At 34.5% G+C, this 57,671-nt stretch carries 58 protein-coding genes (2 of these 58 cut by a window edge); 18 read left to right on the top strand and 40 right to left on the bottom strand.

The window, feature by feature from the left end; translation table 11 throughout:
• From ABJF52_RS13945 to ABJF52_RS13925, 5 genes are all read left to right on the top strand, one after another.
• Positions 1-463 carry the 3' end of a kelch repeat-containing protein gene (locus ABJF52_RS13945; protein WP_348151409.1) on the top strand. It extends 638 nt beyond the left edge of the window, so only the last 463 of its 1,101 coding nucleotides appear in the window; its start codon lies off the left edge, out of view; the stop codon is at positions 461-463.
• A 152-nt stretch (positions 464-615) separates the two neighbouring features.
• Entirely contained in the window at positions 616-1,293 is a 678-nt protein-coding gene (locus ABJF52_RS13940) for a succinate dehydrogenase cytochrome b subunit (RefSeq protein ID WP_348151406.1), read from the top strand.
• Positions 1,294-1,307: 14 nt separating this feature from the next.
• Positions 1,308-3,323, top strand: a complete 2,016-nt coding sequence (locus ABJF52_RS13935) for a fumarate reductase/succinate dehydrogenase flavoprotein subunit (protein ID WP_348151403.1) — start codon at positions 1,308-1,310, stop codon at positions 3,321-3,323.
• 63 nt (positions 3,324-3,386) lie between these two features.
• Positions 3,387-4,133 carry a succinate dehydrogenase/fumarate reductase iron-sulfur subunit gene (locus tag ABJF52_RS13930; protein WP_348151400.1) on the top strand — a complete coding sequence of 249 codons (747 nt, stop codon included), beginning with the start codon at positions 3,387-3,389 and terminating at the stop codon, positions 4,131-4,133.
• 116 nt (positions 4,134-4,249) lie between these two features.
• Positions 4,250-5,407 (top strand): methionine aminotransferase, encoded by a 1,158-nt coding sequence (locus tag ABJF52_RS13925; RefSeq protein WP_348151397.1) that lies wholly within the window; start codon positions 4,250-4,252, stop codon positions 5,405-5,407.
• 359 nt (positions 5,408-5,766) lie between these two features.
• Here ABJF52_RS13925 and ABJF52_RS13920 read toward each other — a convergent pair whose 3' ends face one another.
• From ABJF52_RS13920 to ABJF52_RS13895, 6 genes are all read right to left on the bottom strand, one after another.
• A complete protein-coding gene (locus ABJF52_RS13920) occupies positions 5,767-6,420 on the bottom strand; it encodes a 3-oxoacid CoA-transferase subunit B (protein ID WP_348151394.1) in 654 nt (217 codons plus the stop codon).
• Between the two features lie 11 nt (positions 6,421-6,431).
• Entirely contained in the window at positions 6,432-7,133 is a 702-nt protein-coding gene (locus tag ABJF52_RS13915; protein ID WP_348151391.1) for a CoA transferase subunit A, read from the bottom strand.
• 67 nt (positions 7,134-7,200) lie between these two features.
• Positions 7,201-9,546 carry a transglycosylase domain-containing protein gene (locus ABJF52_RS13910; RefSeq protein ID WP_348151388.1) on the bottom strand — a complete coding sequence of 782 codons (2,346 nt, stop codon included), beginning with the start codon at positions 9,544-9,546 and terminating at the stop codon, positions 7,201-7,203.
• Position 9,547: 1 nt separating this feature from the next.
• Positions 9,548-10,081, bottom strand: a complete 534-nt coding sequence (locus ABJF52_RS13905; RefSeq protein ID WP_348151385.1) for a gliding motility lipoprotein GldH — start codon at positions 10,079-10,081, stop codon at positions 9,548-9,550.
• Entirely contained in the window at positions 10,029-11,342 is a 1,314-nt protein-coding gene (gene ricT / locus ABJF52_RS13900; RefSeq protein ID WP_348151382.1) for a regulatory iron-sulfur-containing complex subunit RicT, read from the bottom strand. Before ricT ends, ABJF52_RS13905 begins: the two co-directional genes overlap by 53 nt.
• Before the next feature lie 188 nt (positions 11,343-11,530).
• Complete coding sequence (locus ABJF52_RS13895) at positions 11,531-12,562, bottom strand: rhodanese-related sulfurtransferase (protein ID WP_348151379.1); 1,032 nt, start codon at positions 12,560-12,562, stop codon at positions 11,531-11,533.
• Positions 12,563-13,059: 497 nt separating this feature from the next.
• On the opposite strand from ABJF52_RS13895, the gene recA reads away from it, so the two are divergent.
• The 4 genes from recA (at position 13,060) to ABJF52_RS13875 (ending at position 16,780) form a co-directional block, all read left to right on the top strand.
• Positions 13,060-14,064, top strand: coding sequence for a recombinase RecA (recA, locus tag ABJF52_RS13890; RefSeq protein WP_348151376.1), 1,005 nt, complete (start codon positions 13,060-13,062; stop codon positions 14,062-14,064).
• Between the two features lie 120 nt (positions 14,065-14,184).
• A complete protein-coding gene (locus ABJF52_RS13885; RefSeq protein ID WP_348151373.1) occupies positions 14,185-14,598 on the top strand; it encodes a hypothetical protein in 414 nt (137 codons plus the stop codon).
• Between the two features lie 44 nt (positions 14,599-14,642).
• A complete protein-coding gene (locus ABJF52_RS13880) occupies positions 14,643-15,200 on the top strand; it encodes a sigma-70 family RNA polymerase sigma factor (RefSeq protein ID WP_348151370.1) in 558 nt (185 codons plus the stop codon).
• A 62-nt stretch (positions 15,201-15,262) separates the two neighbouring features.
• Complete coding sequence (locus ABJF52_RS13875; RefSeq protein WP_348151367.1) at positions 15,263-16,780, top strand: hypothetical protein; 1,518 nt, start codon at positions 15,263-15,265, stop codon at positions 16,778-16,780.
• An 80-nt stretch (positions 16,781-16,860) separates the two neighbouring features.
• Here ABJF52_RS13875 and ABJF52_RS13870 read toward each other — a convergent pair whose 3' ends face one another.
• Positions 16,861-17,607, bottom strand: coding sequence for a lysophospholipid acyltransferase family protein (locus tag ABJF52_RS13870; RefSeq protein ID WP_348151365.1), 747 nt, complete (start codon positions 17,605-17,607; stop codon positions 16,861-16,863).
• A gap of 73 nt (positions 17,608-17,680) precedes the next feature.
• On the opposite strand from ABJF52_RS13870, the gene trpS reads away from it, so the two are divergent.
• The gene (gene trpS, locus ABJF52_RS13865) at positions 17,681-18,649 is read left to right on the top strand and encodes a tryptophan--tRNA ligase (protein WP_348151363.1); all 969 of its coding nucleotides are present in this window, start codon (positions 17,681-17,683) and stop codon (positions 18,647-18,649) included.
• Between the two features lie 270 nt (positions 18,650-18,919).
• Here the strand turns inward: trpS and ABJF52_RS13860 are convergent, their stop codons facing one another.
• Entirely contained in the window at positions 18,920-19,675 is a 756-nt protein-coding gene (locus tag ABJF52_RS13860) for an FKBP-type peptidyl-prolyl cis-trans isomerase (protein ID WP_348151360.1), read from the bottom strand.
• 173 nt (positions 19,676-19,848) lie between these two features.
• Here ABJF52_RS13860 and ABJF52_RS13855 point away from each other — a divergent pair, with 173 nt between their 5' ends.
• Complete coding sequence (locus ABJF52_RS13855; RefSeq protein ID WP_348151358.1) at positions 19,849-22,395, top strand: hypothetical protein; 2,547 nt, start codon at positions 19,849-19,851, stop codon at positions 22,393-22,395.
• 35 nt (positions 22,396-22,430) lie between these two features.
• Here ABJF52_RS13855 and dprA read toward each other — a convergent pair whose 3' ends face one another.
• Positions 22,431-23,534: a DNA-processing protein DprA gene (gene dprA / locus ABJF52_RS13850; RefSeq protein WP_348151355.1), complete on the bottom strand. Its 1,104-nt coding sequence runs from the start codon at positions 23,532-23,534 to the stop codon at positions 22,431-22,433.
• A 116-nt stretch (positions 23,535-23,650) separates the two neighbouring features.
• Between dprA and ABJF52_RS13845 the strand changes: the two genes are divergently transcribed.
• Entirely contained in the window at positions 23,651-24,622 is a 972-nt protein-coding gene (locus tag ABJF52_RS13845; protein WP_348151352.1) for an SPOR domain-containing protein, read from the top strand.
• Positions 24,623-24,747: 125 nt separating this feature from the next.
• The gene (locus tag ABJF52_RS13840; RefSeq protein WP_348151349.1) at positions 24,748-25,263 is read left to right on the top strand and encodes an acyl-CoA thioesterase; all 516 of its coding nucleotides are present in this window, start codon (positions 24,748-24,750) and stop codon (positions 25,261-25,263) included.
• Here ABJF52_RS13840 and ABJF52_RS13835 read toward each other — a convergent pair.
• The 18 genes from ABJF52_RS13835 to ABJF52_RS13750 all read right to left on the bottom strand — a co-directional run bounded on the left by ABJF52_RS13835 (position 25,260) and on the right by ABJF52_RS13750 (position 42,090).
• Positions 25,260-26,096: an aldo/keto reductase gene (locus tag ABJF52_RS13835; RefSeq protein WP_348151346.1), complete on the bottom strand. Its 837-nt coding sequence runs from the start codon at positions 26,094-26,096 to the stop codon at positions 25,260-25,262. The genes ABJF52_RS13840 and ABJF52_RS13835 overlap by 4 nt on opposite strands.
• Before the next feature lie 11 nt (positions 26,097-26,107).
• Positions 26,108-27,343 carry a peptidoglycan DD-metalloendopeptidase family protein gene (locus ABJF52_RS13830; RefSeq protein WP_348151343.1) on the bottom strand — a complete coding sequence of 412 codons (1,236 nt, stop codon included), beginning with the start codon at positions 27,341-27,343 and terminating at the stop codon, positions 26,108-26,110.
• A complete protein-coding gene (locus ABJF52_RS13825) occupies positions 27,333-28,130 on the bottom strand; it encodes a DUF4292 domain-containing protein (RefSeq protein ID WP_348151340.1) in 798 nt (265 codons plus the stop codon). Before ABJF52_RS13825 ends, ABJF52_RS13830 begins: the two co-directional genes overlap by 11 nt.
• A 5-nt stretch (positions 28,131-28,135) precedes the next feature.
• Positions 28,136-29,071, bottom strand: a complete 936-nt coding sequence (locus ABJF52_RS13820; protein WP_348151337.1) for a hypothetical protein — start codon at positions 29,069-29,071, stop codon at positions 28,136-28,138.
• On the bottom strand, positions 29,072-29,584 hold the full coding sequence (locus ABJF52_RS13815; protein ID WP_348151334.1) for a hypothetical protein: 513 nt from the start codon (positions 29,582-29,584) through the stop codon (positions 29,072-29,074). It abuts the gene before it with no gap.
• A 54-nt stretch (positions 29,585-29,638) separates the two neighbouring features.
• A complete protein-coding gene (gene dut / locus ABJF52_RS13810; RefSeq protein WP_348151667.1) occupies positions 29,639-30,073 on the bottom strand; it encodes a dUTP diphosphatase in 435 nt (144 codons plus the stop codon).
• Positions 30,074-30,390: 317 nt separating this feature from the next.
• Positions 30,391-31,854 carry an oligosaccharide flippase family protein gene (locus tag ABJF52_RS13805; protein ID WP_348151332.1) on the bottom strand — a complete coding sequence of 488 codons (1,464 nt, stop codon included), beginning with the start codon at positions 31,852-31,854 and terminating at the stop codon, positions 30,391-30,393.
• 79 nt (positions 31,855-31,933) lie between these two features.
• Positions 31,934-33,178: a TCR/Tet family MFS transporter gene (locus ABJF52_RS13800; protein ID WP_348151329.1), complete on the bottom strand. Its 1,245-nt coding sequence runs from the start codon at positions 33,176-33,178 to the stop codon at positions 31,934-31,936.
• A gap of 108 nt (positions 33,179-33,286) precedes the next feature.
• Positions 33,287-34,141, bottom strand: coding sequence for an ATP synthase F1 subunit gamma (gene atpG, locus ABJF52_RS13795; RefSeq protein ID WP_348151326.1), 855 nt, complete (start codon positions 34,139-34,141; stop codon positions 33,287-33,289).
• A gap of 73 nt (positions 34,142-34,214) precedes the next feature.
• Positions 34,215-35,795, bottom strand: coding sequence for a F0F1 ATP synthase subunit alpha (atpA, locus tag ABJF52_RS13790; RefSeq protein WP_348151324.1), 1,581 nt, complete (start codon positions 35,793-35,795; stop codon positions 34,215-34,217).
• Positions 35,796-35,834: 39 nt separating this feature from the next.
• A complete protein-coding gene (gene atpH / locus ABJF52_RS13785) occupies positions 35,835-36,374 on the bottom strand; it encodes an ATP synthase F1 subunit delta (RefSeq protein ID WP_348151322.1) in 540 nt (179 codons plus the stop codon).
• A 2-nt stretch (positions 36,375-36,376) separates the two neighbouring features.
• A complete protein-coding gene (locus ABJF52_RS13780) occupies positions 36,377-36,877 on the bottom strand; it encodes a F0F1 ATP synthase subunit B (protein WP_348151320.1) in 501 nt (166 codons plus the stop codon).
• Positions 36,878-36,963: 86 nt separating this feature from the next.
• Positions 36,964-37,155, bottom strand: coding sequence for an ATP synthase F0 subunit C (atpE, locus tag ABJF52_RS13775; protein WP_091865249.1), 192 nt, complete (start codon positions 37,153-37,155; stop codon positions 36,964-36,966).
• 68 nt (positions 37,156-37,223) lie between these two features.
• Positions 37,224-38,351 (bottom strand): F0F1 ATP synthase subunit A, encoded by a 1,128-nt coding sequence (gene atpB / locus ABJF52_RS13770; RefSeq protein WP_348151319.1) that lies wholly within the window; start codon positions 38,349-38,351, stop codon positions 37,224-37,226.
• 118 nt (positions 38,352-38,469) lie between these two features.
• Complete coding sequence (locus ABJF52_RS13765) at positions 38,470-38,862, bottom strand: DUF6168 family protein (protein WP_348151316.1); 393 nt, start codon at positions 38,860-38,862, stop codon at positions 38,470-38,472.
• Positions 38,862-39,092 carry an AtpZ/AtpI family protein gene (locus tag ABJF52_RS13760; RefSeq protein WP_348151314.1) on the bottom strand — a complete coding sequence of 77 codons (231 nt, stop codon included), beginning with the start codon at positions 39,090-39,092 and terminating at the stop codon, positions 38,862-38,864. The genes ABJF52_RS13765 and ABJF52_RS13760 overlap by 1 nt, the downstream gene beginning before the upstream one ends.
• Positions 39,070-39,531 carry a polymer-forming cytoskeletal protein gene (locus ABJF52_RS13755; protein WP_348151311.1) on the bottom strand — a complete coding sequence of 154 codons (462 nt, stop codon included), beginning with the start codon at positions 39,529-39,531 and terminating at the stop codon, positions 39,070-39,072. The genes ABJF52_RS13760 and ABJF52_RS13755 overlap by 23 nt, the downstream gene beginning before the upstream one ends.
• 3 nt (positions 39,532-39,534) lie before the next feature.
• The gene (locus tag ABJF52_RS13750; protein WP_348151309.1) at positions 39,535-42,090 is read right to left on the bottom strand and encodes a hypothetical protein; all 2,556 of its coding nucleotides are present in this window, start codon (positions 42,088-42,090) and stop codon (positions 39,535-39,537) included.
• A gap of 803 nt (positions 42,091-42,893) precedes the next feature.
• Between ABJF52_RS13750 and ABJF52_RS13745 the strand changes: the two genes are divergently transcribed.
• On the top strand, positions 42,894-43,964 hold the full coding sequence (locus tag ABJF52_RS13745) for a hypothetical protein (RefSeq protein WP_348151307.1): 1,071 nt from the start codon (positions 42,894-42,896) through the stop codon (positions 43,962-43,964).
• A 219-nt stretch (positions 43,965-44,183) separates the two neighbouring features.
• On the opposite strand, the gene ABJF52_RS13740 is transcribed toward ABJF52_RS13745, so the two are convergent.
• The 8 genes from ABJF52_RS13740 to ABJF52_RS13705 all read right to left on the bottom strand — a co-directional run bounded on the left by ABJF52_RS13740 (position 44,184) and on the right by ABJF52_RS13705 (position 50,555).
• Positions 44,184-44,921 (bottom strand): ABC transporter ATP-binding protein, encoded by a 738-nt coding sequence (locus ABJF52_RS13740; protein WP_348151304.1) that lies wholly within the window; start codon positions 44,919-44,921, stop codon positions 44,184-44,186.
• 45 nt (positions 44,922-44,966) lie between these two features.
• On the bottom strand, positions 44,967-46,433 hold the full coding sequence (locus ABJF52_RS13735) for a DUF5687 family protein (protein ID WP_348151302.1): 1,467 nt from the start codon (positions 46,431-46,433) through the stop codon (positions 44,967-44,969).
• A 96-nt stretch (positions 46,434-46,529) separates the two neighbouring features.
• On the bottom strand, positions 46,530-47,162 hold the full coding sequence (locus ABJF52_RS13730; RefSeq protein WP_348151299.1) for a hypothetical protein: 633 nt from the start codon (positions 47,160-47,162) through the stop codon (positions 46,530-46,532).
• The gene (locus tag ABJF52_RS13725) at positions 47,159-47,824 is read right to left on the bottom strand and encodes a hypothetical protein (RefSeq protein WP_348151296.1); all 666 of its coding nucleotides are present in this window, start codon (positions 47,822-47,824) and stop codon (positions 47,159-47,161) included. Before ABJF52_RS13725 ends, ABJF52_RS13730 begins: the two co-directional genes overlap by 4 nt.
• Complete coding sequence (locus tag ABJF52_RS13720; protein ID WP_348151293.1) at positions 47,821-48,468, bottom strand: hypothetical protein; 648 nt, start codon at positions 48,466-48,468, stop codon at positions 47,821-47,823. The genes ABJF52_RS13725 and ABJF52_RS13720 overlap by 4 nt, the downstream gene beginning before the upstream one ends.
• 5 nt (positions 48,469-48,473) lie before the next feature.
• Entirely contained in the window at positions 48,474-48,812 is a 339-nt protein-coding gene (locus ABJF52_RS13715; RefSeq protein ID WP_348151290.1) for a helix-turn-helix transcriptional regulator, read from the bottom strand.
• A gap of 147 nt (positions 48,813-48,959) precedes the next feature.
• Positions 48,960-50,204 carry a sigma-70 family RNA polymerase sigma factor gene (locus ABJF52_RS13710; protein ID WP_348151288.1) on the bottom strand — a complete coding sequence of 415 codons (1,245 nt, stop codon included), beginning with the start codon at positions 50,202-50,204 and terminating at the stop codon, positions 48,960-48,962.
• 3 nt (positions 50,205-50,207) lie between these two features.
• Positions 50,208-50,555, bottom strand: a complete 348-nt coding sequence (locus ABJF52_RS13705; RefSeq protein ID WP_348151286.1) for a YciI family protein — start codon at positions 50,553-50,555, stop codon at positions 50,208-50,210.
• Positions 50,556-50,763: 208 nt separating this feature from the next.
• Here ABJF52_RS13705 and ABJF52_RS13700 point away from each other — a divergent pair, with 208 nt between their 5' ends.
• Positions 50,764-51,813, top strand: a complete 1,050-nt coding sequence (locus tag ABJF52_RS13700) for a ferredoxin--NADP reductase (protein WP_348151283.1) — start codon at positions 50,764-50,766, stop codon at positions 51,811-51,813.
• On the opposite strand, the gene ABJF52_RS13695 is transcribed toward ABJF52_RS13700, so the two are convergent.
• Positions 51,810-52,592, bottom strand: coding sequence for a patatin-like phospholipase family protein (locus tag ABJF52_RS13695; RefSeq protein ID WP_348151280.1), 783 nt, complete (start codon positions 52,590-52,592; stop codon positions 51,810-51,812). The genes ABJF52_RS13700 and ABJF52_RS13695 overlap by 4 nt on opposite strands.
• Before the next feature lie 269 nt (positions 52,593-52,861).
• Here ABJF52_RS13695 and ABJF52_RS13690 point away from each other — a divergent pair, with 269 nt between their 5' ends.
• Positions 52,862-53,554 carry a DUF2064 domain-containing protein gene (locus tag ABJF52_RS13690; protein ID WP_348151278.1) on the top strand — a complete coding sequence of 231 codons (693 nt, stop codon included), beginning with the start codon at positions 52,862-52,864 and terminating at the stop codon, positions 53,552-53,554.
• A gap of 518 nt (positions 53,555-54,072) precedes the next feature.
• On the top strand, positions 54,073-54,693 hold the full coding sequence (locus tag ABJF52_RS13685; RefSeq protein ID WP_348151275.1) for a TetR/AcrR family transcriptional regulator: 621 nt from the start codon (positions 54,073-54,075) through the stop codon (positions 54,691-54,693).
• A gap of 8 nt (positions 54,694-54,701) precedes the next feature.
• Here the strand turns inward: ABJF52_RS13685 and ABJF52_RS13680 are convergent, their stop codons facing one another.
• From ABJF52_RS13680 to ABJF52_RS13670, 3 genes are read right to left on the bottom strand one after another with little or no spacing between them, the layout of a single operon-like run.
• Positions 54,702-55,751, bottom strand: coding sequence for a glycosyltransferase family 9 protein (locus tag ABJF52_RS13680; protein WP_348151272.1), 1,050 nt, complete (start codon positions 55,749-55,751; stop codon positions 54,702-54,704).
• A complete protein-coding gene (locus ABJF52_RS13675; RefSeq protein WP_348151269.1) occupies positions 55,748-56,350 on the bottom strand; it encodes a DUF4254 domain-containing protein in 603 nt (200 codons plus the stop codon). The genes ABJF52_RS13680 and ABJF52_RS13675 overlap by 4 nt, the downstream gene beginning before the upstream one ends.
• 27 nt (positions 56,351-56,377) lie before the next feature.
• Positions 56,378-57,319: a DUF6427 family protein gene (locus ABJF52_RS13670; protein ID WP_348151267.1), complete on the bottom strand. Its 942-nt coding sequence runs from the start codon at positions 57,317-57,319 to the stop codon at positions 56,378-56,380.
• A 79-nt stretch (positions 57,320-57,398) separates the two neighbouring features.
• On the opposite strand from ABJF52_RS13670, the gene ABJF52_RS13665 reads away from it, so the two are divergent.
• The gene (locus ABJF52_RS13665; protein WP_348151265.1) at positions 57,399-57,623 is read left to right on the top strand and encodes a uracil phosphoribosyltransferase; all 225 of its coding nucleotides are present in this window, start codon (positions 57,399-57,401) and stop codon (positions 57,621-57,623) included.
• Here ABJF52_RS13665 and purD read toward each other — a convergent pair.
• A protein-coding gene (purD, locus tag ABJF52_RS13660) for a phosphoribosylamine--glycine ligase (RefSeq protein ID WP_348151263.1) crosses the window boundary here: on the bottom strand, positions 57,618-57,671 show its 3' end. 1,218 nt of this gene lie beyond the right edge of the window; the window shows 54 of its 1,272 coding nt (coding positions 1,219-1,272); its start codon lies beyond the right edge, outside the window — the gene reads right to left on this strand; its stop codon occupies positions 57,618-57,620. The two genes, ABJF52_RS13665 and purD, sit on opposite strands and share 6 nt — an antisense overlap.

Genomic DNA, 57,671 nt, shown 5'->3' with positions numbered 1-57,671 from the left:
TGATAAAAGTTATGGGCCAAATGCGGTAATACAACATGCCACAACAGTGATTAGCAATAATTTGGTAGTTGTAGGTGGTAACTTCTGGGGCGGTGGCAAATCCTTAAATTATAGTAATAATGGTTACGACTGGAATTCTTCTAAAATATCACCAGAATTCTTGGGTCATCAAATTATTACCGAAGAAAACTTACTCTGGGTTACTGCAGGTAAAAGAATTACCGGTTCTTACCCGCATCTTACCGCTAACGAAATTTGGTATTCTTCTGACGCAATTAATTGGCTAAAAGCTAACTTAAGCGCTGAGTTTCCCGCTAGAAAAGAACACACCTCTGTTTTTTACAACAACAAACTTTGGATAATTTGTGGTAATGATTCAGAAAACAATGACTTAGCCGATATTTGGTCGTTCTCATCGCCAGAGTTTTCTGATAAAATAGATGATATCGCCATAGTTCAATAGTTTATCTGAAGTAAACTCACCCCATAATTTCATTCTATAATCAATAAGGATTGACATCCTTCCTTAAAATCCTTCTAAATAAGGCTCCAACCACTTTAAAACTTGGTAATGATTTGTCTGTGCAGTAAATTTGTTACTCAAATAACCAAGTAATGAGTGGATTTTTAAAGTCTTCAATAGGTAGAAAAGTAGCGATGGCACTTTCTGCTTTTTTTCTGATGTTTTTTCTTCTTCAACATTTCGCTATCAACATATTGTCTGTTTTTAGCCCAGATAACTTCAATGAAGTTTCTCATTTTATGGGTACTAATTGGCTAATTCAATACGTTATGCAGCCCGTTTTAATTTTCGGAGTTGTTTTTCACTTCGTTATGGGTTTCGTTTTAGAAATTAAAAATAGAAGTGCTAGAAATGTAAAATATGTTCAAAACAAAGGCGCCGCTAATTCGTCTTGGATGAGCCGTAACATGATTTGGAGTGGAATCGCAATTTTGGCATTTATAGTATTACATTTTATTGATTTCTGGTTTCCTGAAATCAATACAAAGTATATTGTTGGAGACACATCGGGACTTTTACCTAATGGAGAAGGATTTCGTTATTTTGAAGAATTACAACATAAATTTGTAAGTCCACTGCGTGTTGGTGCATATGTACTAGCATTTGTTTTCTTAGCCTTGCATTTAATGCATGGGTTCACCTCAGCTTTTCAATCTATGGGTGCAACTGCTGGCAGAAAGAAAGTAATGAAAAATATAGGAACAGCTTATTCGATACTAATTCCACTAGGATTTATTTTTATCGCACTTTACCATCATTTTAATCACTAATAATACCGCTACTTATGTCTGTATTGGACTCAAAAGTACCTAAAGGACCATTAAAGGATAAATGGACAAGCTATAAGGATCATATAGACCTTGTAAACCCAGCTAATAAAAGAAATATTGACATTATTGTTGTCGGTACTGGACTAGCTGGAGGTTCTGCAGCTGCTACTTTAGCTGAATTAGGTTATAATGTAAAAGCATTTTGTTATCAAGATTCGCCACGTCGTGCGCATTCTATTGCAGCACAAGGAGGAATAAATGCTGCAAAAAACTATCAAGGAGATGGTGATTCTATCTACCGTCTTTTTTACGACACGGTTAAAGGTGGTGACTACCGCTCACGTGAAGCTAATGTACATCGATTAGCTGAGGTCTCAGCGAATATAATTGATCAATGTGTTGCCCAAGGAGTTCCATTCGCAAGAGATTATGGCGGACTTTTAGATAACCGTTCTTTTGGTGGTGTTTTAGTTTCTAGAACATTTTACGCTAAAGGACAAACAGGTCAGCAACTTTTACTTGGTGCCTATTCAGCAATGAATCGTCAAATAGCTAGAGGGAAAATTCAAATGTTCAACAGACACGAAATGTTGGACGTTGTAAAAGTTGGTGGCAAAGCACGTGGCATTATTGCTCGTGATTTAATTACTGGAAAATTAGAAAGACATTCAGCACATGCTGTAGTTATTGCTTCTGGAGGATATGGTAATGTATACTTTTTATCTACCAACGCAATGGGTTCAAATACCACTGCTGCATGGAAAATTCATAAAAAAGGGGCATACTTTGCTAACCCATGCTACACTCAAATACACCCAACCTGTATTCCACGTTCTGGTGATTACCAGTCCAAACTGACCTTAATGTCTGAGTCGCTTCGTAATGATGGTAGAATTTGGGTGCCAAAACGCATGGAAGACGTTTTAGCCATTCGTGAAGGAAAATTAAAACCAACACAACTAGGCGAAGAAGAACGTGATTATTATCTAGAAAGACGCTACCCAGCATTTGGTAATTTAGTACCAAGAGATGTTGCTTCTAGAGCTGCCAAAGAAAGGTGCGATGCTGGTTACGGCGTAAACCAAACAGGTGAAGCTGTATATCTTGACTTTAAATCGGCTATCGAACGTTACGGAAATGAACAAGCAAAAATTCATGGTATCGATAATCCATCAAAGGAAAAAGTTCTTGAACTAGGCGAAGCCGTAGTTGAAGCGAAATATGGAAACCTCTTTCAGATGTATGAAAAAATCGTCGACGAAAATCCATATAAAACTCCCATGATGATTTACCCAGCTACGCATTATACAATGGGTGGTGTTTGGGTTGACTATAATTTGATGACCACTGTTCCTGGACTCTATTGTATTGGAGAAGCAAATTTCTCTGATCACGGTGCCAATAGATTAGGTGCTTCAGCTCTTATGCAAGGATTAGCAGATGGATATTTTGTTTTACCATATACCATTGGCGACTATTTATCTGATGATATTAGAACTGGTGCTATTGCTACAGACACCTCTGAATTTGAGGAGGCAGAAAAAGAAGTAAAAGAACGAATCGATTTCTTTTTAAATAATAATGGCGAACATTCTGTCGATTATTATCACAAACGTTTAGGTAAAATAATGTGGGATAAAGTGGGCATGTCTCGAAATACAACCGGTTTAAAAGAAGCTATTAGTGAAATAAAAGCACTCCGTGATGAATTCTGGAAAAATGTGAAAGTAACAGGAAAAGCTGATGAGCTAAACCCTGAGCTTGAAAAAGCAGGTCGTGTTGCCGATTTCTTAGAATTAGGTGAACTTTTCGCAAAAGATGCTTTAAATAGAGAAGAATCTTGTGGTGGTCATTTCCGTGAAGAATCTGTTGAATTAGACGGAGAACAAAAAGGAGAAGCTAAAAGAAACGATAAAGATTATGCATATGTTGCCGCATGGGAATATAAAGGAGAGCCAGCAGATGCAGTTTTACATAAAGAGCAATTAGAATTCAACGATATTGAGTTGAAGCAAAGAAGTTATAAATAAAATAGAGTGTATTTATCGTAAGAAATTGTCTTACATCCAAAACACTCAAGCAAACCAAAAAGCATGAATTTAACGCTTAAAATTTGGAGACAAAATGGACCAAGCACTAAAGGTGGAATGGTCGATTATAAAGTAACTGAAATTTCAGAGCACATGTCATTTTTAGAAATGATGGACGTTCTTAACGAACAATTAGTAGCAAAGGGAGAAGATCCTGTTGCTTTTGATCACGATTGTCGCGAAGGTATTTGTGGAATGTGCTCTATGTACATTAATGGTGAAGCTCATGGTCCTGATCGTGGAGTAACAACTTGTCAATTGCACATGCGAATGTTTAAAGATGGTGACACCATTACAATTGAACCATTTAGAGCACAAGCATTTCCTGTAATTAAAGATTTAATTGTAGATCGTACTTCTTTTGATCGTATTCAACAGGCTGGAGCATATATTTCAGTAAACACTTCTGGTAACACTCAAGATGCAAACGCTTTACCTATTTCAAAACATAATGCAGATGAAGCAATGGATGCTGCCACATGTATTGGGTGCGGTGCATGTGTGGCAAGTTGCAAAAACTCTTCCGCAATGTTATTTGTTGGCGCAAAAGTATCTCAATATGCTTTATTACCACAAGGACAAGTGGAAGCTGGTGACCGGGTTCGAAATATGGTAGCGCAAATGGATTTAGAAGGATTTGGAAACTGTACAAACACAGGTGCATGTGAAGTAGAATGCCCTAAAGGAATATCCTTAGAAAATATTGCTCGTATGAATCGTGAGTTAATGAAAGCCAATTTAAAAGGCTAAACTCGGATAATAACATCATAAAAAAGTTCCAGACTCTATATATAGAGTTTGGAACTTTTTTATTTTATAAGATTATAACAATTACCTTTCATGGCTGCTCTTTTATAATTAGAATAATGGATTCCATAAAAAACACTTCACCATCTAAACTACCCAATGAAAAAACTACAATTTTTACAACCGTTGGCAAACTTGCTCGAAAGCATAACGCCATTGACTTATCACAAGGGTTTCCAAACTTTTCAGCAGACCCAAAACTTATTGAATTAGTAGCTCATGCTATGAAAAAAGGACATAACCAATATGCACCTATGGAAGGCTATTATCGACTTCGTGAAATAATAGCTTCTAAAATTGAAAAATTACACAATAGAAGATACAACCCTAATGACGAAGTAACCGTCACCGTTGGAGCCACTCAAGCAATATATACTGCCATAACAGCTTTTGTTCATAAAGGTGATGAAGTAATAATTATGAAACCCGCTTATGATTGTTACGAGCCTGCCATTGAAGTTAATGGAGGCATTCCTGTTTTTGTACAATTAAATGGCCCTGATTACCAATTTGACTGGAACATTTTTAAAGGTAAAATAAGTCCCAAAACTAGAATGGTAATTATTAATACGCCTCATAATCCGACTGGGAAAATTTTTACAAAGAATGATATGCTTCAGCTGCAAGAAATTCTTAAGAACACAAACATTATAGTAGTAAGTGATGAGGTTTATGAACATATAATTTTTGATGGTCATAAACATCAAAGTGCATCACGTTTTAACGACTTAGCATCAAGAAGTTTTGTGTGTGCCTCATTTGGTAAGACTTTTCATGTTACTGGATGGAAATTAGGTTATTGTGTGGCTCCTGCTGCGCTAATGCATGAGTTTAGAAAAATACATCAATTTGCAGTCTTTTGTGTCGACCATCCTGTTCAAAGAGCAATAGCTGAATATTTAAAAAATGAACAAAATTATCTTGACCTTAACGATTTTTATCAAGAGAAGCGAGATTATTTTTTATCTCGATTAAGAAATTCGAAGTTCAAATTCACACCCTCGCAGGGAACCTACTTTCAATTATTAGATTACACAGCAATTTCTAATGAAACAGATGAGGATTTAGCGAAAAGATTAATTGTAGAAAAGAAACTAGCTAGTATAGCCATTTCTTCATTTAATGTTGATAAACGACAAGATGGGGTACTTCGCTTTTGTTTCGCAAAAAAGAAAGACACTTTGGAAAAGGCATGTGATATCTTGTGCAACCTTTAGACAAAACTTTTGGCATAAAAAAAACCACTCGTTTAGAACGAGTGGTTTTTCTAATTTAAATACTATTAATTATAGCATAAATAATTTTCTTGTAAGTGTTATCAGTCCACTGTAAAAATCATTTTTGTAGACTTGAATTTCTTTGTTTGTGTTAACACTGCTCGATTTTAATTTCATAATTATAAGTAGGGTTTAAAAGTCGCTCAATGGGGATTGAGTTGGGTTAAGACTTCGAATTAATTACAATGTAAACTTAACACCATTATATTGTCTAGCTAAATTTATGTTGTAAAACAACCCTATAATGTTGTGAAAAAAATCAAAGGTAAATTTCTTCGATAAAACGCATCGATAAACGGTTAAACGTCCATTTCAGGAACCTCAGCAGCGATTGTTAGATTTCCTACTGTAGCTTCCTTAATCGTTTCTATGGAAACTCCCGGTGCTCTTTCTAACAAAAGAAAACCGCCTTCGGTCACCTCTAAGACCGCCAAATTAGTTACAATCTTAGTAACACAACCTACACCAGTTAATGGCAAACTACACCTCTTGAGCAGCTTAGAAACTCCTGCTTTATTGGTATGCATCATGGCTACAATAATATTCTCAGCCGATGCAACAAGATCCATAGCACCTCCCATGCCTTTCACCATTTTTCCCGGAATTTTCCAATTCGCGATATCACCATTTTCAGCTACCTCCATGGCACCTAAAATTGTAAGGTCTACATGTTTACCTCGTATCATTGCGAAACTCGTAGCGGAATCGAAAAATGAAGCCCCAGGCATGGTTGTTATTGTTTGTTTTCCAGCATTAATAATATCCGCATCTTCATCACCCTCAATAGGGAATGGCCCCATTCCCAAAACACCATTTTCACTCTGAAACTCTACTTCTATATCATCTTGCACAAAATTTGCTACAAGGGTCGGAATACCAATCCCTAAATTGACGTAGTAACCATCTTTTACCTCCTTAGCAATTCGCTTTGCTATACCGTTTTTATCTAGCATGATTCTATTTTTCAAATTTTTTCCCGTACCGTTCTTTGTTCAATTCTTTTTTCATAGTCTATTCCCTGAAAAATACGTTGAACAAAAATACCTGGCACATGAACCTGATTTGGATCTAATACACCAACAGGCACCAACTCTTCAACTTCAGCTACTGTTATGGTAGCCGCACCACACATACACGGATTAAAATTACGCGCTGTTCCTTTAAAAATTAAATTGCCAGCTGCATCACCCTTCCACGCCTTTACAAATGAAAAGTCGGCTTCAAATGCTTTTTCCAATATGTACATTTTCCCATTAAATTCTCGTGATTCTTTTCCTTCTGCTACTTCCGTACCATAACCTGCTGGCGTATAAAAAGCTGGAAATCCGGCTTGCGCTGCACGACATTTTTCTGCAAGTGTTCCTTGGGGTGTTAATTCAACTTCAAGTTCTCCACTTAACATTTGTCGTTCAAATTCGTCATTCTCTCCAACGTATGAAGAAATCATTTTTTTAATTTGATGTTTTTGTAAAAGTAGACCTAAGCCAAAGTCATCTACTCCGGCATTATTAGAAATGCAAGTAATATTCTTAATACCCAAGCGCACCAATTCTGCAATGGCACTCTCTGGAATACCACACAATCCAAATCCGCCTAACATAAATGTCATGCCATCTTCAACCCCAGAAAGGGCCTCTTGTACACCATTAACTTTTTTAGATATCATACCTCAATCATATTGAAATTGAAGTATCAAGTTACGTGTTATTTAATAAAATGGGAAATTGAATTTATTAGAAATCTAGGTCTTCCAAATCTTCATCTGGTTGATTATCTTCTTCAGGCTGATCATTAACCACTTTAGAACAATCCACCTCTATAGAAAGATTTTCTGGCTTTATAAATTCTCCATCAGAAATTCCTAAATCTTTATTCTTGTAGTTTTCTTTCATATATAAGCCCCAAATAGGTAATGCCATAGAAGCTCCTTGACCATAACTAATGCTTTTAAAATGAATAGATCTATTATCACCTCCAACCCATACTCCAGTTACTAAATTTGGCACCATACCCATAAACCAACCATCACTATTGTTTTGTGTTGTACCTGTTTTACCTGCAATAGGATTAGTAAACCCATACGGATAGCCCGTTATAATTTCTTTATAGACCGTACTATTCTTTAGTGAGGTGTGCCTTAAGCGCATTCCCGATCCGCTTTCGGTAACACCTTTCATTAAATCTACCATAGCATAGGCTACATCTTTGTTTAAAACATCTTTTGTTTCAGGCACATACTCATACAAAACTGTACCATTTTTATCTTCTATACGCGTCACCATTACAGGTTTTACATAAACACCCTGATTTGCAAATGCCCCATAGGCACCCACCATTTCATAAACATTAATATCTTCAGTACCCAAGGCTATTGCAGGAACGGGGAGAATATCTCTAGTAATACCTAAATTCTTTACAATCGACACCACAGATCTCGGTCCGACTCTATCCATTAATTGCGCGGTAATAGTATTTTTAGAGTTTGCTAACCCTTCCTTTAGGGTATACATATTACCTGAATATTTATCACTAGAATTATCTGGACACCAAGCCTCCATATTACCATGTTTGCCTGCTTCGATGCAATATCTAACATCAGGTAATTCATAGCAAGGGGAATAACGCAATTGGTCAATCGCAGCTGCATATACAAACGGCTTAAACGTAGAACCTGCTTGTCGCGTTCCTTGTATTACATTATCATATTGAAAATGCTTATAATCTATACCCCCAACCCATGCCTTAACATGCCCAGTTTGCGGCTCCATGGACATCATTGCCGTTCTTAAAAATGATTTATAATACCGAATTGAATCCATCGGAGTTAAGATGGTGTCTTTTTCGTGAGTTTCACTTTTCCAGTCAAAAACTGTCATTTCTCTTTTTACATTGAAAGATGCTCTTATCTCTTCTTCAGACTTTCCATCGGCTTTCATGAAACGCCATCTGTCAGATGTTTTAACAGCCTGTTCAAGAATAGCGTCTATTTCAGATTTATCTACATCCAAAAATGGTGCTGTTTTATTTCTATCTGGGGTATTCTGATTAAAAAATTCTGCTTGTAAATTACTCATATGTGCAGAAACTGCATCTTCTGCATTTTTTTGCATTCTAGAATCTATGGTTGTATAAATTTTTAACCCATCTAAATATAAATTCCATTTATCGCGCTCCCCTTCTAATGCTGGTTTCGGATTTTTCTTTATCCATCCGTTCATAAAGCGCTGTAAATACATTCGGAAGTACGTTGCAATACCAACACTATGCGACTCTGGGTTATAATTTATATTCATCTCTAAACCTTGCAATGAATCTTTTTCAGCTTCGGTTATAAAATCATATCTCGCTAATTGAGATATTACTATATCTCTTTTCTTTTTAGTACGTTCAGCTCTTCTTAGCGGATTATATAATGATGAATTTTGCAACATACCTACCAACATGGCCGACTCCTCTATTTTTAAATCGATAGGTTCTTTGCCAAAATAAATACGTGATGCCGATCGGATACCATCAGCATTATTTCCAAAATCATATATATTTAAATACATCTTTATGATTTCTTCTTTGGTATATCTTCGCTCTAATTGTGTAGAAATTACATATTCTTTTGCCTTTTGTTTTATTCGCTCTAATGGATTTCTTGATTTTGTGCCTACATAAATTTGGCTTGCCAATTGCTGCGTAATGGTACTGCCACCACCCCGAGTTCCTAAATAGAACAGCGCTCGTAAGGTTCCAAACCAATCTATACCAGAATGATCTCGAAATCGAATATCTTCACTAGCCATTAAAGTATTCACCAAATTTTCTGGGAGATCCTCATAGTTAACAGGGGTTCTATTATCGTCCAAATAGAATTTTCCTAACAACTCACCATCTGAAGAGATAGTTTGCGATGCTAAATTAGTTTGAGGATTTTCTAAAGATTCATAAGTTGGTAATGGCCCTAACCAACCCCAAGAAGCAGACAAAAACAGAATTGCAGCCAATGCAACACCAGACATAAATAAAATCCAAAACCACTTAATAAATTTAAAAAAATTATTCGGTTGCTTTTTTTTAGCTGCTTTTGCCATGTTATTTCAATATGCTTTTTTCAATTTCAAAACCTACGTCTGTAATGCCTTTGAGACTAACAACCCCTTCTACTGCTCCATTCGTTCTCATGGCATGTGATAATTGTAAAGTATATACGCCAGAAGTCGGAAAAACGATGTTTTCTTTATACCACAATTTGTTCTCTTTTATACTCCCATACCCTTTACCTAACCAAGTACCATCAGGCATTGCCATTTCATATTCCAAGGTATCTCTAACACTTTCGCCACTCGGAAAATTCATCTCGGCAATTAAAAAGAGATTGTTGTATGCAAAAGTCTGATCATTTCTTACGTTTATAAACATATTATAACGCGCTGTAGAATCTAGTTCAGAAAAAGTAAATTGAACTATACTATCCTTCAACCAAGTACCATTTTCTGTACTTTTATATTCAGTTTTCACCGTAGCCGTATTACAAGAAAATACGAGCAATAAAAGTATACCAACAACAAGTAACTTACGCGTTTCTTGGCTTCCTGTTTTTATTATTTCTTCTTTTTTTGTTCGCATTGGGGTTTGAACTCTTAGTTGTGTTATTGCCTGGTTGGCTATTGTTATTTTGTTGTTTTTTCTTTGGCTGTTGCCCTTTTTTTCCTTGGTTATTGTTATTCGCTTGTTGCTTTCTATTTCCTTGTTTTCGGTTTTTATTACGATTCCTATTTTTAGAATTGGACCTTTTCGGACGATCAAAACGAGTTAGACTATCTTGACCAACAACATTCTCGAATATCACCTTTTCTTCAACGATATTTTCAACAGCATATTCTTCTAAACTAGCTACTTTTTCCTTTTTCTTATTTTTCGCTAGTACCTCAAGTACTTGATCCTTAGAAAGTGTGTGCCAATTAGCCGGTTCATCTTTGTATGAAAACCAAAGCGTTTCCTTAAAAATATCCGTTTTTTGGCAAAAAGCAATTCCTTTTTCTGTATATAGTTTAGTATCCTGAGATGGAAAATCTTTCAGCGCTTCTAAATATAAATCCAGTTCATAATTTAAACAACACTTTAATTTTCCACATTGCCCTGCCAATTTTTGAGGATTGAGCGAAAGCTGCTGATAACGTGCAGCAGATGTGCTAACCGACCTAAAGTCTGTTAACCAAGTGGAACAACAAAGTTCTCGACCACACGAGCCAATTCCACCTAAACGCTGTGCTTCTTGACGATAACCGATTTGGCGCATTTCGATACGTATGCCAAATGCTTTCGCCATATCTTTAATTAATTGGCGAAAGTCTACCCGTTCTTCTGCCGTATAATAAAAAGTTGCTTTAGACCCATCACCTTGAAATTCTACATCTGAAATTTTCATTTGTAATTTTAAGATAATCGCCATTTCACGAGATCTTTTCTTAATTTCTTCTTCTCGATCTCTACATTTTTGCCACTTGTCTATATCTCCTTGTGAAGCCTTTCTATATATTTTTGGAAGTCCTTTGTCGTTATGGTCAACTTTTTTACGCTTCATTTGAACCTTAACCAATTCGCCTACCAAAGTGACCATGCCAACATCATGACCTGATTCTGCCTGTGTAGTAACTATATCGCCAATAGAAAGCGAAAGATTTTCACTATTTCTGAAGAATTCTTTTCTACTGTTTTTAAATCGAACTTCAACGCAGTCAAAGAGCTTTGTGCCACCCGCTGGAGCCATGTTTGAAAGCCAATCAAAAACTGTTAATTTATTGCAACCATCAGTGCCGCAAGTACCATTGTTCTTGCATCCACGAGGTTGCCCGTCGTCACCGGTAGCACAACTACTACAACCCATATTTTATATCTTGAAAGCGAAAAACCGATAGGTTTTTTCGCAAAAAGGTTCATACTTTATTCAAATGTAAAGGTAATGATTTTTTAACGTGATGTGAAGTAAGTTAACTCTAGTAGTCGTTACCATTACATTCATTCAGATGAATAAATCGAGAAACCCTGTCTTTTACTAGTTGTTAATTCGACTACTTATTTTTTAAATTTTAAGACTTCCGATCTTCCTTTTTTAAAGATTTTATTGCTCGCACCTTTCCCTTTTCTGAGTTTTTTCTGCTCTTCAAAAGGTAAGGCATGTACTTCTTTACAATCGTCTGAACAGCACTCATTCATACGCCTAGTGCATTCTTCACATTGTATAAACAGTAAATGACATGCCTCATTAGCACAATTCACGTGGGTATCACATGGGGCTCCACATTGATGACATTTTGAAATCACATCATTTGAAATACGCTCTCCACGACGGTGATCAAAAACAAAGTTCTTTCCTAAAAATTTATTTTCTAAACCTTTATCATTTACTTGTCTTGCATAATCTATAATGCCACCTTCCAATTGATAAACCTGTTTAAATCCCTTATGCTTGTAATAAGCACTAGCTTTTTCACATCGAATTCCACCAGTACAATACATTACTAGTTTTTTATCTTCTTTATGTTCCGCTAAATCATTTTCTATCTCATCTAAAGAATCACGAAAGGTATCTACATCAGGTGTAATGGCATTTTTAAAATGACCTATTTCACTCTCATAATGATTGCGCATATCCACCAAAATGGCATCTGGATCTTCTATTAATTCGTTGAATTGCTCTGCCCCAACATGAATTCCTTTATTGGTAACATCAAACGTATCATCATTTAATCCATCAGCTACAATTTTATTACGAACCTTTACCTTCAATTTTAAAAAGGACTTATTGTCTTGCTCAATAGCAATATTCAAGCGTACGTTTTCTAAAAAAGAAATACTGTCTAAATGCTTTTTAAAAGCCTCAAATTTTACAGCAGGTACAGAAAGTTGGGCATTTATCCCCTCGTTAGCGACATAAATCCGACCCAAGACATCGAGTTCATTCCATTGTATAAATAGGTGATTTCTAAAAAGCGACGTATTGTCGATATGTGCATATTTGTAGAAAGAGATGGTCAAGCGTTCTAGGCCTGCCTCTTCGATAAGTGTTGCTCTTTCCTTAGCACTTAATGTATTGTACAGTTGCATGCTATACTTATTTATTAAGTTAAAGAATTATTTATTTCTAATACTTTGCAAAGATAAAATAAACTATAGTATCTCAATCAGCATTAATGGCTGTAATTTGCTATAAAAAAAAGAGTCTTGATTGTATCAAGACTCTTTTTGGCCACCCCATTTTGTTTTCTTTTTCATAGAATTAAATGTAAAAAAGGTAAATGACCACCAATGCCCATTATTGGTTAAAATTAATCGCTTCATTGTCAAATTCGACCTCTATTTACACATAGACAAAACGACACAATAACTTTAACTCATTAATGGAAGTTATGAGTTAGTTTACTAAATAGATACAAAACTTTAAAAAAGGTTGCGTGTACTAAAATTAATCATGGTTTTTCAAATTCGATTTTACTAAAAAAGAAATTGCAAAGCAGGTGGATAACTTTTTAGATTATGCTTTCATATAGGTAGCATTCTGCCAAAAGATGTAGTATTTTAGCCTTCCACAAAAAACACAACTTATGAGCAACGAGAAAGACGCAAAATTAAAAGCCCTTAAATTAACTTTAGACAAATTAGACAAGACCTACGGAAAAGGTGCTGTGATGAAAATGGGCGACAAAGTAGTTGAGGATGTAGAGGTAATTTCTTCGGGCTCACTAGGTTTAGATGTAGCCCTCGGCGTTGGTGGATATCCACGTGGTAGAGTTATTGAAATTTACGGACCCGAATCTTCTGGTAAAACAACCTTAACCCTACACGCAATTGCTGAAGCACAAAAAAATGGTGGTATTGCTGCATTTATTGATGCGGAACATGCATTTGATCGCTTTTATGCAGAAAATTTAGGTGTTGACATAGACAATCTCATCATATCACAACCAGATAATGGAGAACAAGCTTTAGAAATTGCCGATAACCTAATTAGATCTGGTGCTATTGATATTGTAATTATAGATTCTGTTGCTGCATTAACTCCTAAAAGTGAAATTGAAGGTGAAATGGGCGATTCTAAAATGGGTTTACATGCTCGTTTAATGTCTCAAGCTTTACGAAAACTAACAGGTTCAATTAGCAAAACGAATTGTACCGTAGTCTTCATTAACCAATTACGTGAAAAAATTGGAGTAATGTTCGGTAATCCCGAAACTACAACAGGTGGTAATGCATTAAAATTTTACGCCTCTGTTCGTTTAGACATCAGAAGATCTACTCAAATTAAAAGTACAGACGGTGGTGTGTTAGGTAACAAAACTCGAGTAAAGGTTGTTAAAAATAAAGTTGCTCCCCCATTTAAAACAACGGAATTCGACATTATGTATGGTAAAGGAATTTCTAAAGTCGGAGAAATTATTGACCTTGGAGTAGAATTTGAAATTGTTAAGAAAAGTGGTTCTTGGTTTAGTTATGGCGATACAAAATTAGGACAAGGACGCGATGCAGTTAAGGCTTTATTAATGGACAATCCAGAACTTATGGATGAGCTTGAAGGCAAAATCAAAGAAGCTATTAGCGCACTAGCTTAAATCAAAAACTAAATTTAAATTATATCAAAGCACTCTTTTGCAAAAAAGAGTGCTTTAATTGTTGTGCTTAACGCAACCAAAGACCTATATTTTCATCTTATATGATAAAAAGTCATATTTATGAAGAAGATGTACGCAGTCATCTTGTTAGTTGCATTGGCTATTTCTACTGTATCTTGTTCTAAAGACGATGGAGACACTATTGAATTTAAGGCGTTACAGATCTCTGAAGCAGATTTGCCAGAATCCTTTTCATTAGGAAATACTTATGAAATTAAAGTAAAGTATGCTGCACCTGATGGATGCACTTACTTTGAGACTTTTGATGTTGTACAAAAAGATACCACTATACGAGAAGTGGTTGCTATTGGATCTAGAAATTTAGATTTACAATGTGATCAAGTAGTTGTAAACCGCGAAGAAAGTTTTTTGTTTAAAGTAGTGCATAACCAAGATTATCTTTTTAAATTTTGGCAAGGTCAAAATACGGATGGAGAAGCACAGTTTTTAGAAATTGAGGTTCCCATTGAATAATCGAATTTTAATTCGAATTGTATAACCCTACCAAAACCAATAATTTGAGTCTAAAAGCACTCATAGATAATTGTAAAAAAGGCAACAGGCAAGCCCAAGAACAATTATACCGCCAATATTCCGGTATACTGTTTGGCATTTGCCTTAAATACTCGCGCAATAAAACGGAAGCTGAAGATAATCTTCACGACAGTTTTATGACGATTTATGAAAAAATAGGACAATACAAAGCAAAAGGCTCCTTTGAAGGTTGGCTAAAAAGAATAACCGTAAACACAGTATTACAGAAGTATAGAAAAGAAGAACACCTTAACATAGTAACCGACAATTCAGAAGAACTTGTTGAAATAGATTCAGAATACGCACATATTTCGTTAGAAACGCTATTACAATACATTCAAGAATTACCAAATAAATATAGACTAACATTTAATCTCTATGTTTTAGATGGGTATTCCCATAAAGAAATTAGTTCCATTGTAGGAACTTCAACAGGAACATCAAAATCGAACCTTGCGCGAGCAAGAAGCATATTAAAAGAAAAAATCGAAACCGAAACCGCCAGATCTATAATCGGAATAGTGATTATTGGCATATTATAATTAATTGAAATGTTCTCAACCGGCATTTTAATTTATGAAAACACGAACTAAATTATTGCATAATGAGCAAAAAAAATATAGATAAACTTTTTCAGGAAAAGTTGAAAGACTTTCATGAGATGCCTGAGGAGCATGTCTGGGATTCTATTTCAACATCCTTAGACAAGAAAAAATCACGAAAAATAATACCCTTTTGGTGGCAACTGGGTGGCGCAGCTGCTATCCTTGCTGTGTTTTTCGCAGTTTATAATCCTTCTGATGATAAAAACATTAGCGCTCCGGCAGTTACCGATATTGAAAATACAACTCCAGAAAGCCCTGCAACAAATGTAGACACTGAAGCTATTCAATTTGAAGAATCGTCAGAAAACCAAATTAAAGTTGCAACTTCTGAAGTTGATGAAGCTAGCACTACATTAAAAACTTATGACACGAAAGAAGTTACAAAAAATGCAATTCAAATTGCATCCACTAAAACAGCGGTTAACGTGGCCCAAAAAACTACTGCAAATACGCAATTAGCGACAACCAATGCAGCAGGGGAAAAAGAAGAAAATGTGGAGCGTACACAAGCAGCATCTATCAACATTAAAAGCAATAAAACCAATTCAATAGCCAATAATACTTCTGAAGGTAATAAAAAAGGAACTTTGGATCAAACTAATTCAGAGGCCACCCTATCCTCAGACTTGCTTCCCAATCAAAATTCGATTGACAATCGTTTAACTAGTGTTACAGAAGAATCTGAAATCATAAAAAATGAAGCAGGAGAAGATGAAGGAAAGAAATCAATTTTTGATGAAATAGAAAAACAAACAGAAGAAGAAGAAGAAGCTCTTGCCGAAACTTCTACTAGTAAATGGTCTGTTGGTGCTAATCTGGCCCCTGTTTACTTTAATTCATTTGGAGAAGGCTCCTCTATTGACCCATCATTCAACTCCAACTCTAAATCTGGAGTGGTTAATATGAGTTATGGATTATCCGTTGCTTATAATGTTTCGAATAAATTAAGTGTACGCTCAGGTGTTAATAAAGTAAACTATGGCTACAACACTAATGAAGTAGAATTTTCACCATCGCTACAAGGTGCTTTGTCCAGCAGATTAAATAATGTTAATTATACAGAATCCGCAGAAAACATAGCAGTAGGTAATAAAAATGAAGATATCGCAGGTCTTGCGAATAGATCCTCTGATGTTATAGCTAATAACAGTTCTAGAAATGGTGTAATGGCACAAGAATTTGGCTATATAGAAGTGCCAGTAGAACTAGATTATGCACTTGTAGAAAATCGATTTGGTGTGAATTTAGTTGGAGGTGTAAGTACTTTATTTTTAACAAACAATTCGGTTGCATTGAATAGTTCTGATGAAATTATTGAACTAGGAGAGGCCAATAATTTGAATTCTGTAAATTTTAGCACCAATGTCGGATTTGGACTTAATTACAAATTTTCGACAAAAGTTAGATTTAATGTAGAACCTGTATTTAAATATCAGTTGGGAACATTTTCAGACACCTCTGGCAGCTTTAATCCCTTTTCAGTTGGAGTATATAGTGGACTTAATTTTAAATTCTAAATAAGACATCAAGATTAGACCTGTTGTGGTTATCAGGTCTTTTAAGCGCCAAAATCTTTGTATTGAGGCGTTTTTTGTTTCTAAATAATATTGTTTTCTAACTCGGTTAAGATAACGGCTCTAATTCGCTCACGTAACATTTCTTTATCCGATTCATCTAAAAGTGCTGTTTCAACAAACGAATGTACTTTTGCTCTTATACGCCCCGGACCACCGCTTAAAAAAGTGAATGAAAATCGATTCTTATTGTCTAAAAAAGAAATTGGAACTATCGGTATTTTATGAGACAATGCCATTTTAAATGCTCCATCTTTAAAAGAATCTAAAATTATCGATTCATCGTCAGGTACGCCTCCTTCAGGAAAAATACAAATACTTAGTCCTTGTGCAAGTCGTTTTTGCGCTCTTCGGTATACTCCAGTTCTACTTCCACTATCGGAACGATCAACCATAATACAAACCCGTTTATAAAAGAATCCGAAAAGCGGAATTTTCGCAAGTTCTTTTTTACCCACAAAAACAAACGGATTTCTACTAATATGCAACATTAACATAATGTCTAGCATACTCGTGTGGTTGGCAACCAGCATATAACTCTTACCCTTCTCAATCTTTTGCTCAAAAACCACCCTCGGCGGACAACCCATTCCATATAAAATTGGCCTCGCCCAAAGATTACGCGCCATCCAAAAAAATTGAGGATAGGTTTTCTCACTTAAAGTAAAAAACAAAAGAATAGGAAAGAATACCACTATTGGCACCGCCACTAAAAAATAAAACCAAATACGGTACAGCGTATACCCTATATTCTTAATCAATTGAAGCATGAAATCAAAAGTAGCAAATTCATAGGGTTATTTACTATTTGTTTTACCTTTGTCGCTTTCTCAAAAATAGAAGATGGCACGTATTTTAACAGGAATTCAAAGCACAGGAACACCACACTTAGGAAATATATTAGGCGCTCTTATGCCTGCTATTGAAATGGCAGCAGCACCTAATAATGAATCCTTTTTGTTTATTGCAGATATGCATTCGATGACCCAAATTAAGGATGGCGAAGTATTGCGTAATAACACCTATGCTACTGCCGCCACCTGGTTGGCTTTAGGGCTTGATATTGAAAAAACTGTTTTCTACCGCCAAAGTGATGTTCCACAGACCTCAGAACTTGCTTGGTATTTAAGTTGTTTCTTTCCATTTCAAAGGTTAACACTTGCACATTCCTTTAAAGATAAGGCTGGTCGGTTAGAAGATGTTAATGCTGGCCTATTCATGTACCCCATGTTAATGGCTGCTGATATTCTTATTTATGATGCGGAAATAGTACCTGTTGGCAAAGACCAATTGCAGCATATTGAAATCACTAGAGATGTTGCCTCGCGTTTTCATGCCCAAATGGGAGAAACTTTTGTATTGCCTGAAGGCGAAATACACAAAGACACCAAATATGTGCCTGGTACCGACGGTCATAAAATGAGTAAGAGCAGAGGAAATCTGATTAATCTTTTTCAACCAGACAAAAAACTTCGCAAACAAATTATGGGAATTAAAACGGATAGCACTCCGATGGAAGACCCAAAAGACCCTGATACAGATAATGTCTTTGCGCTTTATAAATTGTTGGCTGATGAAAACCAAATTGCTGAAATGCGTCAAAATTACCAAAATGGCAACTATGGTTATGGTCATGCAAAACAAGCACTCTATGAAGTAATCCTAGAAAAATTCGGACCCGCTCGAGATAAGTTTGATTACTTTATGAATAACAAAAATGAGATAGATGATGCCCTTGCTTTGGGTGCAGCCAAAGCTAAAGTAGTTGCTGATGGTGTATTAAATCGTGTTCGCGCTAAAATTGGATACTAGATAAAAGAAAAGACCATTCAGTTTGTTTTGGTAATTTCGAAATGTCTATGGTTTATAAAACTATAGATTTAAGTCGTTTTTTAACGATGAATCGTTGAAATTAGAGCGTCTTCAACCTAATTTGAATACACTAGCGACCCACTAGTTTGTAAATTCTAAATTTCCCATTACAATATTCTATGTGAAAATTGAAATAAGCACTTCAATTCCATATTCAAAAGCGCAGAAGAGATCTTAAACACCCTTCAACTCTGAAATACAAAAAGCTATCTATTTCTCAATACCCAATAATTCCATTTCAAAGATTAAAGCGGAATAAGGGGCTATTAATGGGCTTCTACCATTTGGCCCATACGCTATTTCTTGTGGAATAAAAACCTTCCATTTGGAGCCAACTGGCATTAATTGCAAGGCTTCTTGCCAACCTTTAATTACCTGAGTCACTCCAAAAACAGTTGGCTCTCCACGTTCAATTGAACTATCGAATACCGTTCCATCTATCAACATACCGGAATAATGCACTTTTACTTGGTCTGATGCCACTGGAATTGGGCCTTCTCCTTTCGATAATACTTCATATTGTAATCCACTTTCGGTAGTTACAACTTCAGGTCTTTTCCCATTTTCCTCCAAAAATTTAATGCCTGCCGCACTTTTCTCTTTTGCTTCAGCCTCTTGTACTTTCTGAATTGTAGTTTGTATAATATTTTGTGCCTCAGCCTGTGTAATTTTTTCTTCTCCTTTTATTGCGTCTTTTACAGCTACCGAAAACGTATTATATGAAATAGAATCAAAACCTATTGTTTTTAAATTACCACCGATACTTACCCCAAAGGCATAACTGAATTCCTGTATACTATCTTTTAGGTTTACTTCTTTTGATTTTTCAATGGCAGCTAACTTATCCTGCAATTCAGTCTTTGTTGCTTTAAGTTGAGCAATCTCATTTATAAGATCTTTCTTTTTTTGAGCTAAGCCATTAAAACCAAGAAAAAACACGATAATTATTAGGAAGGATTTATTCATTTTTGAAATATAATTTGAGCAAAAATAGTTAAAATCTTATGAGTGAAACGCTTTTAATCTTAGCTTTTATAAAGACCCATAAACAGAATTGTAGTTATAACTTTTTTTTAATAACTTCAATTGATATCATATAATTACATTATATCTGTATTTTTTATTCACCCTATAGCTTCATGAATAAAATCGATCTCATATTATTTTTATCCTCACTTCTTTCGCTCACAATATGTAATGGACAGGGAAATAGTTTCTCAACGGATCCTGCATCGGCTTTTAACAGTTATGTTAATTTACATCCTTCTGAAAAAACCTATATAAATACAGATAAGGACATGTATAACACTAATGAGACCATATGGTTAGAATTGTATCTATTAGACGGAAACTCTCTTCTAAACTCGGAAAAAAGCCAACTCCTATATATCGACTTATTGAACGAAAATGATAGTTTGATTATCGAAAAGAAGCTTTATGTTGAAAATCGAAGCTCAAATGGTCATATTGACTTAAATAGTTCTCTTGATTCGGGCGTGTATACACTAAGAGCTTATACTCGCTACATGCAGAATGAAAATAACCCTGTTCCTTTTGAAAATCAAATTATAATTCTGAACCATAAACTTGAACCCAAAAGAACTAGTACGATTAAAACACTACCTAGTAAACCATTTAACCACAACAATTTAACATTTCCTAAATCAGAACTACAGCTTAATTTTTTTCCAGAAGGAGGTTCTATGGTTTCTGGAATCGAAACTTCGGTAGCTATTAAAATTACTGATAAAAGTGGTAAAGGAATTGCTACAGAAGGAAAAATTGTTGATGAGGAAAACAAAATCGTATGCTTTTTTAAAAGTCAAGAGTTTGGCCTCGGCGTTTTTAAGATATTACCCTTAGCAAATAAAAAGTACTTTGCTGTATTAAGCGATAATTTACAGTACGAACTTCCTAAGCCCTTAGCAAAAGGATATATTCTCAATATAAAGAATAAAGATGATGTAGTTTTAATAGATATTACCACTAATATTCCAAAAGGTCTTGGGGGCCTGTACCTTTTAGGTCACCTTAGAGGTCAGCTCATATATAAACAAAGGATTCCAAGCGGATATAATTCTAATTCTTATAAAATACGAGTTCTAAATAGAGATGGGCCATCAGGCCTGGTGCAGTTCACCCTATTCTCTGTAGATGGCGACCCGATATGTGAACGTTCGTTATTTGTTGATCAAAGTAGTAATGAGGTAACACTTTCCATAGACTCGATTAGTGAGTCTTATACCCAAAGACAAGAAGTTTCTACAAAATTAAGTGTTATTGATAATGAAGGTAAGCAAGTTTCCGCCAATGTTTCATTGTCAGTATCGTCAATTGATCGTCTTAATATAAGCACCAAAAATCACACGATAAAAAACTGGTTGCTATTAAATTCTGATATTGACGCTGCCCTGGCAAACCCCGAGTATTTTTTTGAAGATAATTCCAGGAATAAAAGAAATCTTCTTGATGCCTTATTGATAACCAAAAATAGGAGTCTATATAACTGGAAAAGAGTACTTGGAAAAGAAAATACCTATGAGATGAATATTCGTCCTGAAAAAGGTATTATCATTACTGGAAGGATTGTAAATTTTAAAAACCAACAAGAACCAAAACGGGCAAACGTAAAACTAAATCTTCTGGGTTTAATAGACGATGTTTATGAAGAGAAGAAAGTTAGTGATGAAAATGGGCGCTTTACTTTTGGCCCTTATGTTTTTTCAGATACCCTTAAAGCTGTTATTACTGCGGAAAGTTTCGAAAAAAGGCGAAATGGGAAGTCTAAAAAAATATCTGTCTTAATTGAAGACCAACCATCTATTCATAAAAAGATATCGAAAAACAGTCTTAAAAACAGTTACATTTTGCAAGAACAAAAAATAGCAAGTCCAAAATCTACCCTTACATCTCCCAATAGAATTAATTTTAAAAAGAATCCCAATGTTATTGATTTTGAAAGAGATTCAAATGTTATTGAATTAGACGAAGCAATTGTTTCAGATAAGAAAAAAACACGTAATGACAGTATAAATTTGGCGTTTAAGAAATTAAAACCACTATACTCCAGTCCAACTCGCCGGATATTTCCTGATTCTCTTACAGGCACACATCTACGAGTCATTGACTTTTTAATGCCTTTTGGAGCAAGGTTTCAAGGTGCATTTCCTAATGAGAAAATTGTATTAGGATTACGTTTTGGGGATAGCCCCTCATTCGTGGTCGATGGTGTAGTGGTCGATTCGCAATTTATAGATGCCTTAAATACGGATGACATAGAATTTATTGATGTTTTGCTCCCCGGAACTGCTGGTGCTTATAGTAATATTGCTAAAAACGGCGTTGTTGTTATATATAGCAAAGGCAGTTTAAATCTACCACAAAAAAGAAAGCAGGTTATCATGCCAAACATAAAGGGGTTTGAAGTAACTGGCTTTTCCTCAGCTAAAAACTTTATTGTTACCGATTATTCAGAATCAAAACCTGAACATAGCGAACAAGATCATCGAAGCACATTACATTGGCAACCAAATATTCAAATCAACAACTCAAAGCAACAAAATAGTTCAGACGTCTCTTTCTATACAAATGACATACCAGGAAAATATGTGATAAAAGCAGAAGGTATTACTACGGACGGCAGACCCTTAACTGCTATGCGGATATTTGAGATAAATGAGAAATAATGCTATCTCAAATTAGAAATAGTTATTCTTAGAAGCTATATTGCTTCAAACAATTTTCCGGGTAAAGGACGAATTACACCCTTCATTTCCATATTTAAAAGTGTTGAAGAAACTTTAAATACGGGCATCTTACAATCTAAAGAAATGACATCTAGCAACTGCTTTCCTTCCTTTTGCAAATAAGAATAAATGTGTTTCTCATTGTCATCCAACTCCACAAAAAGTTGTTTTTGAACTACAGCAGACTTCTTATTCTCAAGTTCCCAACCCAAATTATACACTAAATCTGCAGCAGAAGTCAACATCTGTGCTTTTTGTTGTTTTATCAAATTATTACAACCTACACTAAACTTATCGTGTGAACGACCAGGTACAGCAAAAACATCTCTATTATAACTATTAGCAATATCGGCCGTTACCAAACTACCACCTTTTTCAGCCGATTCTATTACAATAGTAGCCTCTGTCATTCCAGCAATTATTCTATTGCGTTTTAAAAAATTCTCTCGTTCCGGACTACTATTGCTCCAAAACTCAGTAAAAAAACCTCCGTTTTTCTCAATATCAGCCATGTACTTTCCGTGCACACGCGGATAAATTTGATTTAATCCGTGTGCCAAACAACCAATAGTTTGCAAGCCATGTTTTACCGCTGCTCGTTGCGCACAAATATCAACACCATAAGCAAAGCCACTTACGATTATTGGGTTTAAAGGCGCAATCGCCTCAATAAATTCTTCACAAAAAGCAGTACCATAACTCGTAATCTTTCTTGTACCAACTATACTGATGATTTTTTTCTGGCTTAGGTCAATATTTCCACGCTTAAACAATAGTATTGGACCATCGATACAATGCTTTAAATATGCAGGGAAATCAGGTTCCATAAAATAAGTAAAGCCCATATCATTCTTTTGAAGAAACAAAAATTCTGCCTCTGCAGCCTCAAGATGTTCAGCATCTAATAAGCCTCTTAATTTAAAAGTACCTACACCATCTATTTTTTGAAGATTGCCCAGCTTATTTTCAAAAATTGCTGCTGCACTGCCACAAAATGAAATAAGTTTTTTTGCAGTTACATCACCAATATTTGGCACATGCTGCAAACGAAGTAATGCTATAATTTCATTTTCTGACATTCAATAAATTCTAAGTTATTGGTTGTTAGTTATCCACAAAATACACCTTTTTTAATGTTAATAAAAAGTAAATTAGTGTGATGAGCAGCCCAAAAAAATTTCGATATTTGCACTATATGGTACTAGAACACTATATTTCTGAGCTTTTATATCGTTACAATTGTGTAGTGGTACCTGAGTTTGGCGCTTTTCTTACCCAAAGAAAATCTGCTGGACTACACAAAACTTCGAACACCTTTTACCCTCCCTCTAAAACACTTTCGTTTAACAATCAATTGACTACTAATGACGGTTTATTGGTTTCTTACATCGCTAACGCGGAAAATGTAAGCTACGAAACTATGTTGAAAAAAGTTACGGAAGCTGCTAATGAATGGAAGACTAGTTTAAAACAAGGCAACCGAATTAAACTAGAAAACATAGGTGATATTTGGCTGAATTTTGAGCAAAAAACTCAGTTTCAACCTTCAGAACGGGTTAACTACCTAACATCTTCTTTTGGATTATCAACTTTTGTTGCTGCTCCAGTTACTAGAGAGGTTTTAAAAGAAGAAGTTCAAGAATTAGAAGAAAAAATACCTTTCATAATTACACCAGAGCAGCGGGAAACGACCTCGTACAGACCGTATTTAAAATACGCTGCTATTTTATTATTGGCTATTTCAGCTGGATTTACAGGATACCGAACTGTAAATGAAATGAAGCACAACAAGCAAGTTGCATTTGAAGAAGCACAAGAACAGGTTTCTAAAACGATACAAGAGGCTACATTCTTTGATACAACACCGCTTGAATTACCTGTTTTGGAGTTGGAAGCAGAATCTGTCATAAATCCGAGTTTTGACCCAAATTCACCTGACAAAACACACCATGTTATTGCAGGTGCCTTTCGATTTGAAAGAAACGCACAACGTAAAATTCGCCAGCTTAAACAAAAAGGATATCATGCTACGTATTTAGGCACCAACGATTTTGGCTTGCACATTGTAACGTACGATAGCTTCAAAGAGCCTCAAGAAGCTTTAAACGCTCTTCAAAAAATTAGACAGACGCAATCTAGAGATGCGTGGTTGAAGTCGGTTAAGTAGTGTTGTTAATTTAATTTATCCCTTTTATTATTCACTTATTTTCTAAGTTCAGGTTTAGTTTCTAAATTAGTAATATTCTGATATTTTTCTACATAAGCGCTTATCTTTGCCGCAAAACAAATTGCATGCAAGCTAAAAAACCTAGCCAGTCGCGAACAACCATGACAGACATGGTTTTACCTAGTGAAACTAACCCTTTAAATAATTTATTCGGAGGTGAATTATTAGCACGTATGGATCGAGCAGCGAGTATTGCTGCCAGACGACATAGCAGACGAATCACCGTTACAGCTTCTGTGAACCATGTGGCCTTTAATCACCCAGTCCCCCTAGGTAGTGTACTTACGGTTGAAGCTGCAGTTTCAAGAGCTTTTAGAACTTCTATGGAAGTTTATATTGATGTTTGGATGGAAGACCGGTTTACGGGTGAACGTTCAAAGGCAAATGAGGCCATTTATACTTTTGTAGCTGTTGATGATGCCGGCCGACCTACAGAAGTTCCTTCCATAACACCAGAAACTACTCTTGAAATAGAACGTTTTGATGCTGCTTTACGAAGAAAACAACTAAGTCTTGTTCTAGCCAACAAAATGAAGCCTAGTGAAGCGACCGAATTGAAAGCGCTTTTTACTTCTTCTTAAAAATTGAAATTATCTGGGTCTGGACCAATGCGTTCATCACGATTTAAACTATCCAAGAAAGCGACTTCATCAGCATTTAATTCAAAATCAAAAATGTCGGCATTCGAAATGATGCGTTCGCTTTTTGCGGACTTTGGAATTGTAACTACACCGCGCTGCAAGTTCCAACGTAAAATTAGCTGCGCTGGAGATTTTCCATACTTCTCGGATAACTCTTTACAGATATCCAATTTAAATAGTTTCCCTTGCATAAAAGGAGACCAAGCCTCGTATTGAATTCCTTTAGAAACACAATAATCAACCAATTCTTGACTAGTAAGATACGAGTGGAATTCCATTTGATTTACCATCGGAATTGTTTCTGAACTTTCCATTAAATCTTCCAAATGGTGTATCATGAAGTTACTTACCCCTATTGCACGTATACGCTTTTCACGGTATAATTTTTCAAGTGCTCGCCAGGTATCTTTATACTTTCCTTTTACAGGCCAATGTATTAAGTATAAATCGAGATAGTCTACATCTAATTGTTCTAAAGTAGCTTCAAATGCATTTAAAGTACTTTCATAACCTTGATCACTGTTCCATACTTTACTGACAACAAAAACGTCTTCACGAGCAACTGAACTTGCTTTAATTCCTTTTCCTACTCCTTCTTCGTTCTTATATGCAGAAGCAGTATCAATATGTCGATATCCATAATCTAGTGCACTTTGTACCGCATTAACTACCTCTTGATCATTTTCCGATTGATATGTGCCCAATCCCAAGTATGGCATTTTTACACCATTATGTAATTCGAAAGTGCCTTGTAAATCCGTTATTTTCTTCATTCCAATTCCTTTTAAAGTCGAAAAACCCACTCTTCTGGGTTTAATTTCTGGGTGTCTTCATAAAGATAAAATTTTAATCGCGTTTGACCATTTAATCTGTTGGTAGCAACTTTACCTAATTCAGCCTTAGCAGCAACTACATCACCCTTCTTTACAAATACTGCGGACAAATTATAATATGTACTTATGTAATTACCATGTTTAAGCGTTACACCGTTATTCCCGCCAGGAACACTCATGATAGCTATAACTTCTCCTTGAAAAATCGCACGCGCTCTAGTGCCTTCCTCTGTAGTAATAATAACCCCGTTACTTTCATGTTTAATTTCTGGATATACCGCATCTGGGTATATTCCGAATCCTTGACTTTTTATCCCTTTATCTACTGGCCAAATTAATTTTCCTTTATTGGCAGCAAAATTATCTGCTATTAAAGAAGCTTCAGGAGTTAAAACAAACCTATCTGAGGTAACAGTTTTCTTTCCTTCTTTTTCATTCTTCGTATTTGAAGAAACTATAGCCGCACGAATTAAAGCGTCTATTTGCTGATCTATTTTACGTGTTTCTTTTTTCTTCTTTTGAACTTCAGCCGTATATTGACTTTCATTTTTACGAATTGTGGCTAAAAGTTCTTTCTGTACTTTTATCTCTTTCAGAATTTCACCTTTCGCTCGCTTATTAGCTGCTATTAAACGATCTGCCTTTTTACGTTGTTCGGTGAGTTCCAGATTACGGGCAGAAAGCTCATCTGTTTTTGTCAAAATTGCGAGCCCTTGCGACTTGCGATAATCTGTATATTGCTTTATATATTGAAGTCGTTTCATCGCCTGCACAAAATTTTCCGAAGACAATAAAAACATTAAACGACTCTGCTGCACTTTACTCTGATACGACTTTTGTATCAGCGAAGCATATTCATCTTTACGCTCTTGTAATTCCTTCTTTAATCGCGATATGCTTTTAACATTTTCATTAATACTTTTATTTAAAGCATTGCTTTGTTCATTGGTAACATCAATAAGTTCTTGACGTACTTTAATTTTATTATCAAGCGCCTCCATTTGCTCCAAAACATTACCGCGTTCTTTTTTCTCCGCAAAAAGCAAACGATTAATACTTTCTATTTCTTTTTGAAGGGCCTCCCGTTTAGCTTCTAAACTTTCTTGATCAGTAGTTTGCGCTCGTAGACCAGCCGTAAGAAACAGCAATAGAACAACATAAAGTAATTGGCGCTTTTTAGAAGTCATTCTTGGTTAAAACGATTTCTTTAAATCCATCTGGTATTTTATAGGGGAAGCGTAATTCTTGGTCAAACTCAATATTGCGATATTCAATGTCAATTATATTGCGCTTTTCTTTTTCTATTGCAACTATTTTAATGTCGCTAGGTAAAATCCATTTATGGATTTTCTGATAATTTTTATAATTGATATCCAATAGTCTTTTACGCAAGGGTTGTGAAATTTGTTGTGATGCTATTTTAAAATTATCTGGTTCTATTTGAAACAATATTTTAAACAACGTTCCTGCATTTTTTGGCTTCAGTTCGTAGTTTTCAGTAGCAGCTGTAGCTGTATATGGTTCTGATTTCAAATTAAAAAGTGCTTGCCCTAATAACAAGTTTTGAACCTTTTCAAAATCTAGTTCGGTGCCCAGAATATTGCTTAAATACGAAAAATCACCATCGAAATATTCATTCTCTAATTTGTTATAAAAACTAACTCGATTCGGAGTTATATAAGCTTTTACAATTCCTAATGGAGCACTAATCCAAATAGCTTTGTCTTTTTCCATTCTAAGACTAACAGACAGTCCTTGAGAACCATCACCATCGGAATAATCAATTTTCAATTTCCCGGCAATAGTTTTAAAATCAAGCTGATTTAAATAATGCTGACGAATTATATTCTTAGCCGACATTTTACTATTTACAGAACCATCTGTAGTTAGTTTTTTGGTTCCGCATGAGCTCACAAAAACCAGCAAGACAAAAAGTAACATTTTATTTTTCAAATCACTCACCATAGTTCTCATAAGGATTAAAATCCGGGTTTTACTTTACTAAGATACATATTCGCCTTTACCGAATTGCCCATCGCGGTATATGCATTTGACAATTCAGAGTAAAATTTATTTTCCAAAGCTACATCATCTAACAAATAATCAATTCCTGATTCTAACACTTCAATCGCTTCTTTATTTTTACCCATTTTATTTAAGGAATGTCCATTTGCATAATAGAAAAAGGGCTGTAAGGGGTAGGTGTCTAACGCCTCCTGACTTAAACTAAATAGCTGCTCGTTATTATCAATTTCGATCAGATTTTTTATCTCCGTTTTATAGGCTTCCAAAGGGTTTTTATCAATTGTAGCTGTATTGTTATTTAAAGTCTTTGTTTTAGTTGCTACTCTTTTTATTGCCGTATTAATTTTCGACTCTAGCTCTTCCGTAAAAATAGAAGCATCTAAAGGACTAAGCACTTTTAATGCTTGTTCGTATTTTTTCTGCTGGTAATAAATGAGCGCTAAGTTCTCTTTTAACTGCTGATCTGAAAATGATAATTGCGATTTTATTCCATCTATAGTATTGCCTTGTTTTTGAACGAGCTCTACTAAAACATTCAAGTACCACAAATTACCGGGCTCTGCGTTTACAGCAATAAGGGCATATTCTTGTCCCGCGATATATTGCTTGTCTGCTAAATAGGATTTTGCCAATTCGTAATCCACCACAATATTATCGGGTTGTAATTGCTTGCACTCCAAAAGTAAATTGATGGCTTTATCGTAATTCTCAATGCCTTTTTGCTTTAAAGCCTCGAAAAAGTTCTCTTGAAAAGCATCGGAATACTCTTCTAAAAAAACTTCTGCACTTTCTTCAACATCTATATCTGGAGTTTTTTCTTGGGCGTAAATGAGCTTCGGAATCGCAATGACACCGTAGACAAACAACAACATATACAACTTGTCTCTCACTTATATCTCCTTTTCTAATTTCCTAAGTACCATTTTATTTCTTCTCAAATGTACAACCCGAAACTCTTTAGTTGATTTTAATTTCAGAGGTCTACCACTAATTGCCTCAAAATAATTAAGTTTTAAAATCAATTCATCATTAATCATGTTTATTCTCCATTTACCTTGAATTCTCTGCGAAGGCACATACACATGTTTACCTCCTCTATTGCAAATACCATCACGTCTTGTTTTATTTGGAACAAAAACCTTTCTTGCTTTCAAATAATTATTTAGAAAAACATCATCATATTGCGTAAAAGTCCACTTAGAGCTTTTATCATTTTCTTTGGTTAAATAATATGCTTCATTTCTATAAACTTCAACTTCAGAATCACTTTCTTCTACTGAAAAAACCCATGTATTATAGATATAGTTTGAATTAACATTAAATATTTTCAACTGTTGTGCACTTAAAAAAGTGCTAGAACCTATTAAAATAAAGAGTACAACAACCTTTAAAAGCTTTCTCATCTTGGTCAATATTAATATTGCTGAAAAAACTATACAAGAACTATTCCAATTGAATTACTTAACTCCTGTACTACCAAAACCACCTTCGCCTCTTACTGTTTCAGAAAGCTCTTCAACTTCAATCCATTCTGCTCGTTCATGTTTAGCAATTACCAATTGGGCAACACGCTCTCCATTTTCAATAGTAAAAGGTTCGTTTGATAAATTAACCAATATCACGCCTATTTCACCTCTGTAATCCGCATCTACTGTTCCAGGTGCATTAAGCACGGTAATTCCCTTTTTAGCAGCCAAACCACTTCTAGGTCGCACTTGTGCCTCAAAGCCTACAGGAAGCTCTATAAAGAGTCCTGTTTTAATGATGGTACGCTCTAATGGTTGTAACGTTTGTGAAGTAGAAATATTGGCCCGTAAATCCATTCCTGCAGACGCCCCGGTTTCATAATGTGGTAAAGCGTGCGTTGATTTATTAATTATTCTAATATTCATGTTCGTTGTTCGTTGTTCGTTGTTCGTTGTTCGTTGTTCGTTGTTCGTTGTTCGTTGTTCGTTGTTCGTTGTTCGTTGTTCGTTGAAAAAATAAAAATTCAATTTAAACTTCGATTTATACTTAATACTTTTTACTAATTTCTTACTACCATCTTTCTAAACTGTCTCCTGTCTCCTGTCTCCTGTCTCCTGTCTCCTGTCTCCTGTCTCCTGTCTCCTGTCTCCTGTCTCCTGTCTCCTGTCTCCTGTCTCCTGTCTCCTGTCTCCTAACACATATAACTTTTCTCTTATTTCCAGTTTCGCACTTTATACTTTTTTCAACCTTTCCTCAAAAATATCTTTCGTAACATTTCATTTTCCATTTTATATACTAAGCCTAAAAACAATAGTAAAAGCACAGTACCTATAATCATGTTTCTATTAAACACATAAAACGATAACGTTGAAAACAATATTGATACTCCCAAATAAAACAGAATTTTTCTGAAGTTATAAGGAATTGGATAATGCGATTTTCCAAAATAATACGATAGTACCATCATACTTCCATAAGCTAAAACTGTAGCTATTGCTGAGGCCAAATAACCTAAAACAGGAATTAAAGTAAAATTTATACCAATTGTTATAAAGGCGCCAATTACTGATATAAAAGCACCATATCGTGTTTTATCGGTTACCTTATACCAGACAGAAAGATTATGATATATCCCTAAAAAGAAACCTGCTAAGAGAATTAATGGCACAATATCCATTGCCTCCCAATATTCCGAATTTTGAATAAACAAGACTTTAAACAAGTCTGCATAGACCACAACACCCAGTAAAATAATACTACCCAACACTACAAAATAATTGGTAATCTGAGCATATGCTTTTTGAGGGTTTTCGGATTCTGCGTGACTAAAAAAGAACGGCTCAATGCCCATACGAAATGCGGTTGCAAACAATGTCATAAACATTCCCAGTTTATAACAAGCAGCATACATTCCTGTTTCACTGTCGGCTACATCTTCCGGCAGTAAACGTTCAAGCAATATTTTGTCGAATACTTCATTAATTGTAAAAGCAATACCAGCTACCAAAACGGGCCATGCATATTTAAACATTTGTTTCCATAGCGAAATGTCGAAATCATATTTACATTTTAAATATAAAGGCAACATCAATAATAAGGTAACCCCGCTCGCAATCAAATTTGAAATAAATATATAAGAGATTTCAAAGTCAGGAACATATAAGGAGCTTAAGAATCCATCTGCGTTTTCTTGAGCCATTTTGGGCAACAGTATTAAGAAAAACAGGTTTAATCCCAAATTAATAACGACATTCACAATTTTAATAATGGCATATTTCATGGGCCGCTCATTGGCCCGCAACCATGCAAACGGAATTATAACAAAGGCATCTAAAACTATAATGGCTATGGCATAACGAATAAACTGCACTTCAATATTAGAAGCACTCGCCATCGAATTTTGAAAGATTAGTGCCAATACAGCAAATAAAAGTGTGGAACCTAAAATTGAAATAAGGGAAGTGGAGACCACTTTTTCTTTGTCATCGGCTTTATTGTAAAACCTAAAAAAAGCAGTTTCCATTCCATAAGCCAGGAAAACGTTGAATATGGCAATCCAAGAAAATATTACCGTAACCCTACCATATCCAGCAGTTTGTAGTACACCAGTATATAATGGTAGTAACAAAACATTGAGTACACGAGGTAGCACAGTGGCCAAGCCATAAATGGCGGTTTGCTTAAAAAGTTTTTTAAGTGGATTCAAAAGTGCTTTTGTTTACGTTATCAAAAGTACCTAATTAGCGCCTGTTTTTAAACACTTGACCAAAAGATTCTATGTAGAATTAGTATTGACGAGTTTCTAAGTAGATATCAGAATCTAAGTCCATTTTCTTCATGGCAATTACTGCAAATACAAAAGCTACTAACAGGAATATCGATGCCAAGGCATATGGAGCACCCGGAAAATAAATAGTTCCTTCCGGTCGAATAAAATAATAAAACACTGCTGAAAACGCCAATTGACCAATAATTGCAGTTACACTTACCAATCCTGTAATAGCACCTTGTAGGTTTCCTTGTTCTTTTTCTGATACTTGGTTCGAAATAACTCCTTGAATGGTTGGCCCTGCCACACCACCGAAAGCATATGGAATTAGGAACGCATATAACATCCAAGGTTCTGAAGCTTGAGAAAATAAGAACATACCTATGGTCCAAAGCACAAATCCAGCGATTATGGTATTTTTCTTTCCAAATTTCTTCACTACTACACCAACTAGAAACCCTTGTGCAATTGCAACCAACAATCCAACAACCATAAGTGACACACCTATTTCTCTGGGACTCCAATCATATCGTTCAATACCATAATATGACCAGGTTGATGGCAAAGCTTGTCCTGCCAAATTCGCTAAGAAAAACGCAAAAATCAATAGTAAAACTCCTTTATAATTTCGCAAACTTACTAGTGACACTCCAGGTATCATTTTCGCTGGAATTATTTGGCGCCTATTTTCAAGCGTTAAGGATTCGGGCACAAAGAAATATCCAAAAACAAAATTCGCAAATGTGAGACCGGCTGCAATGTAGAAAGGTAATCTAATATCAATATCACCAAAAAACCCTCCTATTCCAGGTCCAATGATAAAGCCTAGGCCAAAAGCAGCACCAATAAGCCCAAAATTCTTCGCCTTATTTTCCTTAGTACTAATATCAGCAATATATGCTGATGCCACTGTAAAACTAGCTCCTGTAATCCCCGCTAAAAACCGCCCTACAAATAACCACATAATGGTCGGCGCCCATGCATGGATTAAATAATCAATACTCAACCCAAAAAGTGCTAATAATAAAATAGGACGTCTTCCGTATCGGTCTGAAATTTCGCCTAAAACAGGTGAAAACAAAAATTGCATACCGGAATATGCAGTCATCAACCACATACCATAAATTACGGCTTGTGCTGTTCCTTCGCCAGTTAACTCCATAATTAAATCGGGAATGATAGGTATAATTATTCCGATACCAATTACATCAACGAGAATGGTAATAAATATAAATAGTAAAGCCTTTTTGTTTGATTGCATTGTGGCAGCAAAAGTCGTGTAAAAAATCGAATATAAATATTCGTGCAAAAAGAAACCCCACATTGCTGTGAGGTTGTATTATTTTTAAATCCTTTTCAGGATTTAAGTTTAATTGTTCAATGCTTCCGCACCTCCTACAATCTCAAGGATTTCGTTGGTAATAGCAGCTTGTCTCGCTTTGTTATATGTCAATTTCAATTGATCTCTAAGCTCAGTAGCATTATCTGTTGCTTTATGCATCGCCGTCATACGTGCACCGTGCTCACTTGCAAAAGAATCTCGAATACCTTTATACAATTGTGTTTTTAAAGATTTAGGAATCAGTTGCTCTACAATTTCTGGCTTTGATGGCTCAAAAATATAATCTTTACTTGAAACCTCACCACCCTCAGTTGGTACAATTGGTAAGAACTGCTCAGTCATTATTATTTGAGTAGCAGCATTTTTAAACTTGTTGTAAACAATATCAATTTTATCGTAAGAGCCATCAGTAAATTGATCCATAAGCCCTTCAGCAATAGTGGCAACATTATCGAAAGTTAAGTCATCATAAACCTCACTATGATTGGCAACAACATTAAAGTTTTTACCTAAAATATCGTTTGCTTTTTTACCTATAGCTACTATATCTACCTGCTTTCCAGCATACGTATCTTCAACTAATAAAGTACTCTGCTTAATAATATTAGTGTTAAAAGCACCACATAAACCTCTATTTGATGTAATTGCCACTACTAATACCTTTTTTACCTCACGCTGATCAGAAAACTTATTCCCAGCTTCAAGACTACTACTTAGGTTCTGTAATAACTCTGTCAATTTATTGGCATAAGGACGCATTGCCGTAATAGCATCTTGGGCCTTTTTTAATTTGGCCGCAGATACCATTTTCATAGCACTGGTAATCTGCATGGTTGATGAAACCGATGCTATCCTATTCCTTATTTCCTTTAAGTTTGCCATACTATATAGTATTAAGTATCTAGTAAAAAGCATCAAGTTATAACACTCAATACTTTTTACTAGTTACTATCTTTTACCCTTTATACTTCGCTGAAAGATCCTTTGCTACTACTGTTAATGTATCAATTACCTCATCAGTCAATTTTCCTGATTTCAAAGTATCTAATACACCTCTATGCTTAGCATTCAAGAATTCGATATAATCACGTTCAAATTCTTTTACTTTTTCAACGGGCACATCACGTAACAAGTTTTTAGAACCTGCATAAATAATTGCAACCTGATCTTCTACAGTAAACGGATCGTTTTGTGCTTGCTTTAAGATTTCAACGTTTCTTCGTCCTTTTTCAATAACGTTTAATGTTGCCGCATCTAAATCTGAACCGAACTTAGCAAATGCTTCTAACTCACGGAACTGTGCCTGATCCAGTTTCAATGTACCAGCAACTTTCTTCATTGATTTAATCTGAGCGTTACCACCAACACGAGATACAGAAATACCCACGTTAATCGCTGGTCTTACACCTTGGTTGAATAAATCTTGTTCTAAGAAAATTTGACCATCTGTAATCGAAATTACGTTGGTAGGAATATAAGCAGAAACGTCACCCGCTTGTGTTTCAATAATTGGAAGTGCTGTTAACGAACCACCACCTTTTACCATTGGTTTTAAAACTTCTGGCAAATCGTTCATGTTCTTTGCAATTTCATCATCATTGATAACTTTTGCAGCACGCTCTAATAATCTAGAGTGAAGGTAGAATACATCACCAGGATATGCTTCACGACCCGGTGGTCTTCTTAATAAAAGTGATACTTCACGATAAGCTACCGCTTGCTTTGATAAATCATCATAAATAATTAATGCTGGACGACCAGTATCACGGAAATACTCACCAATAGAAGCACCTGCCATTGGAGCATATACCTGCATTGGAGCAGGATCAGATGCGTTGGCAGCAACTATAGTTGTGTAAGCTAATGCCCCTTTATCTTCTAATACTTTTGCAATACCTGCAACAGTAGAAGCTTTTTGACCAATAGCTACATATATACAATAAACAGGCTCACCTGCATCGTAAAATTCTTTTTGATTTAAGATGGTATCAATACAAACCGTTGTTTTACCAGTTTGACGGTCACCAATAACAAGTTCACGTTGACCTCTACCTACTGGAATCATGGCATCAATTGCCTTAATACCACTCTGTAATGGCTCGGTAACTGGCTCACGGAAAATTACACCTGGCGCTTTACGCTCTAGTGGCATTTCATATGTATCACCAGCAATAGGACCTTTACCATCGATAGGATTACCTAGTGTATCAACAACACGACCAACAATACCTTCACCAACTTTAAGTGAAGCTATACGTTGTGTACGTTTTACTACAGCACCCTCGCTAACTCCTCGAGAAGGACCTAATAGTACAACACCAACGTTATCTTCTTCCAAGTTAAGTACAATACCTTCTAGGCCACCTTCGAATTCAACTAATTCACCATATTGCACATTAGATAGTCCGTATACACGGGCAATACCATCACCAACTTGCAATACTGTACCCACCTCGTCTAAAGAGGCTTCAGCCTTGAAACCTGATAATTGTTTTTTTAAGATTGCTGATACCTCAGCGGCTTTTACTCCTGCCATTTTTCTAGATATAAGTCTTAGGCGTCTTTGCCTTAATTATTATAAACTCGTTGCGAATTCTCGCTTTAAACTACTTAATTTATTTGCTATACTAGCATCATATTGTAAATCGCCTACTCTAAGAATAAAACCACCAACAATACTCTCGTCAATTTTGTTTTCAAGCACCACTTTATTACCAGTCATACTTTCAACTTTATTTAAAATTTTCTTTTCCATTTCAGCAGTTAACGGAACAGCGGTAGTAACGTGCGCTACACCTTCGCCTTTTAACTGCTCATTTAGAATGATAAACTTTTCCGCGACTTCATTTAATAAAGACACTCTTTTGTTGTCTACTAACATCGTAATTAAGCCTTCCGATATGGCATGACTTCCTTTAAAAACTTCTGAAAGCACTTGCTTTTTATCTGAACCTTTAATTACAGGACTTGCTAACATCTCACGTAATTCAGAACTATCAGCAATGGTTGCAACAATTGAACGCATATCATTTTCAATAGCGCTTGTTGCTTTATTATCAACTGCTAAATCTAAAATCGCTTTTGCGTAACGTATGGCTGCTCTTGAATTACCCATTCTTAGTTCAATTTGATATCACCCAACATTTCATCAACCAATTTCAATTGCTTGTCTTTGTTAGAAAGTTGTTCTTTAATCACTTTTTCAGCTATCTCCACAGAAAGGTTAGCTACCTGACTTTTAATATCAGCCACTGCAGCTTTCTTTTCACTTTCAATTGTCGCTTGGGCCTGCTTAATCATTTTATCAGCTTCCACATTAGCTGCTTCTTTGGCGTCTTCAACAATTTTGTTTTTCATGTCGCGGGCATCTTTCATCATAGCTTCACGCTCAGCTCTTGCTTCTTTTAACAGCTTCTCGCTATCAGCAGTAACATTTTGCATTTCTTTTTTAGCCTCTTCAGCTGCAGCTAATGCATCTTTGATACCATCTTCTCGCTCGTTAACAGCTCCTAAAATTGGCTTCCATGCGAATTTCCACAATAAAAAAAGTAGTAAGCCAAACAACAATGTTTGCCAAAAAAATAGTCCAAAAGAAAACTCTTCTATTAATTTTTCCATTTCTAATTACTTTATAAAACTCTTAATTTTTAAAATAAAGTAACAGCTACAACCAACCGTTGCAACTGTTACTTAAGAACATAGAATTATACTGCAAATAATGCAGCAAATCCAATACCTTCAATAAGTGCAGCAGCAATTAACATCGCTGTCTGAATCTTTCCGTAAGCTTCTGGCTGACGTGCAATAGCGTCCATTGCTGAACCACCAATTTTACCGATACCGATACCAACACCGATTACAACTAAACCTGCACCTACCATTACTGGAATCTCCATAATATATATAGTTTAAAAATTAAAAATTCAATCTTACAATTGACACTTTAATGTCAATAAAATTAATATTATAAATGTTGTACTTCGCCTTCATGCTCTTCTGCATGCTCATGCGTTTCACTCGCAAATCCAAAATACAACGCTGATAACATTGTGAAAATATATGCCTGCAATAAGGCTACTAAAACCTCTATTAAAGATATAGCAAAAGCCAAACCGAACGATAACGAACTTCCTAACCAACTTTTAAAAATAAACATCAACCCAATTAAGCTCATCAATACTATATGTCCCGCCTGCATGTTTGCATACAATCGAATTAGCAATGAGAATGGCTTAATAAAAATCCCCAATACTTCAATTGGGATTAATATCGGATATAAAAGAAGTTTACCATACCAAGGAAGTGTATTTCCTAATGGATCAAAAATATGCTTCCAATAATCTTTTGTTCCAGTAAAATTGGTAAATAGAAAAGTTAGCAGTGCCAATGCAAAGGTTATGGCAATGTTTCCAGTAACATTTACACCTAATGGCGTTAACCCAAAAATGTTTAAGAACCATATGAAGAAAAATATGGATAATAAGTACGGCATGTATTTCTTATACTTTTCCTCACCAATGTTAGGTCTTGCAATGTCATCTCTTATATAAAGAATAATAGGCTCAAAAAATCGACCAGCACCAGTAGGTATCCCTCCGTTTTTCCCATAAGACTTAGCTAAACCACTAAACAAGAAAAACATCAATAAACACGTGACAAAAATCATCACTACACTTTTTGTAATTGAAAAATCTATAGGCTTTTCGTTTATTGGGTGATGCGCCTCATCATAATTGATAGTACCTTCTGCATCCGTCTTGTAAATTTTACTATGGTATAACTTATAGTAATTACCATCTACCTCAGCAATCTCCTCACCGTGATGAAACTTTGAAGATGAAAATACTTTTAAACCATTATCCCACAATATGACTGGAAGCGGAAAGCCTACATAAACATGCTCGTGTTGTTCATTAGTATATGAATACAATGAAAAATCATGCGAGTCTTTAAGGTGATGCTGAACATACTCCTTAATTTCAGTTTTGAGGTCTTTTTTTGGGTCGTCAGAAGTGCTTACTTCTTTAGCAAATGAACTAGCACTTAAGAGGAGTGCTGCTACCAAAAGGAATTTCGTAAAGTTTATGCGCATATTGCTCAAAAATATCGGTCTCTAAAAATCGCTGCAAATGTACGGCATTCTTCTAGAAAGAAAAAAGCATTTTAAATCTTTATTTTTAAGCCCTTAGAAGCATCAACAATACGAGGAATTATTTTAGATTTCGAAGCATTTTAGCCATATAAATAGTTTCATAAAAAAGACAAATAACATAGGGTATAAAGAATGCAGCGAATTCCAACCTACTCATTTCTCCATCCATTTTATATGCAGGATAAAAAAGAATGAAAAAGAAAATGAACTTTATAAAACTACCAGCCATAAAAAGAAACCCGATATAGTCCTTAAGTTTAAATCTAAAATAATATAGCGAAAGGTAAATAATAAGAGCTAGTGAAGCATTCACAATATATGATAGTTGTATTTTGTTTCCGAAAACAGGTAGGCCCATATTTTCTAAACAATACGTGTGTATAACAAAAACAACGATTAACGTAAATAATAAGAGAAGAACAAATTGTACTACTGGATTTATTTTTAGCATCAATACTTAATTCGTTTTAACTGACGCAAAACTACCCAAATAGCAATTGCCACACCAATTAGTGTGGCAATTGCTGTAAAAATTCTTTTTTCAGTTTGATAATGCGAATCGAGCCAAAGACCTCCTTTAGCTGCTAAAAATATTATCGCACCCATTTCAATGCCAATGCCCGAAAGCAATGCCACATTTTTCAGATTACTTTTTTTCTTAAGAGGCTTTTGCTTTTTCACTTCCTGAGTTTGAACTACCAAAAGAAGATTTAAAGCCACTTGAAGATGATGTGGCACTAGAAGATGCTGTTGACCCTCCTCTTCCTTTCATTGAACAAGATGCATTAAAAGCTGCTCCTGGTTCTACTGCTAATTTAGTTACGGTAACCGTACCCTCAATTACAGCTGAAGATTTTAATGATAATAAATCAGACACAATTAACTCGCCATTAAAGCTACCATCGATATCTGCATTTACACACTCTACTTTACCTTTTATTAGCCCGTCTTTTCCTATCACTACTTTACCAGTAGTTTTTAAATTTCCGTCTAATTTTCCGTCTATTCTGAAATCTGCTTCAGAAACGATATCACCTTTAATTCTAGTGTTTTTTTCTATTCTATTGGGTTGTCCGCCGATCTCATTCATATTTCTAGGTTTTTGTTTATCTGAAAACATTATTTATGGTTTTGGGGTTAACATGTAGTCCTTATATTCTTGTAAGTTTTTATGTACTTGTATTATTTTGTAGTGCGATGATAAAATAACAAAATTCTTCTCATTAATCTTGTATTTCTTGTTAATTTTTAACAACTCATCAAAGCCTAATGCATAATCTTTAGACTTAAAACCATGCACTACTATAAATTGGTTTTCTAAATCGTAAATATCTTTCGAAACAAGGTTTTTGTAATTTAAATCTTCAATTGCCAACTCTAGCTTTTCTTTCAAAGCCAAAGCACTCTCGTTATCAGATCTTTTATACGGATACATCACCTTCCAATTACCAGCTCCTTTTACCACTGCGCTCGAAGGAAAGTCTTTTTCAGCTAGTTTAGGCAATTGCTCAGAAATCATTTTTTCAGCCTTTTTACCTTCTGGATTATTAGGATAAGTCAATGCTACATAATTCAAAGCTTCCTTAAATGCCTCAAATCCATTTAACCTGCCCAACGCATTTGCCTTCAACATCTCAAATTTTGGCACAATTGGATCTCCCGTATATTTATTAATGTTTTCTTCTGCACCTGTAATAGTTTCTAAAAACTGTTGGTCTCTATATTTTTTATACAAAGCCTCATATCTAGCATCTGGACTGTCGCCACTATTGGCTAAAACAGCTTGTGGATTTAAGAGTATTTCAGCATAACGAGAATCGGAATGATTGGTAATAATATTATTCTTCATTTCGGCCGCTAAAGGACTGCCTTGTTCTTCATATATTTTATAAAGATTATATTTTGAAGGAAGTATCAATCGTTCTTCTGGCTTAGAGTCTAAAACATCTTCTAATTTTCCAGCAGCTAATACATTCTCTTTAAATTTCTCCTTATATATTAATCCCAATTGATAATTAGCAAAGTTTCTACCTGTATTTAAACTATCTATAATCTTACCATCCATTGGTATTTGATTTAAATAGTATTCCACAGAATAAATTTCTTCATTTGTTGGCCCTGCATTTAAGCTATCATTTGCTGTAACAGCATTTCCTTCTGTTGCTTTTGGGGCAATTTTGGTTTTGTTAGACCAACGCCAATCATCTTCCAACTCACGATCACCCCATCTTGTTCTAAAATCGGTTTGACCGTATCCAAGACTTGTTATATTGTAGAAATAAAATTTACCTTTATTTTCCTTACCACCTTTAGTTTCTCCAAATGCCGCAAAACCTGCATTTCTAATCTTTTCTTCCTTTTTAGCAGCTTCTTCTTCAATTCGCTTTAATTCTGCTATATGCTTTTCAAAATAAGCAACTTGATCTCCGTCAGACATATTATACAAACCTATAACACTGTCAGCATACTGCACAATGTCTTCGTACTTTATAACATCTTCTAAATTGTCAAATTTCTTTTTTGTGGCCCGAAATTTTTTGGTGTTCTCCCTTAAATTGGTAAGTACACTATCATAATATGCACCAGCAGTTTTATATTCATTTTCGTCAAAATTATATTCCGCTAAATTTTCATAATTAAGCGCATTTAACTTTGGCTCATTTTGTGTTGCTCGCAACGACTTATTAAAATAAGCTATAGCCATACTATCATTCTCTTTTTCTAAATGATACTCGGCAATTTGACGGTAAATTTTATCTAAAAATGGTCTATTCTCGCGATTTTCTTCAAGATCCGTTAAATACTCCAATAACTCTAACTCGTTTTCTGGAGTTACTTCGGTATTCATTATTTTTTGAAGGTGCGCATTAATCATATATACCCTAGGGGACCTTCTGTTTAAATCTATAACCTTATCAAAAGCATAGTTGGCACTATCTTTATGCCCCATTTGATTATACAACTGCCCGATGATATAATAATATCTCCCTTTCTCTGGATTCTTTTTAGTGTAGTACGATGCAATTTTTAGGTTCTGTACAGCGGTATCAATCTCTTTAATATTTATATATGCTTGAGCCATCATTGCTCTAGCATCTGCATACTCTTGATCTTTTAAGGTTTCAAACTTAAATAACCTTTTAAAGTTCTTTATTGCAAGTTCTTCATTCTCAAGTCGGATATTCACTTTTTCACGCCATATATGAGCTTCATTAAGTTTATCGCTATACGTGTATTTGTTTAGGATGTAATTAAAAGATTCTAGTGCTGGAATATATCTTTGGTCGAAATAACGTGCTTTACCAAGTAAAAGGAAAGCTTCATCGGTTTGTGGATTTCGCTCTTCATCTTTAATATCCATACTATGTTTTTGTATGGCCTTCGTTGCCTTTTCTTCAGCAATTATAAAATTAGGATTGTTGTCTTCAGAATCAAGTTTAATTTCTTCAGTAACTTCTAGTCGTTCTACAGGTAGCACTTCCCAGTAATCATCTTTGTAATCTAAATGCAATTGTTCTCTACCTTCATCAAAAGCAATATTACCATTGTATAGTACATTATACTTAGTATTAAGTGCATGCCAATTTCGATTAACAAATGCATCTTTTTTAGTAGAGCAAGCATTAAAAGCTAATCCTGCAAAAATGCACAGTAACAATAATTTATTTCGAAGGTTCAATATTCTATTATTTCGTATAATAGGTAAACTTAAAAACAACAGGAATATTATGTATTTGGTCGATTAAATGTTGAACTGTTTGGCACGGGAAGCATTCAACCTCAAAGAAGTAACGGGCTTTTTACCGACTTAGCGGTTTGTTACTTGCTAAATTGAAGAAATAAATTCAAGCAAATGAACCTTTCATTCTCAGTTTTTTGCCTTTTATCGAAGTTCTCTCAGTATTACCTCAACGTTGGTAATACTAAACAGACTATAGGGTCCGAACATAGCTTGGTACGAGTTTTTCAATTAGCTCTTTCCAATTAATACTATTGTCAACTAAAATGTTGAAAATGTATTGTATTTATCCACTTATACCACACGTAAAAACAACTACTTTTTTTTTAAATACTAATTAGGAAGGACCTTTTGACCCAAGTGACTCACTCCAAACACCTGTTCAGCAATATATTTTTTTAAGCTACCAAAGTTCTTTCTAGGCTCCATTTTTGATTTGTTACCCTTATAATTATATATTCTGAGTGGGTTTTTTAAAAAATGAAAAAAATAATTTCTTTTTTTTACCTAGGTATTTACAAAATATTTTAGGAACATAATTCACTCTACATATACCTGCTTTTTTCTAACAAGTTGATCTTCAATTTGTTTCTTCCTTTAGAAATACGTCTCATAAAAATCCCATTTATTTTTCTTATATAAAAATTACACAATCTTTCAGTAAGGGCACTGCTATAGAAAGATATTTCCTACAATAAGCGTATAGAACTTGCGTTATCAACCAAACCAATAAACAAAACAAAATGATAAACAAAAAAACAAGTATTACTTTTTCGATTTTAACTTCCTTACTCATGGGAGCATCTATTACAAGTTGTAGCCCTGAAGATGGCATTAACGGAATAAATGGTATTGACGGAATAAATGGCATTGACGGAGTTGATGGTGCAGACGGAGCTGATGGTGCTGATGGTGCAGACGGCGAGGATGGTGCAGACGGCGAGGATGGCGTAGATAATTCAGGGAAGACGTATTTAATATTAACGGGCGACATTACCGATGCCGAAGCAGCTGAAAAAATATTGAATGATGTAGGGAGTGATACCCAATACATTCGAGTAGAAGAAACAACCGAACTAACTACATTAGATTTTAGTGCGATAACCGAGGATTTGCAATTAATAGATTTAATCATTGAAGATAATGATGCGCTTACCAGCGTTATGCTACCATCTGTAACTAGTGTGAGCGAAGACTTATATATTGGAGACAACATATTGTTGACTACGCTTTCACTTGACAATATTACTCGAGTTTACGAGTATATTGAAATTTATGATAATTTAGCCTTAACGAGTATCGATTTTCCCATGCTAAAATTAATTGGTTCTGACATGTACCTCGAATATAACGATGCCTTAACAAGCATTAATTTTCCCTTGTTAGAATCCGTAAGAGGTGATATTCAAATTAACGATAATCCCCTTTTAACGAGCATCAGTTTACCTTTGTTAAACTCAATAGGGGATGATTTATATTTTTCGGATAACGATGCCTTGACAAGTATTGCTATTCCGTTACTAGAATCAGTGAACGATAGATTAGAAATCAGCAATAATAGCTCATTAGAAGCACTTACAACACCAGCATTAGCAACAATTGGTGGTAATAATATTGAACTTGATGAAAATAAACTTAATCTAAGCAGTGTTAATGGTCTCCTAGTTCATTTGGCAGGCATTAGCCCTATGTTAACAGGTAAAACCATAGATTTAAGACAAACACCCGATACGGTACCAACAGGCGACGGCCAAACTGCGATAAGCACCTTGGAGGGTAATTCAAATACGGTAAATGTGGATCAGGACCTATAAGTCTGCGTATAATATACAACTCACCAAAAAAGAGGCAATTTAATAATTGCCTCTTTTTTTATATTAAGTATTTTTCATTCCCTTAATACCACTATTTTGTACTTCTTTAGCCATAAACAATCTCATGGCCTGACTTAACAACTTCTTTAAAAAAACAATTATGTAATTGACAAGTAAATAAAATGAGTACTTTCTTCAAATCATTAAGCAGTAATAAAATTACTCCTGCTCAGAGGTGATAATTTCATCTTTTGGTGCAATCGAACTGCCAAAGAAGACTTCGAGCTCTTGCAAAGTTTCTGCTGAAGTCTCTATATCCTTAACAATTTCGCCTTTATTTAAAACTACAATCCGCTCGCAAACTTCGGTAACATGAATTAAATCGTGACTAGAAACCAAAACGGTAACCCCTTTTTTATCCGCTAAATCTTTAATAATAGCTTTTAACCTAATTTGAGTAGTTGGATCAAGATTAGCAAAAGGTTCATCTAAAATTACAACTTCAGGATTACCAATAAATGAGGCAACAATACCTGCTTTCTTCTGATTACCTTTAGATAAATCCCGTAAATATTTTTTCTGATTCAGAATTTCACCATGAAAAAAATCCTCAAAATTGGCTAGTAATGCATTAACATCAGCTTTATTACAACCTCTTAATTCACCGATAAAATAAAAGTATTCTTCTGGAGTGAGGTAACTAATAAGAAAAGATTCATCAATAAAAGATGAAGTAAAGGCTTTCCAATCCTCGCTTTCACTAACTAAAATTTCATTATTCTCTATGCTACCCGATGTGGGTTGAATTAAATCTAAGAGCAAGCTAAAAAAAGTGGTTTTACCTGCACCATTATTACCTACAAGTCCGAAACTTTGCCCTTTAGGAATTTCCAATAGCTCTAGGTTTAAAACTATAGTACTTCCGTATTTCTTTGTTAAATTCTGTACTGTTATCATAAAAGTTAAAGTGTCAAATTCAAAATTTCTACTGAATAAATGCTTTTAATTTTTCTCGCTAAACCCAGCAATCATTCCATACTTTTTGGTTCTATAAATGGTGGTAATTTTATCCATTAATTTATTTCTTAGAGCAAAGCCTACTATTCCTAATAGTGCCAAAACAGCAATGGCCACTTCAAAAGAAACAAAGTACTTAATCACAAAATAAGTGACGCATGGCATAAGCATTAATGGAATAATTATTAAAAACTGCGTCGCACTTGCGCCTTGCATATTTCCTAAAGCACTCTTTTGTAAATCGATTCGTTTTTTATTCTTCGATCCAAAAAACAAGACCACCGGAACATTTATACCCAAATTATAAAGGGCACATGCAAAATTGATAACCAATATTTCCCAACCAAAATAAACATAGGGTATTGAGAGTAAGAACATGCAAACAATGCTTACATACATAAGACCTGCTTTTGAATCTAAATAGTTGCGCATTGGTATATTCTGAGCCATTAACATATTGTAATAAGCGCTATCCCAAGCTGGAATAAATTGCCCAAAATTCACCATAAATATGCCGGTTATAAATATACCAGCAAAGGCAAACATTGCTGATGTACTTCCGTAAGAATCTTGGGTGTAAAAAAACAACCCATAAAATACGATTAACAACGACATAAATACCTGCGTTTTAGTTCGTTTATTTCGCCATATCAACTTTAAATCGAGCTGTAAAAAAGGTGCAATCCTTCCAAATCGTTTCGTCCAACCCAATTCTGCAGCGTTTGCTTCTTTCACAACTTCTTTAACAGCAGCATCTAGATAAATCTTATTACGTAGATATCGGTAATTTATATAGTAGGTTAAAATTGCAATTGCTAAAGGCACTATTACCCAAATTGGATTTTCATATAATTGGTAAAAAAGCTTTCCAAATTGTTCTTTAATAGGGTACAGTTGAAAATAATCGACCCCGTAAAATAGCGCTAACACTAGCACTAAGCCAATTAAGACTTTATCGCTTTTATTAATGATGAAATTTAAAAAATTAATCGACTGCGAAATACAAGCTATTGCTACCAACCAAACCAAAACATTTAATGGCGGATATCCCTGCACCATTAACACGATACCAAACGGTACAAATAAAAATAAAGCTAGAAAATTAAAGAATGAAAAAGCCGAACGCCCCAATACATAATGTACAATAGCATCTTTTTTTACTGGTACTATTAAAAACGGCTTAATATCTATTACGGGTAGTTTTTGCATGAAATATCGAAAAACAAGCTCACCAATTATCCAGTATAAAAAAAACGAACTCACTTTAAGCATAGGGTCTTCACCTGGAAAGGCTTCTTTTAAAATAAAGAATAATCCAATACCCATTAATACTAAACAGGCCAACATATAAATTCCAAAAAATACCATTAGAATTTTAATGGCGAGACTTTTACCTAGCGAAGAGGATCTAAAAAAAGCTTTCCATTGTAGACTGGCAAAACGTTTAAACATGGTTGGTGGTTTTTCTGTTAGATTAGTATCAATAGACACCAAATTGTTACACGCTTACAAAAATTTATATTCTGGGTAGGTTTCGGCTGCTACCATCTAAATAAATTTTTGTTTTACTTCTTTTCGTTTTTCAAAAAAGAGCACTAAAAAGGCCGCATTGGCACAAAGAAAGAAACTAATTAAAAGCATTGGTACTATTAGCCAACGACTTAAATAAATGGAATCTGTATTCGAGAAATTAAAACAAAGATTAGCAAAATGAGCACCAAGTCCTATTGGAAAAACCAACATTTCTAAACTTGAAATGCGATATTTTCGTTTAGGTAACGTGCCAAGCAAATAAAATAACAATGAAAATATTAGCGAACCCCAAATCACATAAGAATAAGGAAAAGTAACCTCGAAAAATTGACTCCAATAATAGAGCAGTACAAACAATGTAATAAACAAAGCCAAAAATGGTGGTGTTAGCATTTTTCTGCCTAAAATGCCAAATGATTTCTTTTGTAGGTCTTTCCTAAGGCGCTCGTAATCTTTCTCTAATTGCTTTTTGTTATACACCATATACTCTTTAAAGGCAACATAAAAAGAACGGTTATTTTCATGCATATCATTTTCAATTGCAGTGGCGATATGGTCTAGCATTTCCATTCGCACATCTATATATTGAATGTCTGTATTCTTTAGATAATTATCAATGAATTGTATATCTGCCGTGGTTATTTTCATGCAACTATATATTTCTGAGTTTCAAAATGTGATTTATATAAATCATAAAAGTTGTATGCATTTGAAATCAATAATGAATGAAAAAACAGCAATAAAATAAAATCCGATTGTTCCGCTGAAATAAAAATGGAGCCTACAATAAGTGGATTAAAGCCAAGGTACATAAATGCAAAACCTACCGCATGTGTTTTGTATAAGAATCTAAAAGAAGTATGATACCCTGAACTCCTTATTCTAAAATGAAAAAACAAAATAACTCCTAAGAAAACGGCGTATAAAGAACCTATTACTAGTCGCAATACTTCATATACCATAGACAGGTTAGACAAAGAAAGAATATATAGTAAACCCATTATCACGACGGCTACTAATATTGTTCTTAAGTACATATTTTTAATTTTCTGAACCGCTTTCTGTATCATTAACTTTGGGCCAACCCAAGCAACACCCAACCAAAAACTAGAATAACCGCCTAGCTCATTTTTCCATTTACCAATAACAGTATCGAAAGCACCATTGAAATCTAAACTGGTTTCTTCCATCGATTTTTCAATATCAGTTGCCATATGATCTATGACCTCATTTCTTACATCTAAATGAGTTAACCCTGTAAAGTTTAAATGGCTTTCTATTTTTTGTAATTGGTGATTAGTTAGTTTCATGTCATTGAAGATTTTAAAAATTCATACTCCTTTAGACCTCTTTTACGTTTTGTTTTAACTTCGATTAATGCAGCGATATTAACGATTAAAGCAATTGTAAAGTACAATGTTGCGTAATGCGAATGGGTCTGAAATATTGGTTCTAAAATTCCAACAACACCAATAAATATATTTGGTAGACTATAAATATTAATTAATGTAGAAACCGAAAACATCTTACTTTCATTTTTTGACCGTATGCCCCAATAAATCATATCAACATATTGGAATATTATAACGCCTATAAAAACCCAGAACATACTATTGTTCATTAGTACAGAACCATATTCTGCTTTAATAGAAATGAGAATTGAAAGCCATACAAATAACACCCCATAAAAGAGAGGCGTTTTAAAAAAAGACAAGACCCTTCTTAATAATGACTTCTGATAACCCCAATGAATTGATTTTGCTCTTTTTTCTGCAATTATTCTACACCATGCTGTTCTTTTTCTAAGAAAAGATTCAAGGTCAGGGTAATTTTCAATGGCTTCATATTCGGTAACCAAATGATCAATTAATTCATAACGTATATCGATATACTTGATTCCTTTTTTAATCAAATACTTATCAATATTTACTATGTCTTCTTTGGTTAATTTCATATAATTTATTGAATACTCCAATTCGGATTTACCAATTGCTGCATGCTTCTAATAAACTCTTCAAGCTCTGCTAAACGGTTTACGGTTTCTTTTTCTCCTTTTTCTGTTAGCTTATAATATTTGCGTAAACGATTATCAACCTTTGCAACCTCAACATCTAACAAACCTTCTGCTTCCAACTTATGTAATGCTGGGTATAATGCTCCTTCGGTAATTTGTAATTCGCCTTTGGTAAGGTCTTTTACTTTTTGAGTAATCTCGTAGCCATACATCTTCCCCTTTTCTTCTAAAAGTTTTAGAATAATGGTATTGAGACTTCCTTTATATAATTTTGAGTTTGCCATTCAAATATTCTTGTTTTAATCCCGCAAAAGCGAAAACACTGATACCAACACTTTGTTTTTGGCAGCATTTGCCTTGGCAATTGAACAATATGATAAACTAAATATATGCATAATTTTCTTATGCATAAGAATTTTAGGTATAATTTTTTAATTTGTAGTTCCTAAAAAGTCCATTTTCTTTTTCAGATAAGCTTTTTCCAAAGTATTTGATGTATTGGCAATTGCCTTTTCATAACAAGAAATCGCAGTAAGTTTATCGCCTTTTTTTGAATAGTATTCTGCCCAACATCCAAAATATAAATATTGCCTTTGACCAAGTTTGTCGCATTTTATGGCTTCTAATATTTCTTTCGCTGCTTGTAGTTTATTCAATTGTATGTTAACAATGGCTTTATTTAAAAGCGTAAAATCATTTGGCTGTATTTCATAGAGCTTATCATAATAATGTAAGATAATATTCCAATTGGTATCACTGAAAGTACTAGCTTTTACGTGCTCTAACGCAATTGCCGCCTCAAAATGATAAATTGATATATCATCAAATTCTGTAGCCTTGGTTAGTGCATTTTTAGCCAATTCAATCATTGGTGCATGCCATTTACTTCGATCTTGATGTCTAATATCTACAATTTCATTTATATTATTTGTTTTGCTTTCTAATCGTGATGCATGAAAACACATCAGCGCAAATAGGGCATACATACTACCAGACCTAAATTTTTCCTTTCTTAACAGCAATTTACTCAACCGAATTGCTTCACCACACAAATCTTCGCGAATTAAATTAGCTGTATTTGTTGAGTGAAACCCTTCATTAAAGGTTAGATAAATAACTTCCATAACCCGTATAAGTCGACCCTGTAGTTCGTGTGGTTCTGGAAATTCAAATTGAATATTGTTTGCAACAATTGACTTTCTAGCTCTTTGAAGTCTTTTTGTAATTGCATCTTCACGTGTTAATAGAGCTGCAGCAATTTCTTTGGTGCTAAATCCTGAAATTGTTTTTAAGGCAAATGCTATTTGTTCTTGTGGTTTTAAATTTGGGTGACATGCGACAAATATCATACGCAACTGACTATCCTCTATTTCGTGATCTAAAAATAAATCACTAATTGGAATAGAAATTGTGCCAGCACTTATCTGTTGATGTCTATTTTTTTCTGATTTAAGACTCCGCAATAAATCGATTGTTCGATTCTTAGCTACCTTAGTTAACCATGCTTCAGGATTATCTGGAAGTTTATTACGCCATTGTAAAGTTGCTTTTATAAACGAATCTTGAACGGCGTCTTCAATAGTTTGAATATGAGCGAGTCCGAAAAATCTAGTTAAAATAGCGACCATCTTTCCATAATGATGCCTGAAAAGATGGTCGATAATTTTATGCTCCATAAATTACTGGTTAAAAACCATTACTTCACGAATTTCTACTGTGCCTCCTAAATCATAATCTGGATAATCTTGTGCAATTTCAACAACCGCGTCAGCATTTTCGGCGGTAACTATATAGTAACCACCTATTAATTCTTTGCTGTCTGCAAAAGGACCATCACTTACAGTTCTGTCTTTACCAATAACTCGTTTTACCGTTGGCACCAATGCATCTCCTGCTTTAACTATGCCTTGAGCCGCCATTTTCTCATTCCAGCCAAACCATTTACCCATTCGTTCTTGCAATTGCTCTGGAGACAATCCTAATTCTTGATAGTCGGCTCCAATAAAAATCATCATAAAGTCTTTCATGTTTTAAATTTTTTAAAAGTTATTAATTATTTACCCTATGACGATGCCAAAACTTATAAAAGGACATTTTAAGGTTATTTTTCACAAAAATGAAGAAATAGCACTAAAACTGGTACATTTTAGCGGTTTGAATATATTATTTTTTCCTTTCAAATTTTAATTCGTGTTTCCAATGCCTATTTTTGCAATCCGTTTTTAAATAATAGTAATGGCACAATTTCATTCGCTTAACGTAAAGCATGTAAAACCTTTGACTTCTAGTTCTGTGGCAATCACATTTGAGGTTCCTAAAGATTTGTTGCAAACGTTCGATTTTATTCCAGGACAATATATCACCATAAAAAAGGAGATTAAAGGCAAAGAATTACGAAGAGCATATTCTATTAGTTCTGATCCTAAAAAGGACTGTTTTACAATTGGTGTTAAAAAAGTAGACAATGGCGGTTTTTCTGATTATGCAAATACTAAATTAGCTGTTGGTGATAGTTTGGAAATAATGCCTCCGGAAGGACGCTTTATTTTTAAGCGAAAAGCGTATCAAACTAATATTGCTGCTTTTGCCGCTGGTAGTGGTATTACTCCAATTATGAGTATCGCAAAAAGTGTTTTAGCAAGCAACCCTAAAAACACATTTGTTCTGGTTTACGGTAACAAATCCAGTAAAGACACCATGTTTTATACGGATTTGGTGAAATTACAATTAGAATATTCCAATCGGTTTTTTATCTATTTTACCAATAGCCAATCGCACGAAGATAATTCTCTCTTTGGTCGTATTGATGTTTCTACAGTTAATTATGCTTTAAAGAATAAACATAAGGACATCGATTTTGATGGTTATTATCTTTGTGGTCCTGAGGCTATGATAAACTTGGTTTCCAATACTTTAAAGGAAAATGAAATAAGTGAAGACAAAATTCATTACGAATTATTTACTAGTACTGAGATTTTAGAAGAACTACCTGAAAACGTTTCCGGTAAAACTGATGTTACCATTGTTCTGGATGATGAGGAGTTTAATTTCTCCATGGATAAAAAAGAAATTGTTCTTGATGCTGTACTTAAAGAAAATATAGATGCGCCCTATTCTTGTCAGGGTGGTGTATGTAGTAGTTGTATTGCTAGAGTAACTGAAGGGAAAGTAGAGATGGTTAAAAATCAAATTTTAACGGATAGTGAAATTGCTGAGGGCTTAATTTTAACTTGCCAAGCACATGCAACGACGCCATCTGTAAAGATTGACTATGATGATGTTTAACTTTTAATGCTTTCATTTAAAATATTCATAGCATGGTCGTAACCAATAGTAAAGGCGCGCTCAATACCTTTTTTATCTAATATTCCAAAGGTTTCTAATTGTTCCGGTTCAAAGATTAAATTGCAATGCTGCAACTTTGCCTTATATGTTGCATAAATCATTAACGATGTTACCCTATTCGCCAATTTTAATGATGAATTTATTGCCTTTTTTGGAATTTGCTCTATAGTACCTACATTACTCCCGATTATAAATTCACAATCATCTATCAATGGTTCTACGGGAAAATTATTCATTATTCCGCCATCTGCATACAATTGCCCTTCTATCTCAATAGGACTAAAAACTGGTGGAAGTGCAGCGGATGCTAACAATGTATTAATTAGTTCTCCGCGATAAAACTGCCTTTGCGTACCTTCCTGCAAATTTGTTGCGGTTACGAACAGTTTTTTATTCAATGCTTGAAAAGAATCTTCGTTAAATCGTTTTAGAAAAAGATTATAATATTTAACGGTGTCTATTAAACCTGGTTTAGCAAAAGTTAAAAAGTTGTATTTAACCAAAGGTGTTTCTTTAAAAAAAGACAACATTTGCTCAACACTACTGCCATTAGCATAGAGTGCTCCTACCAAAGCTCCTGCGCTAGAACCAGATATTACATCCACATTTATATCGAATTCATTTAAAGCCTTTATTAAGCCAATATGAGCAATGCCTTTTACTCCTCCGCCCGATAGTACTAGACCAATTTTTTTTGATTGAAGATCTTCTAAGCGCATACCTATTTTTTCAAATACTAATTTAATGTCTTTAGTTTTTAAACGCGAATGTGCACCATTAAATAACGACTAAATATTCTTACATCTAATTTATATTTGATTTCCATTTTAAATATGATTAATTTCCGTTTTAATCATTAACTAACTGGCCTTAAGTAAGTTTACGCACCAATTTTGTAGTAATAATTGTTAAAATATTGTAAGGTTTGGTCAATATTTCATTACCTATTAAACATTTTATGTCGTATTTTTAGCACAACAACAATCTAATGAGTAAGAATTCTTCGCAATCAATAGCCATTTTGATTTTTACACGCTCGGCCATTACGGACGCTGAGCACAAGTCAATTTCAGATGGGGAAAAACTTTTTGATGCTTTAAATGATCATTTTTTGGAAGTGGTAGAAAATACCGGTCTCCCTTATATCATAATTGATGATAAACATCAAAAAGGAGATTCTTTTGGTGAGCGCTATAGTAAAGCTATTGAAAGTGTTTTTAACCAAGGTTTTGAAAATATTATCTCTATAGGAAACGATAGTCCTCGCTTATCAACAGAAATTATTTTGGATGCAGTTAGAACTTTACAGGAAGGCAATGCAACAATAGGACCATCAGTTGATGGTGGCTTTTATCTTTTAGGCATGCATCGTTCTAATTTTAATAGAGAGCGATTTGAGAAATTATCTTGGCAAACGCAGACAATTACTCGTGAAGTACAAAAAATTCTGGAAGAAAAAGGTAGAAAGTATATCTTACTTCCAACCTTATTTGACATTGACTGCCTTTATGATCTTAAACTTTTTATCAGCCAAGAGGATGACTGCTCAAAAAACCTGTACAATATTGCTAAAGACATTTTTGACACCACTGTTAGCAAATATTTATTTGTTGATGTTATTGATGAAAGACTACCAATGTTAGCTAGTGAAGAAAAAGAATACCTAAAACAGAAAAAGTGATACTTCTATATTTACTCGGATACTATTAAATATCTGTCGTGTACTGTCCAATCGATTTAATTTTATTTAATAGTAACGTCATTAAGTAAAGAAAGCTACTGAGGCGATTTAATAGTACAAATTTGTTCATCAACTATTCTACCGTTACATTTCTCAATTATTATAATTTCTATTTTCACCAACCTATAAAGGTGACCTAAAATCCAATACAGCATATTAACTATCACTTGCTAGAGCGCAAATACTAATTTTGGCACCCTTAAAACAAACTTATTGAGCTTTTTGAATGCGATAACTTCCGAGAATTTAATACAATGAGATAGCATTAATAAGGCGTTTTGCATTTGAACGATAACTTTGACCGACTCGTCGGTTTGTAACATTTCGAGTCTACCACTATTATTCCAATTTCTTACCTTTCAACGACTATTTTAACCGCACATCTATCTAGCAACAAAACAGCAACAATTTAAAGGTTTTATATATGACTCATCGGTCGGTTTAACCTTAAATATTAAATGATGCAGAAAAATTTAAAACGCATGGCAACCATGCAAAGAATGCAAGTAACAGGACTTGAACTTTTTTATAAAAATGGATACTACAATACTAGTATAGACGATATATTAAAGAAATTAGAATTATCTAAAGGTGCTTTTTATTACCATTATGAATCAAAGGAAGACTTCTTTATTCAAATTATAGAAAACCTATTAGTTAGAAAAGTATACAGCATGTTGATTGAACCTGTAGAGGGTCATGAAAATACCTCCGATCTAATTATGCAGTGTTATGATAATGCCTTGGAAACTGCCGTGCATAACGAAATGGATTTTGGCTTTGTACTTGGCAACTTCATCTCTGAGTTTAATGGTAGAAATCCTAAAATAATGAAACACCTAAATGACATTATAAGAATTTGGGAAGTAAATCTCGTTTCTGTAATTCAACGTGGTAAATTCGAAGGTCATATTGATCGTCACGCAGATGCTGAAGGTGTAGCTCTATTTATAATGAGTTCTTTTATGGGTGTTCGTACGTTAATGGTAGAAACCGCGCCAAGTGCTCGTAAATACAGATTTATGTCACAATTGAGAATGTTTTTAAAATCAATAGAAAATAAACAACCAGCGCTATAAATTATATTCTAATTCGACAGTAATATTTTTTCGATATTTCGAAGAATCTCAGCAGGTGATATAGTTGTCATTGCGTTTTCATAACCCTCAGGAAACTTATTACCATAAATTGAAGTCGGAATTAATGGGTAAACAGACCGATCGGCCATTAGCATTTCATTTTTACCAAAATTAAAAGGAGAAAAACCAGCATAGGGGTGGGTAACACCCCATAAAGTAAGTATTGGAACCCCATAATTGGCAGCTAAATGAGCATTTCCACTATCCATGGCAACCATTATATCTAGTTTTGAAATTAGCTGAAGTTCTTCCTGAAAAGTGAGTAAACCAGCACAATTAACCGCATTTTTATATGTTGTATCAAAATTTTGAAGCACTTTAATTTCCGTAGCTCCACCTCCAAAGAAAAAAATCTGGTAAGCTTTGCTTTTATTAAGCTCGCAAATTACATCTTCCATAAATTCCAATGGATACATTTTACTTTTATAGGCTGCAAAAGGTGCAATTCCAATTTTCTTTTTACTAACACCACTTACTAGTTCTTTAACTTTATTCGAAGTAATCAAAACATCGATTGGTTTTGCATGAGACAAATCAAAAGAAAATCCCAAATTGCTGAACACATCAACATAGCGCTGATGTGTTGATTTTAATGAATTTTTAAGTTCCCCACCCTTTAAAGCTGTTAGCACTTTTTTTTCCAATCGCCCCTTATCTATTTGCTCAAAAGGAATACTTGTGAAAGCAAAAAAGCTTTTTAAAATGTTGCTTCGCAATACATTGTGTAAATCGGCTACTACATCAATATTTAAACTTTTTAGTTCTCGGAATAAACGCCATAAGCCTAAAAAACCCTGATGCCTTCCTTTAACCTCGGCTTCAAAAACACTAACATTAGGAAATGGCTCAAAAACTGGTGCAAGAAACTTACGGGTTAATACTGTAATCTTAACATTTGGATATTTCTCGAAAAAAGCAGCAAGCACTGGTACCGTCATTGCAACGTCACCCATAGCAGAAAGCCGTATAACTAAAATATGTGAGGAATTATTTTTCACTTTGTACCACGAAGTACTGGGTTTAGTTCTTCATCATTATACATTTTCATCTGCTTATAGACTTTCATATATTTATCACCCGATTCTATATCAGATATAAGTTGATCTATGGCTGTTGAGAGATCTTTCTTTTGTTCCAATAGTACACTCAATTTTTGGCTACACAAATCCTTGTGTGCTTCATCAGCGTCTGGTCGTTCAGCTTCTTCTCGCATATGGTAAATTTTTAATGCAAGAATGGACAAGCGATCTATAGCCCAGGCCGGACTTTCAGTATTAATAGTTGCTCCTTCTTTGATTTCTACTGATTGGTATTTTTTTAAAAAATAACTATCAACATACTCCACCAAATCCGTACGATCCTGATTGCTAGCGTCAATTTTTCGTTTTAAAGCTAAAGCTGCCACAGGGTCGATATTAGGATCACGGATAATATCTTCATAATGCCATTGTACCGTGTCAATCCAATTTTTGCGATAAAGCAAATGATCTATACCCGTATCTTTATAAGGATTTTCAAAATCTTGACTTACATCATCAATCTCATGATATTTTGATATACTCTCTTCGAAAATTGAAAATGCGTGTTCGCTAAACATAATTGAAATCTTTTGACAAATATACCCTTATTTAAGAATAAATAAATCCGTTATAAATACCATAAATGGTAATAAAATAGAAGCCATTAAAACTATTTCCTTAATGTTTTCTTTAGTAATAGATTCAACATAATTCGTTAGAAAAACTACAGCTGGAAAAAACGTAAGCATTAAGGGGTGTTTTTCAGAACCTGATAACAACACTTCAATTACAAGCCCAATTACAAATGCCAGTGCCACCAATCTTAAGGTAACTATTTTTCCAACACCCACGTTGGATAGTTTTAAAAATGATAGTAACCCTGTAATACAAATTAACAGTATATAAATAACTCGTTTTGCACTCTTCACCCAATCCATAAAGCGTGAAGACTGAAAATCTAACTCAAAATTATAATATTCCCATAGAAATTCCTTGTTTCCATTTAAAATTGTAATGGCGTAGACTATCATAAAATATGTAAAAATACTAGCGAAAGGCACTAACCAGTTTTTAATATTCTTAGGCTCATAAATATAAATCGCAATTAAAACTAGAATTAAATACAAAACCGCCCAATCATAACACAAACTAGCAATCATAATCCAAAAAGTTGCATCGAAAATTTTTAGCTTAATATTTTTTAATGACCGAATACTAATTAACCTTCTTAATGCTAAAAGAACACAAAAACTACTTCCGATGGCATAATAATCTACCAAAGTTTCTGGAAAGACTACCATTAACAACACATAAAACAATATAGCAAAGGAGTTTAAGCCGGTCATTTTATTTCTTTTCACTATAAAATTCACTAAAATAAAACTGACCATAAGCACCACTAAAACCGCCAAACGAACTGCGATTTGTCCTATTTCATAGGCCTCACCAAACATGTAGAATAACACTAACCAATAAAAACAGAAGAGAAACGTTAAAACAATAATGAAGTTTATTGGCTTAGTTTTCCCAAAAATGCTTTGAATCATCTGAGGATTTTATACTTTTGTGTTCAAATATAGCAATAGACTGGGCTTCTAAAAAAGCTCAATTTCAAATAAAAAATATATGTGGCGTTCTTTTTTCGAAGGTATTAATGATTTATTCGTAAATGTTCTGTTTGCTCCTTTTGATTTTTTCAGATTTATGGATAATTGGTGGGCAGCAAATACAATTAACTGGATTTTGGCTGTTGTAGGTATGGTTGCGTTTGTTTACTGGATGCTTCAATTAAAAGAATATGCAGCAAACGACGAAGAAGATAAGAGTATTAGCTCTCATTCTTACTTATAAATCGAAGCCAATATCTTTACGATAGTTAATCCTATCAAAATGTAGTTT

Source organism: Aurantibacter sp., from assembly GCF_039941195.1.
Lineage (GTDB): Bacteria > Bacteroidota > Bacteroidia > Flavobacteriales > Flavobacteriaceae > Aurantibacter_A.
Note: the sequence above shows the minus strand (reverse complement) of the source record. Positions and strands in the feature narration are given on the sequence as shown.

Excerpts from the sequence above, each read along its gene's own strand:
- ricT (WP_348151382.1), bottom strand. The coding sequence starts at position 11,342 with ATGGGTTGTAGTAGTTGTGCTACCGGTGACGACGGGCAACCTCGTGGA.
- ABJF52_RS13700 (WP_348151283.1), top strand. The coding sequence starts at position 50,764 with ATGGCACAATTTCATTCGCTTAACGTAAAGCATGTAAAACCTTTGACT.
- ABJF52_RS13835 (WP_348151346.1), bottom strand. The coding sequence starts at position 26,096 with ATGAAGAAAATAACGGATTTACAAGGCACTTTCGAATTACATAATGGT.
- atpH (WP_348151322.1), bottom strand. The coding sequence starts at position 36,374 with ATGGGTAATTCAAGAGCAGCCATACGTTACGCAAAAGCGATTTTAGAT.
- ABJF52_RS13920 (WP_348151394.1), bottom strand. The coding sequence starts at position 6,420 with ATGCTAGATAAAAACGGTATAGCAAAGCGAATTGCTAAGGAGGTAAAA.
- ABJF52_RS13930 (WP_348151400.1), top strand. The coding sequence starts at position 3,387 with ATGAATTTAACGCTTAAAATTTGGAGACAAAATGGACCAAGCACTAAA.
- ABJF52_RS13800 (WP_348151329.1), bottom strand. The coding sequence starts at position 33,178 with ATGCAATCAAACAAAAAGGCTTTACTATTTATATTTATTACCATTCTC.
- ABJF52_RS13765 (WP_348151316.1), bottom strand. The coding sequence starts at position 38,862 with ATGCTAAAAATAAATCCAGTAGTACAATTTGTTCTTCTCTTATTATTT.
- trpS (WP_348151363.1), top strand. The coding sequence starts at position 17,681 with ATGGCACGTATTTTAACAGGAATTCAAAGCACAGGAACACCACACTTA.
- ABJF52_RS13845 (WP_348151352.1), top strand. The coding sequence starts at position 23,651 with ATGGTACTAGAACACTATATTTCTGAGCTTTTATATCGTTACAATTGT.
- ABJF52_RS13825 (WP_348151340.1), bottom strand. The coding sequence starts at position 28,130 with ATGAGAACTATGGTGAGTGATTTGAAAAATAAAATGTTACTTTTTGTC.
- ABJF52_RS13710 (WP_348151288.1), bottom strand. The coding sequence starts at position 50,204 with ATGGAGCATAAAATTATCGACCATCTTTTCAGGCATCATTATGGAAAG.
- ABJF52_RS13755 (WP_348151311.1), bottom strand. The coding sequence starts at position 39,531 with ATGTTTTCAGATAAACAAAAACCTAGAAATATGAATGAGATCGGCGGA.
- ABJF52_RS13870 (WP_348151365.1), bottom strand. The coding sequence starts at position 17,607 with ATGCTTCAATTGATTAAGAATATAGGGTATACGCTGTACCGTATTTGG.
- dprA (WP_348151355.1), bottom strand. The coding sequence starts at position 23,534 with ATGTCAGAAAATGAAATTATAGCATTACTTCGTTTGCAGCATGTGCCA.
- ABJF52_RS13730 (WP_348151299.1), bottom strand. The coding sequence starts at position 47,162 with ATGAAAATAACCACGGCAGATATACAATTCATTGATAATTATCTAAAG.
- ABJF52_RS13780 (WP_348151320.1), bottom strand. The coding sequence starts at position 36,877 with ATGGAAAAATTAATAGAAGAGTTTTCTTTTGGACTATTTTTTTGGCAA.
- atpB (WP_348151319.1), bottom strand. The coding sequence starts at position 38,351 with ATGCGCATAAACTTTACGAAATTCCTTTTGGTAGCAGCACTCCTCTTA.
- ABJF52_RS13830 (WP_348151343.1), bottom strand. The coding sequence starts at position 27,343 with ATGACTTCTAAAAAGCGCCAATTACTTTATGTTGTTCTATTGCTGTTT.
- ABJF52_RS13895 (WP_348151379.1), bottom strand. The coding sequence starts at position 12,562 with ATGCAACTGTACAATACATTAAGTGCTAAGGAAAGAGCAACACTTATC.
- ABJF52_RS13735 (WP_348151302.1), bottom strand. The coding sequence starts at position 46,433 with ATGTTTAAACGTTTTGCCAGTCTACAATGGAAAGCTTTTTTTAGATCC.
- ABJF52_RS13705 (WP_348151286.1), bottom strand. The coding sequence starts at position 50,555 with ATGAAAGACTTTATGATGATTTTTATTGGAGCCGACTATCAAGAATTA.
- ABJF52_RS13740 (WP_348151304.1), bottom strand. The coding sequence starts at position 44,921 with ATGATAACAGTACAGAATTTAACAAAGAAATACGGAAGTACTATAGTT.
- recA (WP_348151376.1), top strand. The coding sequence starts at position 13,060 with ATGAGCAACGAGAAAGACGCAAAATTAAAAGCCCTTAAATTAACTTTA.
- ABJF52_RS13720 (WP_348151293.1), bottom strand. The coding sequence starts at position 48,468 with ATGAAATTAACCAAAGAAGACATAGTAAATATTGATAAGTATTTGATT.
- ABJF52_RS13910 (WP_348151388.1), bottom strand. The coding sequence starts at position 9,546 with ATGGCAAAAGCAGCTAAAAAAAAGCAACCGAATAATTTTTTTAAATTT.
- ABJF52_RS13905 (WP_348151385.1), bottom strand. The coding sequence starts at position 10,081 with ATGCGAACAAAAAAAGAAGAAATAATAAAAACAGGAAGCCAAGAAACG.
- ABJF52_RS13715 (WP_348151290.1), bottom strand. The coding sequence starts at position 48,812 with ATGGCAAACTCAAAATTATATAAAGGAAGTCTCAATACCATTATTCTA.
- ABJF52_RS13685 (WP_348151275.1), top strand. The coding sequence starts at position 54,073 with ATGATGCAGAAAAATTTAAAACGCATGGCAACCATGCAAAGAATGCAA.
- ABJF52_RS13670 (WP_348151267.1), bottom strand. The coding sequence starts at position 57,319 with ATGATTCAAAGCATTTTTGGGAAAACTAAGCCAATAAACTTCATTATT.
- dut (WP_348151667.1), bottom strand. The coding sequence starts at position 30,073 with ATGAATATTAGAATAATTAATAAATCAACGCACGCTTTACCACATTAT.
- ABJF52_RS13885 (WP_348151373.1), top strand. The coding sequence starts at position 14,185 with ATGAAGAAGATGTACGCAGTCATCTTGTTAGTTGCATTGGCTATTTCT.
- atpG (WP_348151326.1), bottom strand. The coding sequence starts at position 34,141 with ATGGCAAACTTAAAGGAAATAAGGAATAGGATAGCATCGGTTTCATCA.
- ABJF52_RS13855 (WP_348151358.1), top strand. The coding sequence starts at position 19,849 with ATGAATAAAATCGATCTCATATTATTTTTATCCTCACTTCTTTCGCTC.
- ABJF52_RS13840 (WP_348151349.1), top strand. The coding sequence starts at position 24,748 with ATGCAAGCTAAAAAACCTAGCCAGTCGCGAACAACCATGACAGACATG.
- ABJF52_RS13690 (WP_348151278.1), top strand. The coding sequence starts at position 52,862 with ATGAGTAAGAATTCTTCGCAATCAATAGCCATTTTGATTTTTACACGC.
- ABJF52_RS13665 (WP_348151265.1), top strand. The coding sequence starts at position 57,399 with ATGTGGCGTTCTTTTTTCGAAGGTATTAATGATTTATTCGTAAATGTT.
- ABJF52_RS13935 (WP_348151403.1), top strand. The coding sequence starts at position 1,308 with ATGTCTGTATTGGACTCAAAAGTACCTAAAGGACCATTAAAGGATAAA.
- ABJF52_RS13860 (WP_348151360.1), bottom strand. The coding sequence starts at position 19,675 with ATGAATAAATCCTTCCTAATAATTATCGTGTTTTTTCTTGGTTTTAAT.
- ABJF52_RS13695 (WP_348151280.1), bottom strand. The coding sequence starts at position 52,592 with ATGCGCTTAGAAGATCTTCAATCAAAAAAAATTGGTCTAGTACTATCG.
- ABJF52_RS13940 (WP_348151406.1), top strand. The coding sequence starts at position 616 with ATGAGTGGATTTTTAAAGTCTTCAATAGGTAGAAAAGTAGCGATGGCA.
- ABJF52_RS13725 (WP_348151296.1), bottom strand. The coding sequence starts at position 47,824 with ATGAAACTAACTAATCACCAATTACAAAAAATAGAAAGCCATTTAAAC.
- atpA (WP_348151324.1), bottom strand. The coding sequence starts at position 35,795 with ATGGCAGGAGTAAAAGCCGCTGAGGTATCAGCAATCTTAAAAAAACAA.
- ABJF52_RS13815 (WP_348151334.1), bottom strand. The coding sequence starts at position 29,584 with ATGAGAAAGCTTTTAAAGGTTGTTGTACTCTTTATTTTAATAGGTTCT.
- ABJF52_RS13745 (WP_348151307.1), top strand. The coding sequence starts at position 42,894 with ATGATAAACAAAAAAACAAGTATTACTTTTTCGATTTTAACTTCCTTA.
- ABJF52_RS13925 (WP_348151397.1), top strand. The coding sequence starts at position 4,250 with ATGGATTCCATAAAAAACACTTCACCATCTAAACTACCCAATGAAAAA.
- atpE (WP_091865249.1), bottom strand. The coding sequence starts at position 37,155 with ATGGAGATTCCAGTAATGGTAGGTGCAGGTTTAGTTGTAATCGGTGTT.
- ABJF52_RS13915 (WP_348151391.1), bottom strand. The coding sequence starts at position 7,133 with ATGATATCTAAAAAAGTTAATGGTGTACAAGAGGCCCTTTCTGGGGTT.
- ABJF52_RS13875 (WP_348151367.1), top strand. The coding sequence starts at position 15,263 with ATGAGCAAAAAAAATATAGATAAACTTTTTCAGGAAAAGTTGAAAGAC.
- ABJF52_RS13675 (WP_348151269.1), bottom strand. The coding sequence starts at position 56,350 with ATGTTTAGCGAACACGCATTTTCAATTTTCGAAGAGAGTATATCAAAA.